General features: G+C 42.8%; 48 protein-coding genes (1 of these 48 running past the window's edge). 16 read left to right on the forward strand and 32 right to left on the reverse strand.

What is annotated here, in order from left to right; translation table 11 throughout:
* Window positions 1–301: 301 nt before the first annotated feature.
* The 5 genes from IH597_09860 to IH597_09880 form a co-directional block, all read right to left on the reverse strand.
* Window positions 302–925 (reverse strand): DUF4386 domain-containing protein, encoded by a 624-nt coding sequence (locus IH597_09860; protein MBE0662763.1) that lies wholly within the window; start codon window positions 923–925, stop codon window positions 302–304.
* Between the two features lie 16 nt (window positions 926–941).
* Complete coding sequence (locus IH597_09865) at window positions 942–1,871, reverse strand: NAD(P)-dependent alcohol dehydrogenase (GenBank protein MBE0662764.1); 930 nt, start codon at window positions 1,869–1,871, stop codon at window positions 942–944.
* Between the two features lie 334 nt (window positions 1,872–2,205).
* The gene (locus IH597_09870) at window positions 2,206–2,469 is read right to left on the reverse strand and encodes a GIY-YIG nuclease family protein (protein ID MBE0662765.1); all 264 of its coding nucleotides are present in this window, start codon (window positions 2,467–2,469) and stop codon (window positions 2,206–2,208) included.
* Complete coding sequence (locus IH597_09875) at window positions 2,445–3,545, reverse strand: site-specific integrase (GenBank protein ID MBE0662766.1); 1,101 nt, start codon at window positions 3,543–3,545, stop codon at window positions 2,445–2,447. The genes IH597_09870 and IH597_09875 overlap by 25 nt, the downstream gene beginning before the upstream one ends.
* A gap of 1,315 nt (window positions 3,546–4,860) precedes the next feature.
* Window positions 4,861–8,325, reverse strand: a complete 3,465-nt coding sequence (locus tag IH597_09880; GenBank protein ID MBE0662767.1) for a carboxypeptidase regulatory-like domain-containing protein — start codon at window positions 8,323–8,325, stop codon at window positions 4,861–4,863.
* Between the two features lie 579 nt (window positions 8,326–8,904).
* On the opposite strand from IH597_09880, the gene IH597_09885 reads away from it, so the two are divergent.
* The gene (locus tag IH597_09885) at window positions 8,905–10,773 is read left to right on the forward strand and encodes a glycoside hydrolase family 13 protein (GenBank protein ID MBE0662768.1); all 1,869 of its coding nucleotides are present in this window, start codon (window positions 8,905–8,907) and stop codon (window positions 10,771–10,773) included.
* Window positions 10,774–10,806: 33 nt separating this feature from the next.
* Here IH597_09885 and IH597_09890 read toward each other — a convergent pair whose 3' ends face one another.
* From IH597_09890 to IH597_09970, 17 genes are all read right to left on the reverse strand, one after another.
* Window positions 10,807–11,244: an SRPBCC family protein gene (locus IH597_09890; GenBank protein MBE0662769.1), complete on the reverse strand. Its 438-nt coding sequence runs from the start codon at window positions 11,242–11,244 to the stop codon at window positions 10,807–10,809.
* A gap of 50 nt (window positions 11,245–11,294) precedes the next feature.
* Window positions 11,295–11,996, reverse strand: a complete 702-nt coding sequence (locus IH597_09895; protein ID MBE0662770.1) for an SDR family oxidoreductase — start codon at window positions 11,994–11,996, stop codon at window positions 11,295–11,297.
* Window positions 11,997–12,092: 96 nt separating this feature from the next.
* On the reverse strand, window positions 12,093–13,430 hold the full coding sequence (locus IH597_09900) for a TolC family protein (GenBank protein MBE0662771.1): 1,338 nt from the start codon (window positions 13,428–13,430) through the stop codon (window positions 12,093–12,095).
* Complete coding sequence (locus IH597_09905; protein ID MBE0662772.1) at window positions 13,427–16,531, reverse strand: efflux RND transporter permease subunit; 3,105 nt, start codon at window positions 16,529–16,531, stop codon at window positions 13,427–13,429. The genes IH597_09900 and IH597_09905 overlap by 4 nt, the downstream gene beginning before the upstream one ends.
* A 12-nt stretch (window positions 16,532–16,543) precedes the next feature.
* Window positions 16,544–18,046: an efflux RND transporter periplasmic adaptor subunit gene (locus IH597_09910; protein ID MBE0662773.1), complete on the reverse strand. Its 1,503-nt coding sequence runs from the start codon at window positions 18,044–18,046 to the stop codon at window positions 16,544–16,546.
* 73 nt (window positions 18,047–18,119) lie between these two features.
* Window positions 18,120–18,395 (reverse strand): hypothetical protein, encoded by a 276-nt coding sequence (locus IH597_09915; protein MBE0662774.1) that lies wholly within the window; start codon window positions 18,393–18,395, stop codon window positions 18,120–18,122.
* Window positions 18,396–18,626: 231 nt separating this feature from the next.
* Window positions 18,627–19,049 carry a hypothetical protein gene (locus IH597_09920; GenBank protein MBE0662775.1) on the reverse strand — a complete coding sequence of 141 codons (423 nt, stop codon included), beginning with the start codon at window positions 19,047–19,049 and terminating at the stop codon, window positions 18,627–18,629.
* 44 nt (window positions 19,050–19,093) lie between these two features.
* Window positions 19,094–20,335, reverse strand: a complete 1,242-nt coding sequence (locus IH597_09925; GenBank protein MBE0662776.1) for a hypothetical protein — start codon at window positions 20,333–20,335, stop codon at window positions 19,094–19,096.
* A gap of 21 nt (window positions 20,336–20,356) precedes the next feature.
* Window positions 20,357–21,136 (reverse strand): outer membrane lipoprotein-sorting protein, encoded by a 780-nt coding sequence (locus tag IH597_09930; GenBank protein MBE0662777.1) that lies wholly within the window; start codon window positions 21,134–21,136, stop codon window positions 20,357–20,359.
* A gap of 53 nt (window positions 21,137–21,189) precedes the next feature.
* The gene (locus tag IH597_09935; protein MBE0662778.1) at window positions 21,190–22,107 is read right to left on the reverse strand and encodes a hypothetical protein; all 918 of its coding nucleotides are present in this window, start codon (window positions 22,105–22,107) and stop codon (window positions 21,190–21,192) included.
* 17 nt (window positions 22,108–22,124) lie between these two features.
* Complete coding sequence (locus IH597_09940) at window positions 22,125–24,425, reverse strand: RND family transporter (protein ID MBE0662779.1); 2,301 nt, start codon at window positions 24,423–24,425, stop codon at window positions 22,125–22,127.
* Window positions 24,426–24,467: 42 nt separating this feature from the next.
* Window positions 24,468–24,860: a hypothetical protein gene (locus IH597_09945; GenBank protein MBE0662780.1), complete on the reverse strand. Its 393-nt coding sequence runs from the start codon at window positions 24,858–24,860 to the stop codon at window positions 24,468–24,470.
* Window positions 24,861–24,879: 19 nt separating this feature from the next.
* Window positions 24,880–25,155 (reverse strand): DUF1858 domain-containing protein, encoded by a 276-nt coding sequence (locus tag IH597_09950; GenBank protein ID MBE0662781.1) that lies wholly within the window; start codon window positions 25,153–25,155, stop codon window positions 24,880–24,882.
* 80 nt (window positions 25,156–25,235) lie between these two features.
* Entirely contained in the window at window positions 25,236–25,574 is a 339-nt protein-coding gene (locus IH597_09955; GenBank protein MBE0662782.1) for a cupin domain-containing protein, read from the reverse strand.
* A 35-nt stretch (window positions 25,575–25,609) separates the two neighbouring features.
* Entirely contained in the window at window positions 25,610–26,191 is a 582-nt protein-coding gene (locus IH597_09960; protein MBE0662783.1) for a TetR/AcrR family transcriptional regulator, read from the reverse strand.
* 117 nt (window positions 26,192–26,308) lie between these two features.
* Window positions 26,309–26,731, reverse strand: coding sequence for a TetR/AcrR family transcriptional regulator (locus IH597_09965; GenBank protein MBE0662784.1), 423 nt, complete (start codon window positions 26,729–26,731; stop codon window positions 26,309–26,311).
* 285 nt (window positions 26,732–27,016) lie between these two features.
* Window positions 27,017–28,612: an aromatic hydrocarbon degradation protein gene (locus tag IH597_09970; protein ID MBE0662785.1), complete on the reverse strand. Its 1,596-nt coding sequence runs from the start codon at window positions 28,610–28,612 to the stop codon at window positions 27,017–27,019.
* A gap of 247 nt (window positions 28,613–28,859) precedes the next feature.
* Between IH597_09970 and IH597_09975 the strand changes: the two genes are divergently transcribed.
* Entirely contained in the window at window positions 28,860–29,543 is a 684-nt protein-coding gene (locus IH597_09975) for a toxin-antitoxin system YwqK family antitoxin (GenBank protein MBE0662786.1), read from the forward strand.
* Here the strand turns inward: IH597_09975 and IH597_09980 are convergent.
* Window positions 29,540–30,220 (reverse strand): HAD family hydrolase, encoded by a 681-nt coding sequence (locus tag IH597_09980; protein ID MBE0662787.1) that lies wholly within the window; start codon window positions 30,218–30,220, stop codon window positions 29,540–29,542. The genes IH597_09975 and IH597_09980 overlap by 4 nt on opposite strands.
* A gap of 135 nt (window positions 30,221–30,355) precedes the next feature.
* On the opposite strand from IH597_09980, the gene IH597_09985 reads away from it, so the two are divergent.
* The 7 genes from IH597_09985 to IH597_10015 all read left to right on the forward strand — a co-directional run bounded on the left by IH597_09985 (window position 30,356) and on the right by IH597_10015 (window position 39,675).
* On the forward strand, window positions 30,356–31,102 hold the full coding sequence (locus tag IH597_09985) for a T9SS type A sorting domain-containing protein (GenBank protein ID MBE0662788.1): 747 nt from the start codon (window positions 30,356–30,358) through the stop codon (window positions 31,100–31,102).
* A gap of 41 nt (window positions 31,103–31,143) precedes the next feature.
* Entirely contained in the window at window positions 31,144–33,444 is a 2,301-nt protein-coding gene (locus tag IH597_09990) for a TonB-dependent receptor (GenBank protein MBE0662789.1), read from the forward strand.
* Window positions 33,445–33,555: 111 nt separating this feature from the next.
* Entirely contained in the window at window positions 33,556–35,037 is a 1,482-nt protein-coding gene (locus IH597_09995; protein ID MBE0662790.1) for a hypothetical protein, read from the forward strand.
* 592 nt (window positions 35,038–35,629) lie between these two features.
* Window positions 35,630–38,128: a DNA translocase FtsK 4TM domain-containing protein gene (locus IH597_10000; GenBank protein ID MBE0662791.1), complete on the forward strand. Its 2,499-nt coding sequence runs from the start codon at window positions 35,630–35,632 to the stop codon at window positions 38,126–38,128.
* A 20-nt stretch (window positions 38,129–38,148) separates the two neighbouring features.
* Window positions 38,149–38,769, forward strand: coding sequence for an outer membrane lipoprotein carrier protein LolA (locus IH597_10005; protein MBE0662792.1), 621 nt, complete (start codon window positions 38,149–38,151; stop codon window positions 38,767–38,769).
* A 48-nt stretch (window positions 38,770–38,817) separates the two neighbouring features.
* Window positions 38,818–39,396, forward strand: a complete 579-nt coding sequence (locus IH597_10010; GenBank protein MBE0662793.1) for a hypothetical protein — start codon at window positions 38,818–38,820, stop codon at window positions 39,394–39,396.
* 9 nt (window positions 39,397–39,405) lie between these two features.
* The gene (locus tag IH597_10015) at window positions 39,406–39,675 is read left to right on the forward strand and encodes an acylphosphatase (protein MBE0662794.1); all 270 of its coding nucleotides are present in this window, start codon (window positions 39,406–39,408) and stop codon (window positions 39,673–39,675) included.
* Between the two features lie 302 nt (window positions 39,676–39,977).
* On the opposite strand, the gene mnmD is transcribed toward IH597_10015, so the two are convergent.
* Entirely contained in the window at window positions 39,978–40,664 is a 687-nt protein-coding gene (mnmD, locus tag IH597_10020) for a tRNA (5-methylaminomethyl-2-thiouridine)(34)-methyltransferase MnmD (protein MBE0662795.1), read from the reverse strand.
* Between the two features lie 162 nt (window positions 40,665–40,826).
* Here mnmD and IH597_10025 point away from each other — a divergent pair, with 162 nt between their 5' ends.
* Window positions 40,827–41,894: a ketoacyl-ACP synthase III gene (locus tag IH597_10025; protein MBE0662796.1), complete on the forward strand. Its 1,068-nt coding sequence runs from the start codon at window positions 40,827–40,829 to the stop codon at window positions 41,892–41,894.
* Window positions 41,895–42,009: 115 nt separating this feature from the next.
* The gene (locus IH597_10030) at window positions 42,010–42,717 is read left to right on the forward strand and encodes a 3'-5' exonuclease (protein MBE0662797.1); all 708 of its coding nucleotides are present in this window, start codon (window positions 42,010–42,012) and stop codon (window positions 42,715–42,717) included.
* Between the two features lie 44 nt (window positions 42,718–42,761).
* On the opposite strand, the gene IH597_10035 is transcribed toward IH597_10030, so the two are convergent.
* Together IH597_10035 and IH597_10040 are read right to left on the reverse strand one after the other, a co-directional pair.
* Window positions 42,762–44,039 (reverse strand): gliding motility-associated C-terminal domain-containing protein, encoded by a 1,278-nt coding sequence (locus IH597_10035; GenBank protein ID MBE0662798.1) that lies wholly within the window; start codon window positions 44,037–44,039, stop codon window positions 42,762–42,764.
* Window positions 44,040–44,404: 365 nt separating this feature from the next.
* Window positions 44,405–45,334, reverse strand: a complete 930-nt coding sequence (locus tag IH597_10040) for a hypothetical protein (protein MBE0662799.1) — start codon at window positions 45,332–45,334, stop codon at window positions 44,405–44,407.
* A gap of 424 nt (window positions 45,335–45,758) precedes the next feature.
* Between IH597_10040 and IH597_10045 the strand changes: the two genes are divergently transcribed.
* The 3 genes from IH597_10045 to IH597_10055 all read left to right on the forward strand — a co-directional run bounded on the left by IH597_10045 (window position 45,759) and on the right by IH597_10055 (window position 48,346).
* Complete coding sequence (locus tag IH597_10045; GenBank protein MBE0662800.1) at window positions 45,759–46,508, forward strand: hypothetical protein; 750 nt, start codon at window positions 45,759–45,761, stop codon at window positions 46,506–46,508.
* A gap of 86 nt (window positions 46,509–46,594) precedes the next feature.
* A complete protein-coding gene (locus IH597_10050) occupies window positions 46,595–48,013 on the forward strand; it encodes a TonB-dependent receptor (GenBank protein MBE0662801.1) in 1,419 nt (472 codons plus the stop codon).
* Between the two features lie 12 nt (window positions 48,014–48,025).
* Entirely contained in the window at window positions 48,026–48,346 is a 321-nt protein-coding gene (locus IH597_10055; protein ID MBE0662802.1) for a rhodanese-like domain-containing protein, read from the forward strand.
* Window positions 48,347–48,349: 3 nt separating this feature from the next.
* Here IH597_10055 and IH597_10060 read toward each other — a convergent pair whose 3' ends face one another.
* Window positions 48,350–49,126: an SDR family oxidoreductase gene (locus IH597_10060; protein MBE0662803.1), complete on the reverse strand. Its 777-nt coding sequence runs from the start codon at window positions 49,124–49,126 to the stop codon at window positions 48,350–48,352.
* Between the two features lie 109 nt (window positions 49,127–49,235).
* Here IH597_10060 and IH597_10065 point away from each other — a divergent pair, with 109 nt between their 5' ends.
* The gene (locus tag IH597_10065; GenBank protein ID MBE0662804.1) at window positions 49,236–50,516 is read left to right on the forward strand and encodes a replication-associated recombination protein A; all 1,281 of its coding nucleotides are present in this window, start codon (window positions 49,236–49,238) and stop codon (window positions 50,514–50,516) included.
* Window positions 50,517–50,634: 118 nt separating this feature from the next.
* Window positions 50,635–51,459, forward strand: a complete 825-nt coding sequence (gene kdsA / locus IH597_10070) for a 3-deoxy-8-phosphooctulonate synthase (protein ID MBE0662805.1) — start codon at window positions 50,635–50,637, stop codon at window positions 51,457–51,459.
* A 2-nt stretch (window positions 51,460–51,461) separates the two neighbouring features.
* Here kdsA and IH597_10075 read toward each other — a convergent pair whose 3' ends face one another.
* The 5 genes from IH597_10075 to IH597_10095 form a co-directional block, all read right to left on the reverse strand.
* Complete coding sequence (locus tag IH597_10075; GenBank protein MBE0662806.1) at window positions 51,462–52,634, reverse strand: DUF4831 family protein; 1,173 nt, start codon at window positions 52,632–52,634, stop codon at window positions 51,462–51,464.
* 862 nt (window positions 52,635–53,496) lie between these two features.
* Window positions 53,497–53,715 carry a hypothetical protein gene (locus IH597_10080; protein ID MBE0662807.1) on the reverse strand — a complete coding sequence of 73 codons (219 nt, stop codon included), beginning with the start codon at window positions 53,713–53,715 and terminating at the stop codon, window positions 53,497–53,499.
* Between the two features lie 166 nt (window positions 53,716–53,881).
* Window positions 53,882–56,731 (reverse strand): AsmA family protein, encoded by a 2,850-nt coding sequence (locus tag IH597_10085; protein MBE0662808.1) that lies wholly within the window; start codon window positions 56,729–56,731, stop codon window positions 53,882–53,884.
* Window positions 56,732–57,099: 368 nt separating this feature from the next.
* Window positions 57,100–57,507: an Rrf2 family transcriptional regulator gene (locus IH597_10090; GenBank protein MBE0662809.1), complete on the reverse strand. Its 408-nt coding sequence runs from the start codon at window positions 57,505–57,507 to the stop codon at window positions 57,100–57,102.
* A gap of 2 nt (window positions 57,508–57,509) precedes the next feature.
* A protein-coding gene (locus IH597_10095) for a Crp/Fnr family transcriptional regulator (GenBank protein MBE0662810.1) crosses the window boundary here: on the reverse strand, window positions 57,510–57,671 show its final stretch. Its footprint extends 528 nt past the window's final position; 162 of the gene's 690 nt are visible here — the last part of the coding sequence; its start codon lies off the right edge, out of view — the gene reads right to left on this strand; it ends in the stop codon at window positions 57,510–57,512.

A 57,671-nucleotide genomic window follows, 5' to 3' on the forward strand; every position in this document is an offset into this window, starting at 1 on the left:
GAGTTCCCTTTCAAAAGTTCAACTTCATTGTCGCAATATTCCTGTTTGTCAAACTTGTCAACTGTTTGACAGGAAGTCAGAATGAGAACAACTATTATTTGAATCGGAATTTTCATTTTTTTAAATGGTGGCTAACGGTCGCGTGTATGAGCCGTTGCGTGATTCAAAGCGCTTTATAGTCTAGGTAGCACAAGGTAACCAAGAGTAATACCCACCGCAAACCCGCTACCAGCAATGGCTTATACACGCTGTTATAGCCCGTTTTTCTTAATTTTCAATTGTTTGTACTGTTAAAATATCATTACTTTTTAATGTTGTTCTCTATTTTGTCATACGCAGAAACGATTGCTGATGAACTAAATCCTTTAATAAAAAGCCATATTGGGAAAAATAATTCAAATAAACCTCCTGGAAGATATACCAGCATACCTGCGCCATCATTAATATTAAAAATGCTAAACATATCCAACACAACTCCGAGAAATAACATTATATACCCTATTATTCCAAGTCCGGACAAATATCGCGGAACAAGTATTGATAGATATAATAAATAAGAAAATATAAGACCTCCCAAGGCAGTGAAAACAAAAATTATCATTTCGTATTTCCACATAAATTCTAATAGAGATAATAAGTAAATTCCGCCAACGATTATAATTGTACACTCAATAACCCTGAATATAACATATCCAAGAGCTATTCTTTTGTTAAACAGTTTTAATATCGGAAACATTAAAACTCCAATGCCAACAACAGCAACTCCACAAATAATTTCAAGAATAACACCCAGAATTAATGGGAATTTATTTTGAGTTTCATCAATGAAAAAAGATTGTATCAGGTTACTTCCTATCATAAATGTTAATGTCGAAACCAGAAATAATAGTCCGACAATTACTGCAATTTTTTTTGTTGATTTCATTCTTTTAATTTTTAAACTATATGGTAATAATTACATTCCCTTTTTTGTGTCCTTTGTCAACATACCTGTGAGCCTCTACTATTTGTGCCATAGGGTAACGTTTGTCTATTACTGATCTTAGCTTTCCTGCTTCGCAGAGTTCTTTGAGAAAGATCAGGTCTTCAACCTTCAACTTAACGCTGCCTGACATAGAAAGAACGTTAAGATAGATTCCGGACTTCACCAGGGATTTTTTACGTTTTGAAGATTTAATCTTGCCTACAGCATCAAAAATAATGTCATAAGTCTCACTGCTTTGTGTAAAATCTTCCTGCGTGTAATCAATAACCTTATCGGCTCCCAGTGATTTCACAATTTCCAAATTCGCAGTACTGCATACTCCTGTAACTTCCGCCCCAAAGTGCTTTGCAAGCTGTATTGCATAAGTACCAACACTACCGGAAGCTCCATAGATCAATAGCTTATGTCCTTTCTGAATTTTTGCTTTCCTAAGATAAAGCAAGGCGGTAAATCCACCATTAGATAACGGGGCGGCTTCCTCATAGGTCATATTAGTCGGTTTTTTTGCCATGGCCCCGTCTTCAGGCAGACAACAATACTCGGCATAACCACCAAATCTCATCTCGGTAGATGCAAAAACGGGATCACCTTTTTTATACAACTTTACATCTTTGCCCACTGCTTCAATATCTCCGGACAACTCCATTCCCAGTATTTTTTTTCTTGGCCCCGTGAAACCTATCATTATACGCATCATGGGCTTGAAAAAGAAATCTCTGACAGGTCCTAACCCGGGCTTAAAACTTCGAAGTTTAGTGTCCCCTATGTGTACTGTTGTTGCATGAACTTTTATAAGTACTTCATTATCCTTAGGTACTGGTTTTACTACTTCTTTCATCTGAAGAACTTCCGGTGGCCCGTATTTGTTGCAAATAATTGCTTTCATTTTTCCCATATCATTTAATGTTTTAATTTGAGTGTTTGCTACATTTGTAATGACGCTCAACATTAATCTAAATCAACTTTATAGTCGTGATCAATTTGTCTGGCAGTTTTTAAAATGGGCTATAACTCGTTTATAGATACGGACTTTCCGTACAAAGCCTCCGCATTTTGGTATGTATTGTACGGTTCATACTGTTTTCTGATTTTTGTTAGATGGTAAAAATACGCTTATTCTGTTTCAAAATTAAACACTTTTACAAATCATCAAAAGGCGATTTAATCTTTTTCAGGCTTTTCTCCGAAACATGTGTATAAATCTCAGTTGTCTTGCTGCTTTACCCCGTAGGATAAAAAAAGTTACGTAACCTGTTCTTAATATATATTTTGCCATTTCCTGACTTAAGATACTTCTCTCTTCTTGTTGCATCTTGCTGGTTGATGCATCCTTCAAAGTATAGTAGCTCTAATGGCACTCGATTTTTGGTTGATGGCACTTTACCCTCATTGTGGAACTGCAATCTTTTCTTCAAATCAGAAGTGTACCCTGTATAGAGCAATTCATCATTTTTACTTCTTAATACATAGACATAGAAAAACATACTACTTCATTTTTAATCCAACGGGGTGAATGACCTAATAATTCTTGTATAAACCTGATATCCGTTCCACTTTCAAGCAAATGAGTCGCGTAACTATGCCTTAGCCAGTGCAGCGTGGCAGGCTTCCTTATAACTGCTTTTTTCACAGCTGCCCTGAACACTTCCTGCAAACTGGTGGCTGAATACTGTTCTCCAGGCTTTTGCCCCTCAAACAACCAAACCTTTGGCCGGTAAGCTTTATAATAGCTTCTCAACATCTCAATGACTTTTGCTGAGATTGGCACAAGCCTGTCTTTCCTGCCTTTTGCATTCCGGATCGTTAGCATACCTCTTTTTGAGTCAACATCGCCTGGCTTTAGGTTCAGCAATTCGCTGCGCCGCAATCCGCAGGCATAAATAAGGCTCAGCATGGTGCGGTGCTTCTGGTTCACTGACGCATTTAAAATTAGAGCAACTTCTTCTTTGCTCAAAACATTGGGCAATTTATACTCCCGCCTGGGTCTTTCAAGCTTGTCAATTTCTATCCGGCTCTTTACAATCTCCCTGAAAAATAACTTAGTGGCATTCACTACCTGGTTCTGAAACGAAAAACTCAAGCCACCGGGGATGATATGGCTATTCACATAGTTTACCATATCATCATTGCTTATTTCGGTAAGCGGTTTATGGGAGTTAAATTCAAGAAAACTTTTGATGGAGCCAATATAAGTATTAATAGTGGATGCACTATAGCGCTTATGCTGCATCCATAACCTGAAATCCTCAACCAGCTTTCCATTTTCCCCGCTTAGAGCCTTTTTCAGATTTAAAGGACTGTCTTTGGTCTGAACCACCGGATTCTGATTTTCCCGTTTCAATGCGTTGTAATCAAGATAAGCATGTGGCTTTAGAGCCTCAAAAACAGCACCCAGGTTGAAATCTTCCTTCACAATATACCATCGCTGCCTGGAAACGCTCCACCTGGCACATCCCAGGGCTTTTACAATTTGTATCAATTGCTGGTCTTTGGGAAATAGCAGAAAAACTACTTCCCATTCATGGTGTTTTCCAGGTTCTAATGTGATGGTAGACTTCAAGCTTTCTCGTGTTTGGGGCGTGAAGATGAAATATGCAGCCAATGTATGAAAAAATTTGTTTTCCAATCAAAACCTTTTCAGCTTCTTGTTAATACCTGAGAAATGACATTGAGAGTGTGAGAAGGTGGGAAGAGGGGAAGATGGGAATATGAGAAACGGAGACTGGGAGAGTGGGAGAAATGGAGTGTTGGAGTGATGGATTTGTTAATTCAAAATTCAAGATTTATGATTCGTAAATCTACAAATAACAACAATGTCAAATTTGAAATTTTGGAATTTGAGCTTTGAGTCCACTCCGAAAAGTATATCTGCCCCTAAATCTCCTAAAGGGGACTTCCACAAAGTGCTGATTTTTAGCGTTTCTCCGCCGCGGCGGATCAGGGGTTAAAAACGATAAAAATCAGCAATTTGTGACTTTTTGGAGTGGACTCAGCTTTGGATTTTAAACTTTAGTTTGAGTAGTGGAGTGATGGAGTGATGGAGTATTGGAATTTACGACTTCAGATTTACGATTTTAGATTTAGCACGAATGACGCGTTTGGAATTGGGATTTATTTTGGATTTTGGATTTTGAACTTTGTGGATGGGGAGAAGTTGGGAATATGAGATAGTGAGAAGAGGAGAAACTGAGAAAATTGGACCGGAAAACGAAAAAATTCTCAATTTATCGTGGATCAAACAAGGGATTTCCGGGGACCTCCTAGGGGTCATCTAGGGGTCAACTAGGGGTTTTGCAGGCTTTGCTAACATGTATAATGCTGTATATCTGTTGTTTAACAGCCAAAAACAACTGCTAAGTCCCCGGAAAGTCCCTAGCGGGTCCCCGGAAATGAGGTTGGAGGCTTTGACAAATTGGGGGAGAATGGTTGATTGGTTGATTGGTTAATTGATTGATTGGTTGGAGTAGTGGAGTAATGGAGTAATGGAATGATGGAGTGATGGAGTGACTTGTCCGCCGAAAGCACGGGCTTGTGGGTTGATAGCGGATGGAATGTGGAAATGTTGTGAATAAGTTTGCTAGGAGCGAGTCCCCCTTGGCGAAGGGGGTTAGGGGGATTGACTTTCTAAATCACTGAAGTAATGGAGTATAGTAGTTGATTGGTCAACTGCTCAATTTGTTAATCGGTTAATTGATAGATTGGTTGGATAGTTAAATGGTGGATTGGTTAAGACGTTGAGACGTTCAGACGTTCAGAGTCGAACGCCCAACACCGAACCATCACTTTGACCAATTGAGTGACCGTATCATTGAACTTTGAACCTTGAACCATGAACATTGAACCCGAAACACCGAACGCCAAACGCCAAACAATTCTTAATCAACGATCAGCTTTTCGGATGCTGTGCTGCTGCCTGAAGTAACGCAGATCAGGTAAACGTCACGTTGAGATAAGGTAAAGTCCAGTTTAATCGTATTCTGGTTTGTCGAATTCCTTTGCAACATGAGTTCTCCGGTCATACTGAATACCTGGATGATTGATTCCGCTTCATAAAGCTTTTCTGAAAGTTCTATAGTGACAATGCCGCTTGCCGGATTGGGAAAAATCTTAAACAAGCTGGAATTATCAGTTAGTAATTCAGGCTTGCTAATGGCGATTGGTTCTGACAGCAGGATTGAAGCGCGTTGGGTGCAGTAATCTTCAGTTTCGGTGATCCTGGCGAGCAGATAGCCACCAGCCTCAACTAAAGTTTCTTCGAGCAGGAAAATCTGCTGCCCTGCCACCAGGTTGACAGTTCCGCCGTTCTGGACAAGGAAATCAGAAACCAATATGGTTTCGGTGGCATCGTAACAAACATCGCTTTCATTGCCGACCGTTTCATGCTCTATGAACCGCTCTATTGGAACATCAGGACCAACAGGCACGCCTGTAGTTTCAATATCATCAATATCCCAATACCAGCCATAACTGCCGGTAAAATTCCATTTAAACCTCACGTTTTCCTGTCCGGCAACCTCCGGGATCGCAGCTTGAAAAACAGTGGGATTGGGAGTGGTAGCAATCCATTCTTCAAGTAATACCCAATTTAGCCCGGCATCAATTGTATAATACAACGAAGCGGATGTGCCGGCATACTCCCTGAAATAATGCACAAAAGAAAGGCTGACTTCTTCGAAACCCGAAAAATCAAAGGCCGGGCTCACAAGATCCGTATTCTGCGCATTGCCTATACCGAAACCATCGCTGTTCAAAAAGGCATAATAGCCGGTGGTGCCTGTTAATCCTTCGGTGTGCAAACCGAATTCCCAAACCTGGCCGTTGCCTTCATGATCCACAATTTCCCAGCAGCCTGGAAGCGAAGGCGCTGCATCAAAGTTTTCGGAAAACGAAGGGACAAAGTACATACACATTGTTTCGAAGGTTTCCGGGCCTCTCCAGATGCTTCGCTCCTCCCCTTCGCAATGCGACCTCACATAAAAATCGTATCCGGTGGAATTGGCAAGTTCACTCACTTGTAAAAATGTCTCAGTTAAATCAGCTATTAACTGGCCTTCGGTAAGCGGGTCAAAATCTTTTATTCCAATCTTCAAATCCCATACTGTTTCGTCCGAACCTTGTGTCCAGCTTAAGAGCGCAGAAGTTGGTGTGATGGCAGAGGCCAGCAGGTTAAGCGGCGGACTGCAAACATCAGATGGAGGAAATTCAATGAAATCAATCCATGCGCGATCCTGGCCCGTAGATACTGAACCATCTTTTGAGTATGTCCATCTGAAGTTGTTCAAGCCGGGCTGTAAGGCATAGCTTGCTTCGGCCCAGCCGGCAGCGCCTGACCAGGAACCTTTTTGTACGTCATTGATGTAAAACCTCAGGAAATCATAATCCTCCTCCGATGAAACCTTGTAATAAAACGAAATAAAGCCGTTGCTTTCAACGTCAAGCGAATACATCATGGACGAGGACTGGGAATGTGAGATATTGCCTGAGCGGGCTGCATATTGCCCGTGCCAGGCATCATCATCAGCAATAAACCAGTTTGCATTACCTGAAAAAGTCCATCCCGGTCCAAACACCCCTATTTCGAAACTTTCAGCTTCAGCGGCAGTAAGTTGAAAATTAAAGACATTGTTTCCGCTTGTAATCTGAACCGTTTCCTGCTGACTATAATAATTGCTTTCACTAACATGGATCGTATAAGTACCTTCATAAACATCTTCAATTAAATAATAACCATTGGCATCGGTATAAACTGGATCAACAGGTGCACCCATCAATTCAACTGATGCATTGGCGATGGGCTGGCCGTCGGCAATATCATACACATGGCCGGAGACATTAACAAATTGACTTTCAGCAAGTTCAACGTTCAGCACCGTTTGGCCGCTACTGTTGATGGTTACATTCTGAAAGGTTTGGGGCAAATAACCAAACAATGAGAAAGTAACTGTATAATTTCCATCGGGAAGCAAACGAAAATAACGGCCAAAATCCTCATTGCTTTTATACGGCTCACGATATAAACCTGTATTATCCATGCCTTCAACATACACTTCAGCCATAAGGGGTTCATCGGTGGTAGCGTCAGTTACCAGTCCTGTAAGCGTGGATTGATCAACCCGCTCAAGCAAAATCAGCGCTGCTTCAAGGTTGTCTTCGCAAATCTGTATAACCTGGCTTTGAGGAGGAATAAACTGGGTAGCCAATTCAATGGTATAGCAAAATATTCCATGCTCCCCGTAAGCATAATCATCGGTAACGCCTGCTGCCGGATACAGCGCCCAAGAAGGTTGCGGGGTATAGGTTCCTCCATTCAGTTTAGGAATTGTCTGAGCCATTTGCGTTCCCAGAGCTGCCAGCGCAGTGGCATCGGGGGCAACGGCATTTGAGACATAGCCATAAGGCCAGAGTACAAGCTGACTGTAAGTATGATAGGTAATTCCAGCAACAAAATGCCTGTCGAGCATCAGGTCACGCATGGCCTGCACTTCCGGTTCTGAAAATGCAGAAGGTCCGCGGTATAACATGCTGGATGGTGTTGCACTTGAACCTTGGCCGCCCCATTCCCAGCCGTAGTTTCGGTTGGGGTCAACACCATCGGGATAGGTGGAGAATGAACCGGGTGTAAGTTGGCCGTTGCTGTTGTTGTCACGGATGTTTTTGCGCCAGTTCTGATCAATCTGATCAAGCACGATTTTATGGCCGTCAGGATTTACAATGGGTACAAACCAGATTTCTTTTGTGTTGATGCTGTTGGTGATATCGGGATCGGTCCCGTATTGCTGCAGCAAGTGGTTCAGGATATAAAAAGTTACTTCCGTGCTCAGTGGTTCGCGGGCATGGTGAGCGCCCATGTAAAAAACAGCCGGTTTGTCTTCGTCCAGTTCTACATTCGATGAAACCTTCAGCGCCCATATATCGTGCTGGTAATTCACGTAATTATTGTTTCCGCCATCATAGTATTGCTTGCCACGGCTGTCGCCCAGGTCGTAGAGTTTGCAAATGGCCGGGTAGGTGTTTGCAATTTGCTGCAATTCAGCCAACGCAACCGGGTAGGTGCGATAACCCGGAATATCGGTCAGAACCGAGAGGTTGCTTAAGATGTCCGATTGGGTTTGAAAAACACGAAACTCATAACCGATCCTGAGCAGGCGCTGAAATTCTGTACTATCCACAACAATATCAAGGTATTCGCCAGGGTGATAGGAGGCAATGTCATATTCGTTTGTGAGGAAAAACTTCAGCGCCTCGCGCGAAGGATTATCGAGCCTAATGACAAGGTTTTCCTGGGCTGTGATCAAAGTGAATAGTGACAAAAAGAAGAAAAGAATTGTAATTTTTTTCATGGCTTAGAATTTTTGAGTATGGCAAAACACGGCAATGAGAGTGTAAGCTGGAAACGTTTTTAGATTGCAGAGTGTTGCAGGACTTTATTGCACCTATAATACAAAGATCGTAAACGAATTCATAATGAAATGTTAAAACTCAAATAATAATCCTTGAGGTTCCTGGTAATGTCTGACGGATTTTTTTTACCTCAACTAAATATACCACTAAGACACTGAGAACACTAAGATTCACTTAGTGGTTCTTAGTGAACTTAATGGCTCAGTGGTAAACAATCTTTTGGCACCGATATCGAATCATCGGTGGTCGGTAAAATAATAACAATACAACCGATCATTTAATTGTGAAACCTCTACGAGGCTTTTGTATTAATTGGTTACTTTTTGCTACAATAATGTATCGCCTACAGCGAATCTACTCGACAGCGAGGCGGGTTCCGCGCGGATACAGTATTGTAGTTTAGCGATAAACCACTAAGGCACTGATGACACTCAGATACACTAAGTGGTTCCCGGTGAACTTAGTGCCTCAGTGGTAAAAATATTGGTTATTTTTGCCGTTATAAACCCCTTGAAGAAATGAAAAGAACCAAGTCTTTCTTTTTGCTGCTGATCCTTCCGCTTTTTATATCGGCCCAAAAATCACCTTTGCGTGTTGAACCTCCATTCTGGTGGGCAGGCATGTATCATACCGAATTACAGATTATGGTTTACGAACCCAATATCAGTGCTTTAAAGGTTCACATTAATCATCCCGGAATTATTGTAAAAGAAGTAGTTTCGGTTGACAGCCCGAATTACCTCTTCATTTATCTTGATGTTTCCCAGGCTTCGCCGGGTACTTTCCAGATAGATTTTCTGGATGGAAAGAGGGTTCGGTACTCTTATCAATACGAACTCAGAGAACGGGATGAAAACGCCAGGTTCCGCGAAGGTTTTGATGCATCAGATGCCATTTACCTGCTTATGCCCGACCGCTTTGCCAATGGCGATCCCGGCAATGACAATATTGAGGGCATGCTTGAAAAAGCAGATAAGAATAATCCCGATGGGCGGCATGGCGGCGATATTCAGGGAATTATCAACCACCTCGACTATATTGAAGACCTGGGTTTTACGGCCATCTGGATCAATCCGGTTTTTGAAAACAACCAGCCACGTTACTCTTACCACGGCTATGCCATCACCGATTTTTATAAGGTTGACCCCCGGTTCGGAACCAATGAGGATTACCGCCGCTTGGTTCAGGAAGCAGAAAAAAAGGGAATTAAGATTATCAAGGACATGATTTTCAACCATTGCGGAAGTCAGCATTGGTGGATGACGGATTTGCCTTCGAAAGACTGGCTGAACCAATGGCCGGAATACACCCGCACTTCGTACCGCATGAGCACTATTGTTGATCCTTATGCTTCGCAGACCGATTACAACATCATGGTAAAAGGTTGGTTCGACAGCAATATGCCTGATCTGAACCAACACAACCGGCTGCTGGCAAAATACCTTAAACAAAACACGGTGTGGTGGATCGAATTTGCCGGCATTCATGGCATCCGCATGGACACCCAGCCTTATGCCGAAAAAGATTTCACGGCTGACTGGGCACGTTACATTTCAGATGAATACCCATATTTCAGGATTTTGGGTGAGGCCTGGATGGGAATCCCGGCCATGGTAAGCTATTACCAGCAAGGAAAAATCAATCATGATGGTTATGATTCAAATATTCCCAGCCTTTTTGACTTTCCGTTATATGATGCCGTTCGTGAGGCCTTCAACGAAGAACCCGGTTGGGACAAAGGATTGATGCGGCTTTACAATATGCTGGCCCAGGATTTTCTATATTCCGATCCCTATAACCTGGTAGTGTTTCCTGATAACCATGATGTATCACGCATCTTCAGCAGCCTTGATCAGGATCCTGAAAAGCTTAAAATGCTGCTCACTTTCATTTTCACGACAAGGGGCATTCCGATGATGTATTATGGCACAGAAATTTTAATGACTGGTCTCGAACACAAAGGACATGGCGGTATTCGTATGCCGTTTCCGGGTGGATGGCCGGGCGATGAAACCAGCGCTTTCAGCAGCGATGGCAGGAGCTATGAACAAAACGATGTTACCAACCACATCAGGAAACTGCTCCAGTTCAGGCAGCTGCAGCCTGCATTTCACTATGGCTGGCTCAGGCATTTTATCCCTCATGACAATGTGTATGTATATTTCAGATACAATCAAGAATCAACCTTTATGGTGGTGATCAACAGCAACGCGGAAGAGAAATCATTAAACTCCAAACGCTTTACCGAAGCAACCAAAGGGTATCATGTGGGCAGGGATGTGATCAATGGCTTCGCCTATGAGATTGATAAGACCTGGAACGTGCCCGGAAATACAGCCCTGGTGCTTGAACTTAAATCCAGTTTCATGCCTAAAATTCTTGATTGAGCCGTCATCATTCGTTCTAATCAGGCTTCTGGATCATAGAAATATTTTGTCCATTTGCCGTGAGCGGTATTCGAAAATATTTTTCAACTGACGCCTTACCAGCCAACCAACGAACCAACGGCCTATCATCCCGAGTGGCAGTTTGTAAGAAACAATATCGGTCATTTCAACTCCCTCAGGCACTTCTTTGATGATGTGCTGGTGATGCCAGAAACGGTAAGGTCCGAACCGCTGCTCATCAATAAAAAATCTCTTTTCCTGAACCTGTGTGATCTCAGTCACCCAGCTTGCATTGAAAAACGGCAGAGGCTTCACTTTATAGCAAATAATTTGTCCGGGATACATTTTATCACCATCCAGAGATGAGCGGTATGTGATCCTGAAATCCATCTGGGGTGGAGTTATTTTAGAAAGGTTCTCAGGCAGTGAAATAAAATCCCATGCTGATTGAAGATCAGCCTTGATAAGCATTTTGCTGGTAAGTGTAAACAAACCAGATTGATAACTGAAATGCAACATAGTTAAACAAGATTAAGGGTTGACATTCCTCCATCTACACCAATTACCTGGCCTGTAATCCACGCACTTTTTTCGCTGATCAGGAACTCTGCCATCGCTGCGAGATCTTCAGGTTTGCCTATTTGCTTCATAGGATTGCGTTGTACAATGCTATTTTTCCGATCCTCAGTTGACAGAAGTTTTGAAGCCATTTGTGTATCCGTCAGGGATGGCGCAATGCAATTCACCCTGATGTGCGGCGCAAACTCAGCGGCAAGCGAACGGGTCAAACCTTCAACAGCCGCTTTTGCACTGGCAATGGAAGCATGGTAAGGCATGCCAACTTTTGCCGCAACTGACGAAACCATGACAATCGAGCCATTTCCCGATTTACGTAGAGGCCGGTAAAATGCATTTATGGCTTTTACAGCGCCCAGGAAATTAATTTCGTAATCGCTCTGGAAATCATCAATCTTCAATGAGTTGAATGGCTTTAGGTTGATAGTTCCGGGGAAATACAGCAATGCGTCAACTGATGAGGGTATTTCGCTTGAATTAAATTCATCTTTGAGAATATCAAACTGCTTCCATGTAACATTACTTTGTTTATGAAAAAGGTCTTCAGATCTTGAATAAACCAGCAGAATCACATCCTGATTTTCCAGGCTTTTAATAAGTGTTTGAGCGATGGTGGATGATCCACCAATAAGTGCATAGGTTTTCATCTTCATTTTCTTAAAGGAACATGAGAACCCGAATATTGTTTAAATAATATTGGAATATAGTTAAACAATAATATAAAAAAATGATTTTGATTTAGGTTAATCAAGATACTTATTCAGCCCGGCAAGGGTTTGGTACAGTTCCAATTCCATCTCCAATAGATTATCAACACTTTGATAATAATAAGACAGTTCCAGCAGATAATTGGTCAGGCTGAGCTCTCCCTGCTCCCAGGCTCTTGCCAGCAGTTTGGTATTGTCAATTGACTGCAAAAGCCTTTCATATTCCTGAAGACTTGCATTCAAGCTTAAGGCTTGGGCATGTTGTGCTTTTAGCTGATTATAAAATTGCAATTTCTTGTCATGTTCGCTGCCCTGCAAGGCTGATGTATGGGCCTTTGTATATCGGACTGTATTTTTATTTTCCCAGAGCGGAATAGAAATACCGATGGCAAAACCTCTGAACTTTTCAAGAGTGAGTATTTCACTCACATATCCGGTATTAAAGCCTGGCAGGCTCAAGGCCTTTTGAAGTTTTTCCTGTTTCCGGTTGATCTCAATCTCCTGGCTCAGCCACTTCAAAACCGGGTTTCTCTCTTCTGCCTGTACATACCACTGTTCAAAATCCTCACTTAATGATATAGGATAAAACGAAGTATCAGCCAATTGAATTTGAATACCTCCATTGAGGCCGGCAAGTTTATTCTGCAGTGACTGTCGTGTTATTTCAATTCTTTCGGCTTGATTTTGCAGACCAAGAAAGTTCAGCTTTGCCTTATTGAGTTCAATTATATTGGTTTCCCCTGCATCAAACATTGTTTCATAGGCATTCGCCATTCGCTCTGCATGTTGAAGACGCTTCCCGATTTCTTGTGCCCTGATGTTTGCATTGATTAATTCCAGGCAAATCAGGCGGGCTTCAAACAAAAGTTCGCGTCGCTGATTTTCAAACTCCAGCAGCAATTGGTCATTGCGTGCATTGGCAATACGGGTTTTATGCAAATAAGCTGTCGGAAAATCAAATTGTTGTCGCAACGAAATATTGGTTTTATTTCCAATCCCATCCGGGTTTCCCGCAAACCATGCATATTCAAATTCCGGGTTTTGCAGATAGATACCTGTTTTGTTTGAAATGCTTTGTGCATCTAATTGCATTTGCAAGGCAGCCAGCCCGGTATTGTTTTTTTCAACTTCCGCCAGCACACATTCAACGCTGTTTTGAGCAAAAGCATTAACGCACATCAGGAAAGTAAAAGTGATTAACAACAAGAACTTACGAACCAAAACGTACTTATCGACCACGTTTGCGATGTTTTCCAGTTTCCCGTTTACGTTCCCATTGCAATTACAATCAGATCTTTGCCAACTGCATTTTGCCAACTGCCAACTCATTCCAAAAGGGCTATTCTTTGAAACAGATAAATCTAGCGTTTTCATTGTATTTTTTCATTAAAAGATTTATGGTTGTTCAGCATGCTGTACACAATAGGAATCAGGTAGATATTGAGTAGTGTTGAAGTAAGCAATCCACCCAGTATGACTTTTGCCATCGGACTCTGTATTTCATTACCGGCCATATCATCAAAGTATGCAAGTGGTATCAAAGCCAGCCCTGTAGTCAGTGCAGTCATCAAAATAGGATTAAGCCTGTCAACCGATCCATGAACAACACTATTAAAAATATTCGAACCTTTGCTTTCGAGCCGTTGATACCTTCCGATGAGTAGGATGCCATTCCGGGTTGCGATCCCAAAAAGAGTGATGAAACCGATGATGGCCGGGATGCTTAAAACACCCGACGTAATCCAGAGCGCAAATACACCCCCGATCAATGCCAGCGGAAGGTTAATAAGAACAACTGCTGAAACTCTTAAATCTTTAAATTCCTGGAAGAGCAATAGAAAAATGACACCAATGGCCAGGATAGATGTCAGTAATAAAATCCGTGATGCAGTTTCGGCACTCTCAAACTGCCCACCAAATTCAATGCGGTATCCTTCCGGAAGGCTAACATTCAGCGCAATTTGTTCTTTGATCTGATCCACTGCCTTGCTCAGGCTGCCACCAGAAACATTGGCTGAAACCACCAGTTTTCGCTGCACATTCTCCCGGCTGATTGTATTGGGCCCGCTTGCCGAAACTATTTCAGAAACTTCAGCAAGCGAAACATACTTGCCGTCAACCGTTTGTATCAGCGCATTGCTTACACCCTCAATATCCTTTGTATAATCTTCATTCAATCGCAATACCAGGTCAAAGCTGCGTTGCCCTTCATATATCTCAGTCATTTTTTCTCCGGCAAAAGCCCACTCTACAAAGTTGGTAAAATCATGCATTGGAATACCGTAATAAGCCAGGCGATCCCGATTGGCACGAATCTGCAGTTGAGGCACAACAATCTGTTCTTCAGTAGTAATATCCACAACATTGGGTATATCTGCAATAGCTGCTTCAATGCGCTTTCCTGTGGTATACAATGTGCTCAGGTCATCCCCAAATATTTTGATGGCAATATTGGCTCGTGTTCCGGAAATCATATGGTCAATGCGATGCCCGAGCGGCTGACCAACAGTAAAGGCAACACCAGGGATTGAAGCCAGCTTTTCTCTTATGTCTTCCATGAATTCTTCGTTCGGACGGTCCTTGAGAATGAAATTAATATCAATTTCCGCACTATTGGTTGCCTGCGAATGTTCATCAAGCTCTCCCCTACCGGTGCGACGGGCTGTACCAGTAACTTCAGGGATGGTCAGCACTGCTTTTTCAAGCAAGGTTCCAACCTCGTTACTTACCTCCAGCGAAACACCTGGCTGAATCACGGCGCTGATGGTTAGAGCGCCTTCATTGAATTCCGGAAGGAAACTTCTTCCCATATTGCTCAGCACCAACATTGCGATCGCAAACAGGGCTACTGAAGCCAGGATAAATTTCTTCTTGTTTCGAAGTGCCTTCCGGAGTGATTGTTCATAAATCCGGGCCAGGTTACGGCTTAACCAGGGTTCACGGCGGGCGGCTTTTTTAAGGCGTTTTTCGTCCGTCAGTAAGTAATAACTCAACACAGGCGTAAGCGTCATGGCCACGAGTAAAGAAGTTGCAAGCGAAACAATGAAAGCAATGCCCAGTGGTTGCAGCATCCGGCCTTCCATCCCCGAAAGGAAAAACAATGGTACAAAAGCCACGATGATAATCAGCGTGGCTTTGATTATGGAAGAGCGGATTTCTTTGGATGTATCGAACACTATTGTGAGGACAGGCGTGCGTTCAGCGGGTAGCAGCAACACATTTCGCCGAAGGTGCTTATACACATTTTCCACATCAATGATAGCATCATCAACTAGTGAACCAACGGCAATAGCCATCCCGCCAAGACTCATTGTATTGCTATTCAGGTTCAGTAAATGCAGCACAATAACCGCCGAAAGCAAGGAAACCGGTATGGCTATCAATGAAATGATTGTGGTTCGGAAACTCATTAAAAACAGTAGCAGAACTATAACTACAAGTATGGCCCCTTCAAATAATACCTTCTTAACATTGTTGATGGCTGTCCTGATAAAATCAGCCTGACGAAAGATGCTGGTATCAACTACAACATCAGGAGGAAGTGAAGACCTGAGTGCATCCAGGTTATCCTCAATTGCCTGTGTAAGTTTGATGGTGTTGGCATTGGGTTGCTTGGAGATGGAAAGAATTACTGCCGGTTTTGCATCCTGCGAACCATGCCCCATTTTTACTGCAGCGCCAATCTGTATTTCAGCAACATCATTCAGGCGGACCGGCTTGCCATCAACATGTTTGATTAGCGAGATACCCAGCTCCTCAAGGTTGTTGGTTCGGGCCATGCCACGCACTACAAACTCATTTCCATATTGACGAATGACGCTACCCTGCGAATTTAAGCTGATACCCCGGCAGGTTTCTTCAAGTTCTATCAAACTCACTCCATAATGCATCATCCGATGTGGATCAGCCAACACCTGGTATTGCTTATAATCTCCTCCAATGATGGTTACTTGTGCCACGCCGGATGTTGCGAGTAAAATCGGTTTAATGTCCCAGTCGGCAATGGTGCGTAAATCCTGCATGCTGGTGCTGTCGGCCTGCAGACCAACAAAAACTATTTCGCCCATCACAGATGTTTGGGGAGCCAGTATTGGGGCTCCGATACCGGCAGGCATCCTGGGTGCAATTTCCACCATTTTTTCACTTACAATCTGCCGTGCCCTGAAAATGTCAGTACCCCAGTCGAACTCCACCCATACAAAGGAGAAACCCTGTGAAGAAACCGAGCGAACGCGGCGCACATCAGTAGCCCCATTTACAGCCGTTTCAATCGGGAAGGTTACCAAACGTTCCACCTCCTCGGATGCCATGCCATGGGCATCAGTCATAACTACAACTGTTGGAGCCGTTATATCCGGAAACACATCCACGTCCATATTGGAGGCAATCTGGATTCCACCCACCATTAAAATGATGGCCAGAAGAATGACCAGCAGACGGTTGTCGAGCGATAAGTGTAAAATCTTGTCTAACATAAGCGCTCCTTTCTAATGAACATGGCCTGAATGTGGGTCAATATTGCCTGATACTGCAGCCATTTTTACCATTAGCGCTCCGCGGCTCACCACCCTTTCGTTATCACTAAGACCACGTAGAATCTCTGTAAACATTCCGTCTGTTTTCCCAATAAACACTTCCCTTTTCTCAAAGCTCTCGGGATGAATTTGTACAAAAACAAAATAATTGCCCTGTTCCTCAATCAAGGCAGTAGTCGGAACCACCAAGCTGGTATTTGTGTCAGACGTTTTCAGAAAAACATCCAGCAGCGTTCCGGTATGCCAGCCGGGCAGGTTGCTTATTTCAAGGTAAACCGGTAACAGATGACTATGCGCAGTTGTATTCTTCGCCCAAGACAAAATTTTCCCGTTGAGTTCTTCCAGTGTATAGATTTCCCCATCGCGGCTTGAAATATTCACGGTTGCGAGCTCGGGCAACAAGCGGCTATAACGTTGCTGAACCTCTGCCCTGATGATTATATCATAGTTCCGTACCACCTTCGCAATGGGTTGGCCTGCCTCAACATATTGCCCGTGCTGAACAAATAACTGAGCCAGGTAACCATCAACAGGACTTTTTATGGATTGCCCGCTTTCTGAGAAATTCTCCGAAAGATTATCGAAGATGGCCTTTGCGTTATCAAATTCATTTTTTGCCTGCAAAAGATCGCGCTGGCTCACAATATTGGCTTCGGCAAGCGGGCTCAAACGCTCATAATCAGCTTTAGCCTTTTCAAAGTTATTGCGCGCTTCACGGTATTGCTGCGTTGGACTACCTTCGGCCAGTCCTTCACCTGAAATATTGATTAAAACTTCACCTCGTTGCAAATCAACACCTTCGTAAAGATTGTTATTTACAAACCGTATTATACCACGCGATTGAGCGCTAAGGGTGATTTCATCTCCCTGGGCCGGCATTACCTCCCCTACTGTTTTAACTACTACCCCAATGGCTTTGTGTTCAACCGGAGCCGTAGCAAAACTCACCAGCCACGACTGTTCCTTTGTAAAAGCAATGGCAGCGGGATGCTCCTGAATCAGATCCTCTGCGGCATGAATGGCATCATGTTCATTGTCAAACACAGGGTAGCTGCCTCCATCAAGACGGTACTTTACACCTTTATACTCCAGATCAAACTGAACCCTCGCCATGCCGGTGGTCTGGGGCTGCAGGCGAAAGCGATAAATCCCGGGTTTGTTTGGAGCATCAAGCGTATGCCTTATGCCATTGCTGCTGCTTACCAGACTGACTGTTACTGTCCCTTCACTGAATGGTTTGAAATTTTCCAGATGGGTAAAATGTGCCAGTATTTCGGATGTTTTGCCCTGCACAAAGGGATCAGCTTCGGCAAATACCTCGAAACTTTCGTTATAGGCTATTATAAACAGCTTCACCTCATCATGATCGTGATCATGAGTGTCGTGTTCAGCCTGCTGATTTCTGCAAGCTGAAATCGCAAATAATATGAATAAGATGACAAGTATTTTTTTCATTGTCGTGTTTGATTAGGCCGGCTGGATCAGCACCGGAAAATGAAATCCAAAGAATTCTATAAACTGAATAGCCTTAATGTTTGTGTGGATGTTCGTGATCATGGTCATGATCATGGTCATAGTTATGAATTGTATCACCATCGTGTTGATGATTATCCTCCATCTCTTCAACCTCAAATGATTCCTGGCCTTCAGGAATGTCTTCATGCTCATGGTCATGACCATCATGCGAATGCTCTGTGCCATCGCTATGGGAATGTGTTTGGTTACCGGTATTATTCTGTGTGCCTGAACCACAGGAAGCAAGAATAAAAAACAAAAATGCAAGTGGGAAAATAAATTTCTTCATGATTTTATCTATTTAATGATTTTGAAAAATGGAAAGGTTAAACGTTAACTTGTAAATAAACAAGTGATGCTGTCTCAAAACCACTGAATTTGCTGTTTTTTGTTATTCTGAGCGCAGCAAAGAATCTAATAAACAGTCTAATAGAGTTCCTTCTCCGAAGCGGCGGATCAGGATGACAAGATTCGACCGTTAGAGACAGCCTCTTTTCAAAATTGAAATGAGTGAAAGGAATTAAAAAACAGGGGGAGCACGCAATCCTGCTGAAAGACTAATGAATGCGCGATAGAAATTTGTTTTTTGCGGGTGTTGTCGGAAAAGCAAAGGCAACAGAAACTTTGAATAGTCAAATTCAGTGTTTGTTATTAATGCCGGGCTTTGGCTACCAGAATCAAGAAAAGAAGTGCAGCAGGAAGAGATAATTTCGTCGAACCGCGAATTTGCAGGAATAATTAATAAATCAGCCAATGAACAGCAAGCCTCATTTTCATCTGCAGATCGCTGCTCATTTTCTGAATCATTTGAATGATGGGTGGCGCAGCTTCCATGCTCAAAACAAACATGATCATCATGATGGTGATGAGGGATCACATCATGAGCTAAAAGAATCAGGTTTGCAATGACAAGTAATGATATTGAAACTACTTTGCTTAGCATAACAGTATTGAAAACACAAAAGTAGTTAATTTTAGAGAATTAACTCAAAAGCTGTATTTCAGCTTGGCATAAATCATATCATTTTCATGGTACTGGCCAAAACGGCCTTCAGTGCCTGTAAAGATATTGGCGCCCAATTGTATATTTATTCCATCGGCAAAGGAATAAGTGGCCTTGGGGCGGATCAGAGCATCACCGTTGTTCAGCCCTATATAAGTAAAAAGTTCCAGCCATAGCTTCTCGCGCATAAAATCACGGCGTGCAAGAAAGGTCATGGTGCTTTCAAATTCATCATTCTGGATTTCGGGTTCATAATCAAGGGTGTATTCCTGTATGAACTGAGCGCTGAGCCATATTCCAGCCAGGTTGTAATCTATACCGGCCATGTAGTGAAGGTAGTTTTTTTCAACCGTTCCATCTTTGTAAGCCGTATTCTCAGTCTGGAACATTTTTCCATTATAATATGCCCCTTCGCCTCTGATTACGAATGGACCGGCAGTGGTGCTGAGACTACCGCCTCCCATGGCCAGGCGATGGTGCTCGGGTCTTACTATTAAACCGTTGAGTTGCATGGTTTCCAGATTGATCTGCCTGCTGATATGCAATGCAGGATCATCATTCCAGAAATAGCCCCCGACAAGCTCAAAATCAATTTTTGAACTCATGTGTGAATAACGAGCAAAAAACTCGCTGTTATCAAGTTTCGGCGTTACTTTTTGTTTGGAATAATCAAACTCCGGCTGAATGGGATAGTTCATTGAGGGCCGCCAGATGGATCCTTCAGCAGGAATTTGTGTAGGTGTAAATACCGGCACCCAGACAAATTCAAAAGTGCTGTTGCCGGCATAATAATTTGCTTTTAATGAAGTAATGCCCATGCGGATCTCATCAAAATCGGGTAAAAGGAATTCGCGCATATCCTTGGGCGATACCACATCGGTAATAAATACGCCTTCTGCCTTGCCGTAGATAATCTGTTGACGGCCAATACGGAAATCCATGTTCTTAAAATACAGGTCAATATAAGCCTCGCGCAGGCCCAGCTCCAACTTTTCGTCAAAATAGTGGTATAGATAAGGGTTCACATAAAATGCGGCACTTTGGTTACGCCCCTCCATTTTGAGGTTCAGTGTATTCTGTGAAATTGATAATTCATTATCTCCACCGGTTAACACGCCGGTATAGTTCCTGGCAAAACCCGAAAAGCGGATATTGCCTTCCTGCGCCCAGGCTACCGTAGAAAGTAGCAGGGCGACATTGATCAGAATCAGGAATTTAGTTTTCATTTTTTAATCCTTTCTTATAAATTATAATCCCATTGTCATGGCCCGTTCGGTGAATTGATTGTCAGAAAGACCTTTATTAATTTCAACCTTGCTGAAGTGAATATCGGTACGATGATCTTTCTGTACATTTTTCATTTCAGTTTCAAGAATAACCCAGAATCCCTCGATCTTGTCAAATTTTTTAATGTTCAACACTTTCAACAGTTTTCCATTTCTGTCGTAAAACTCCCGCTTCAGGCCAAGAAAATTGTCTTTCATCACCCAGGTAATTGTTTTCGAATACATGTACGTTGCGTCTTTTGGTACACTTTCCACCACGTAGCTAGCCTTACCGTTAATTGTTTCCTCACGTAGAAGCGTGTGAGTGTCTTCGTTAGGGTGGCGGTCGCCCATATCGTCATAGGTGAAATCTGAGCCCATAAAATAATCGCTCTTGCTGTCGCTTGAAATTCTTCTTACACGCTTTAGCGCAGGAAGGTAGATCCACTGGTCATCGTCGCGGCCATCGGTATAACTCCAGTTCATGAATGAAGTATTGCGCACATCGGCAGGCGAAAGAAAGAACATGATCTTCTTTTCAACATCATCATAATTCTTTATAAATTGCTTTAGTTGTCTTACCCTTTGATCCCCACGAGAATTTGTCAGGGTCATTGTCAGCTCACCCTGCATATCCTCTCCTGTGGGGTTGTAATAAACTTTTTCCATGATTTGCTGCCCGCTCATTTGGGCAGATACACTTATCGTGCTTGTCATCAAAGCCAGTATGGCTATGCTCATAATAAATTTTACTGTTTTCATTTTTTCTTTTTTTTAATTGTGTAACATTATTGAAATAAAAATTTGATTTATTGCTATTTAAATGAATAAGCCTGTAATCCGAACCTTAAAGCCCATATCCGTCTGTCGAAAAACATGTTGTAGTAATCCTTGCCCGAATAAAAATTGACGAACAGGCTAACATCTTTAAGAACCTGTGGCTTTATCGCGAAATTCATAGAGAAGTTGAACCTTTCTTTCAGACTGAATGCATGTGCATTATTGATTTCACCAAACATCCATGTGGTTTCAACTTTGGTTTGAACCCTCGGTTCGCAGAAACCTTTATCAGGCGTTCTGAAAATTCTGAAGCTGTTATGCCACCTCACAAAACTATAGTGCCCTTCAAGTTCTTCGCTGCGGCCTATGTTGGGATGGAATTCTATAGCTGTGCGGAAATAGTCGTTTGCGTTGTCGAAAGGAACCAGGATATTGTTGAAAAATACTCCAAACTCCATATAATTGGTTGAGAAATCGCCGCTCCGTCTGTTTATTGAACCATCCTCATTGTAGAAACTATCCACCTGTCCGTTTGAATGGTGGGCAAGGGTAAGATAAAGATAGCACGGCTTCAAATGATTAATACTAGTAACATCCATCAGGTGATAAAAGGTTACATTGGGTATGTAGCCTGGTGATCTAACCGGGAATGAATATTCGGCTTGCATACGAAATAAGATGGGTGTCGAAACTGTTGCTCCCCAGCGTGAATCACGGCTGGTTCGCAATAAAAAGTAGGGCGCAACCAATGCCTCAAAAATCAACGGTTCAAGATTGCCCAATCCCTGGCTGAATGAAATGTAACTATCACTGTGATTCGCCCGGATCAGGCTGAAAAAATTGCTTTCCTCATCTCCACGGCCATCCAATATATCCACTTTCTGAGCCTGAAGCATTGTATAGCTTACAAGCACAAAAAGCAAAATGGACAATATTTTAAAGATGGTTTTCATCACAACAGGCTGAAAGTTTACTGATTGGGCGAATTACTTTTTCTTTCAAAAACTTTTGATCCATATATCAACACCAACATGATGCTGAGCGTACCAACAAGACTTGTAAACATGTTCATTGATACCAATGTGCCCAGTGTTCGGTTTGGCGGAAAAACAGAGAACATCAACACTAAAAATCCCGCAATAACCACAATGGCATTGAAAAGAATTGCCTTGCCGGTAACATTTACCGTGGTATATAATGCAGGAAGCTTCTTGCCCGATGCTGCCAGATTCATTTTGTAGTTCTGAATAAAATGGATGGCATAATCAATGCCAATTCCAATAGCAATGCTCGACAGCAAGGCAGTAGCTGTGCTGAGTGGGATGTTCAGAGCGCCCATTACGCCAAAGCTGATGACAGCAGTGATAATAATTGGAACCGACCCGATCAAACCCACTTTAATGCTGCGGAACATCCAGCTTAGGAGTATGATCACCAGGATCAATGAAAGTAGGATGCTCATGATTTGTCCTTCGAGGATAAGTTCACTAAACACCAAAGCCTTGTATCCTGAACCTGAATAATTTATCTCAATGCCTGCTACTGAAAACCGGTCTTTATACGATTCAATCACGGCAATTGCCTCGCTGATGGTTTTTGAGTCGTCGCTTTTAAGCTGAAAAGTAATATTGGTCATGTCGTAGCCATAGTTAACGACCTTCAGCAAGTTTTCAGGATCGCCCGACATTTCGTAGAGCAGCAGGTATTGAGCCACCATGTCGCTGGTTTCAGGGATGGCATAAAAATCAGGGTCTCCGGCATTCATCACCTTATGCATGCGCTTCAGATAGTCCGTCAGTGCAAACGAGTTGCCTACCAACGGCACATTTTCAGTGGCTTGCTGCACTTCATCAATCAAACGCAGGTTTTCAGCCAATTTAAAGGCATCTTCATTATCGGCCTCCAGTATGAGGTTCAATGTTGAGGTGCCTCCGAATTTGCTGTTCACAAAAGCATCGGTAAGCACAATGTCGCTGTCTTTTTCAAAATTATCGAGAAAGCTAGAGTTGATCCATACCCATTGCGCCCCGATGATTGATGCCACTACGATGATCCCGGCAGCCAGTTTCACTGCCTTTTTATTCCTGATCAGGCAGTTGCTGAGCCTGGTAGAAAAAACTGAAGGTTTGTTTGTATCTTCCTTGCCCGATTTCAGCTTTTTAAATCCGGTTATCAGCACCACAGAAGGCAGAAATATCATGGCCATTAAAAAGGCGATTAAAATCCCGAAGGCTGTAAATATCCCGAAAAATTTGATCGGGTAAACCTGCGAAGTAAGTAGTGAGATGAATCCTATCATGGTAGTGAATGCGGCCATCAGCAAAGGCTTCCACAATTTCCCAATCACATGCTCGGCGGCTTCGCGGCGACTTGCATCGGGGTTTTCCTTTACAAAGCGGTTCAGATAATTGTAGAAATAAATGCCGTAGGCCACGCCTATGGCAATAAGCATGACCGGTATCATGGTTGTTACCGAATAAATCGGCACCTTCAGGGCAGCCATCAGTCCGAAAGCCCAGATGGTGCTTACCGTAACACCTAAAAGTGTAGCTGCCATTGCCCGGCCACTTTTTAGCAACAGGTATAAAACCAAAGCGATTACAACCAGCACGATAGGAACCATGCGTTTCATATCAGCCGGCCCGAGCAATGCCATCGTTCCTTCAACAATCGGCCTTCCGGCAACATAAATTGTTTCGCTGTCGCTTTCGTATGAATGTGCGAACTCCATAATATGCTGATAGAACTCCTGGGTAAACCCGTTGCTTTTCATACCGGCTACAATTAAAGCCACCGTTTCATCTTCCGAAACAAGCCGGCTGTACACCATTTCATTGTCACGAACAATCATTCTAAGTTCATCCAACTCCTCCTGTGTTTCAGGCGCTGTATGATAAAAAGCCTTTACCTCCAGATCATATTCTGACCCCGTTATATTATCGGCTGTATAAAGCGACATGACATCATTGTCGTCAAACTCTTGCATTTCCTGCAGCCTTTCACTAATTTCTTTAATCTTCTGTAAGGTTTGCGGGTTGTAAATGCTTGATTCGTGCTCAATGGCTATTAAAATCCCGTCTTTTATGTTGAACCATTCTTCGGCCTGATCGCTGTAAATAAATGCCGGATGGGTTTTGGGCATATACTCGTCGAGATTGGTTTCCATACGCCCGTTACGGCGCAGCTCATTCATAAAGTAAATACTAAGTATTACTATTACGGCCATTACAAGCCAGGGATAGCGGATTGATTTTTCAAGTAGTTTTTTCATTTTTATGTTTGTTAATATTAACTAACTTATGGGTTAAAAAAATTAATTGCTTTTTGAGAAGCGATTATAATATTTATAGGACACTATCGCAAACAAGCTAGTAAATGCCAGGCGAAAGATTAAAGCACCGGTAGTCTTTGGCTCGTGCAGACCACCGCTGTTTGCATAAATCAGGAAGGAAACCAAAGCGATAAAGAGCACGGCAACAGCAAGAATTAAAATCTGGGTTGTCCATTTTTTGTGATTCCAAAAACCATAAGCAGCCACAAAATAACACAGGGAACAAATAAAATTAGCGATTACTACAAACAGCACATAATTGCCTTCCATTTCCCTGATACCAAACAAATCGAAAAAGATGGAGAAGGTCATAAACAAAGTAAGAGCAGCAAATGCAGCTAAGATAATCGCAGAAATTTTGGGAATATATTTCATCCTGGGTTTTGTTTTATAATTATTGAATGACATTATAGTTTGTCATTAGTGAATGTAGGTTTTTAAGTTTGTTTGGTGCGTCTTTTTCATTCACGGCATCCTGCACCATTACAATAAACTTGTCCAATGGAACTCTATGAATGAATGCCGCGGTTTTTACAGTAATAAATCTCGCCAGCAATTTTCGCAAACCAAACCCTCCCACACGTTTGATCCCGAATATTTCCATAACATCTGCAATATCTCCGTATTCATCCAATATTTCTGACACATAAGTTTTTTTTGTGATTTTCATCATTCATATTTTATAGGTAAATTTTCAACTGCTATGATTTGATAATGCTATCCACAAACCTGAACTTTAAATGTCCAGGCTTAAAGAATTCTGGCGTTTTGGGTTGGTTTAGGCGCTTTTACCACCATAATCCTTGCCTGATCATCTGACGAATTATACAGGCAGTGCACGATATTTTTCGGACTTTCCACAAGTATGCCGGCAGGAATGGTTTTACGTTCATCGCCTACCAAAATATCGGGCGAGCCTTCTAGCACAAAGAAAAATACATCAACAGGCGTTAAATGCGGTTTCAACTGCTCCCCGGGTTGCAATTTTATGTGCATAACCTGCACTTCGGGTTTGTCGTATAATGGCCTTACATCCACCTTGTGCGGTGTGTCTTTGATCTGCTGTGTTTTCCAGTCAACTGATTTCATAGCTTAATAGATTTAATGGTTTATAAAAGGTGTTGTTATTTAATGCTTATTAGAGGCCTGATGGTTTCAAACATGGCTGCGCCTTCCTGAGTCAGGTTGAATGCATAGCCGCTTATTTGCCATTGTTTCGCGAGCAGCCTGAGCGAACCCATAATCATCACAGCCAGATGTTTGGGGTTCAGGTTTGGATCAACCTCAGCGTTTTGCTGGCCTTTTTCCAGGATGTTTTGTACCATCAGGGTATTTTGTTCCATGATTGCAGCAACCTTATTGCTCAGCGATGTTTCGTTGCGGAATAATTCTTCTGAAAAAATCACTGCAAGTAGCTGGGGTTTCTCAGAAAAACTTTTAAAATGCCTGTTGAAAATGTTTGAAATTTTTTCAAAAGCAGTTGATTCGCTGTTCAATTCGCTTTCAAGGATGTTTTTCATATTGTTAAAAAAGTAGTCAAGTATACTTTTCAGAATCTCGATCTTGTTGTCGTAATGCCGGTAGATGGCAGGCTCGGATATTCCTATTTCTTTCGAAATATTTTTCATAGTCAGACCCTGAATACCTTTCTCCGCAATCAATTCAATGGATGCTTCAATAATTTCCTGTTGTCGTTGGGTTAGCATATTTTTATTGTTTAAGTGTTAAATTCAGCTTAACTGCTTCATAATTTTCCGGAATGATGACAAGGTGAGGGCCGTGAGGTACTGCGAATCCAGGTCAGACCTGATTTCGCCGTTTATCTACCCTTCCTTGATAAAGCTGCTGAGTACCCTGTTATTCAAAGCAATCAGCTCATCCATTTTATTTCTTAGTTCATCGCTCTTTTCATAAAGCTCATCTGAGAAAATAATTGTAATAAACAATGGGGCATCAGTAAGCGTTCGGTAATGATTTTTTAGAATGATTTCAATTTTATCCATAGCACCATTCTCTACAGACGACAATTGAGTAAAGTTTTCTTCAATCCGGCTTTTAAAATTATCAAGAATTGTAATAATTATCTGATCCCGGCCTCCGATACTTTTGTATATTATGGACTTACTTAGACCTGTGAGAGCACTTATATTTCTTACAGTCAATCCGGGAATCCCATAAAGCGAGATTAGCTGAAGTGCTGCGCTGATAATTATGCTTGGTTTGCGGATTTGTGTTACAGAGCTCATTTTCGTTTCATTATAATTCTTGTTAATCAAATAACGAGTTTTATTTTTACTGCTATTTTTTGCCTTATTAAGGCTTACATGTTTATAAAACGCTGCAAAGTTAGTTAATGTTCACTAACATGCAAATAATTATTAGAAAATATTTTCAGAAAAATCATAATCATCTAATCTTAAGAGATATTCATGTGGGAAAAAAATGCCTGCAAAAAAAAGCAGTGGTATGATGTTGTGATCATACCACTGCTTCAGCAGGAAACAATGTAAAAATTAAATTCTATGCTAAAATCATAAACTAAAATCAACCCCTAAGGCAGCTACAAATGCCTTACGGTTATAAATTTCCTTATATAGTCCGAAATCCCTTGTATCTTCAATATACCAGGTATTCATTACACCGAGGTTCACACCAAAGTTTTCGCTAAAATTATAACGGAAACCACCGCCAAGACTGTTGGTTGACAGGCTATGACTCAGATCGGTCTGGTAGTTTTCATTTACACCTGTGCGGGTTGCAAGATAACCGGCGCTGATGAGCAATTTATCAGTGATTGAATACTCAACTCCGAAAGCAACTTCAACATAATCAGAATCCATAAAAACATTGTTTTGAACGTAGTCGGTGCCAACTTTACGGCCATATTTCGCGGTTCTGTCAAAATAGTTGTGCATTCCTAAGTGAAGTCCCAATTTTTGTGTTGGCCTCCATTGCATACCAACTGAAAGCATGGCGGGCATATCACTTGGAATTTCTTCTTTATCAGGATAAAGGCCAACATCGTCAATTTCCGTTTCATTGGTCACATTGATTTTAGTCCTGAATTCATATTTTACGGCAATATTAAAATTCTCGGTAAACTGCATATTCATACCAATTATAGGGGTAATGCCTGAACCGCTTTGTGTGGCCTCAACAGCCAAATCTCTTGTAGCGTTTGCGTTATTTCCCATAGCCACCGAATTTGCAGCATAGCCGGCTGAAGCGCCAAGGAAAAATTGCTGTGCCTGTGCGATGGTCATCCCTTGCGGATTTCCACCTAATTGCGTAATGGTTCCCTGCAGTAGTGCTACCTGTTCAGGGGTTAAACCAGCCATGGTTCCATTGGCCAGGGGAACTCCTCCTCCACCACCATTAATAATAGGCTGAAGGTTGTTTCCTGTTGCCTGCAAGGTAGCAGAAACAGTACTTAGGTAGCCTGAAAATTCAGTGAAGAAAGTTGGGGCAGAGCGCATACTTCCATCATAGCCCAATGCCGCGAAGGTAGGATTGATCTGGATGTTGCGTAAATATCCGCTATAGGAATTGGAAATCGTTACGTACCTGGCACCAAAGCTCAAAGATAATTGATCATGAACGCGGTATGAAATACCACCCTGAAAACCATAGAATACTGACTTTCCTTCAAATCTGGTATCGAAACTGTAAGCAGTGGTAGGAACACCTCCGGCGCTTAAAGCACCTGGAATCGTGGAAGGTTGCATTTCAAAGGATGGCAGACCTTCTTCAAACAAGGCACCACCGCCACCGCCAATGGGATTGAAACCAAGTGAAATTGCGAGCCTGTCCTTTTTATAGGCAGCATAAACTGAAGGGAACAAGGGTGCTAATACGGTTCCTTCAAACTCGCTTTTATTCATGCCTGGAAAAGTGCTTTCAATATTCCGGGTTTGAGTTATATACTGGTTACTGATTGAGAAATGCAAGCCATTTTTCAATGAAGTCAAACCAGCAGGGTTAAAGTACACTGCATCAAAGCCGTAAGATGCATCACGGGCAGGCATCCGGATAAATGAAGCACTTTGATTGGTGTTGTGAACAATACCTCCGGCCATGACTGAATATCCCAATGCCAGGAGTCCAATAATAATGAATGCTTTTTTCATATTTGTAGTTTTGGTTAACGGCGACGAAATTAAACCAATGTATCGGATTAACAAAATCAATCAACCTTCATGTTAATATGTCCTATGATGCACAAAACATGATCATTATGTAAATCTTACTTAATGCACATTTATTGAGTGAAAAATTTATACCTGTAAAAACCCTTATTCAATAAAAATACCTGATCTTCGTTACAGCATTTTCATTCTGATTATGATCCGGGAAATCCATACAAAAATTCGTTTTTTGCTGATTGCAGTTTTCATGTTGGGGCCATTTGTTTTGTCCTCAGCTCAGGAACCAAACAGTATTTTCAATCAACAGGATGAGCAGGGAAGAAAACAGGGATCGTGGAAAAAAACCAACGAAGAAGGAAAATTGGTGTATGAAGGCCAGTTTCTTAACGATAAGCCTTACGGGGAGTTCAGGTATTTTTATCCCAATGGCAAGCTAAGGGTAAAAATGCTTTTTAGCGAAACCAGTGATACGGCAAAAACAATTCATTATCATCAGAACCAAATGGTTCAAAGTGAAGGAATGTATGTGGATCAAAAAAAAGAAGGCCATTGGAAATTTTATAATGAATCAGGTGTTTTGGTTTCGGAAGAAAATTACAAGCATGATCTTAGGGATGGGCAATTGCGTAGTTATTATGCAGATGGAACTTTGCTGGAAGAGCAAAACTTTAGCATGGGCAAGCAGATTGGCTCCTGGAAACAATACCATCCGAACGGCAGTTTAAAACACGATATAAAGTTTGAAAACGGCCTGATGCATGGGCCTGCATCCTATTATTTCCCAGATGGTGGGCTCTATTTAACCGGAAATTATATTCAAGGTCTGAAAAATGGTGAATGGGTCAGATACAAAACAGATGGGGAAATTGAAACCACCGAAATCTGGATTATGGGAATCAATGAAAACGTTTAGATTGAATGACCGTTTAAAAGTGCTGGTAAGGCTGCAAGGCTTTTTAACACCGGTTTGCCTGTCGCTTCCAGGCGGAGTTCAGATTGGTGTCCGTTAGCAATCAACATACATTGCCAGCCCATTTCCTCAGCCACTTCAAAATCATGAATTGTATCGCCAACCAGAAGTATTTCCTTTGGTTTTGCCTCAATCATCTGTTGTAATCTCTTTGCCGAACCCAGTTTACCATCTGCATAATGATCGCTGGTTCCGGCAATAAAATTAAAAAACTGAGGTATTCCTTTTTCAGTTAATGAGGTTTCAAGCAATTGCTGCTCCATAGCCGAAAGAATATATTGCGGTAGCTGTAGCGCCAAAATCTGATTGAGCACTTCCATCACTTCCGGAAACAAATTGCAATTGAGTAAGTGCTCACGGTAAATATCAATAAACTGAATGGCAACAACATCAAAAGGCTCTTGCAAAAAATTGAAACCTGCCTTTTCATAATACGCCCTCACCGGGAAACCAAAAACATCCCTGTAAGATTCATAATCTAATTGATGGAGGTTTCGTGCACCAAGCATTATGTTGATCGAGTCAACACAAATATGCACATCGTCGAGCAATGTCCCGTTCCAGTCCCACACAATGGCTTTGACTTTCTGATCCGTATTTTTTTCTTTCTTAGTTATCATGGCGCAAAACTAAACAGTTTTAAGGAAGTTTTCTATGCCGGCTTTGTGTGAACACCAAAACAAGCTTGCTTCTCAAGTGTTGTTTCTGAACCAGAAACCAATAATTTTGTAATCAGTTTCATTCAATCCTGCAGTATGAAAAGACTTGTCGCTTCCCTGATCATTTATTTCGCATTCTCTGCCGTGCTTTTCGGGCAGTGCGAGCCCAATATGGTGTATACCCGTCCAGGAATCTACCCCGACAGCGCTACCGGTTTTCCACCCGCGGTAGCCACCTATGAGTACAACCTTGTAATCACGGCTGTAATTCCGGCTGATACGATCCTATTTCCGCTTCCACTTCTTCCTATTGACTCGATAGGCGTATATGAAATTTCCGGCTTACCTGAAGGTTTTCAGGCGATCCCAAACCGGCCTTCGGGTTATTGGCCAGGCGGGACTTCAGGGTGTATGTTGATTACAGGCACCGCAACACAGGCGCAGCTTGGCAACTATCCGTTAACAATTAAGGCTGTCGGATACATGGGTGGGTTCGGAATACCATATACTTATGAAATTACATATTATAGCATCCTTGTGCTGGATTCCCTTGCCTTTGGTATTCCTGATCTGCCTGAAAATGGCAACATCAGAATGCAGGCTTTTCCCAATCCATTTGTAAAGTATGTTAATGTAGATTTTTATGCCGACTTGCCCGGAACCTATGAATTTAGGTTGTTTGATGCCACCGGGCGCTTAATGATAAGCAAAGAGACCAAGACTAAAAGAGGAGAAAATAATCTGAGAATTGACGGTTCGAACCTGAAACAAGGAATATATTATTGCGTATTGCAGCATTCGGAGGGAAATATCAGATCGGCGTTTAAGCTGATAAAACAGTAAGGTTTTGTATTTCGGTTTGTGATCAACAACCAATTCACCCCATGAAAATTAAGTGTTTGATTTTTTGTGCATTGCTGGTTTCAGTCGCAACTTTCTCGCAAAAGCCAGTAGTTAAAGGCCATGTGCTTGATGCCACCACAGGCGATCCATTGCCAGGTGTCAATATCTTTTTCAGCAACGAACATGGCGTAGCAAGCGATGCCGACGGCTATTACAGCATTGTGGCAGAAACCGGTAAAACACGGATGCAATACCGTTTTATAGGATATAACACCATTGTCAGAAACCTCGAACTGCGCGAAGGAGAAACAGTTACTATTGACATTAGCATGGAGGCTCAGACTCATTTGCTAAATGAATTGGTTGTCAGCGCTTCGCGCTACGAAGAAAAGATTTCCGATGTGGTTGTATCAATGGAAGTAATAAATGTGGCAACCGTTGAAAGAACGCACACAATTTCAGTTGAATCGGCCTTGCAGCAGGTTCCGGGAGTTATGTTTCTTGACGACCAGGTAAGTATTCGCAGCGGCAATGGATACAGCTATGGCGTAGGTTCAAGGGTTATGTTACTTGTGGATGATCTGCCAATGCTTACCGGGGGCGGTGGTGAAGCGAAATGGGGTTTTGTTCCACTTGAAAATCTAAGTCAGATTGAGGTCATAAAAGGCGCTTCTTCGGCGCTTTATGGTTCTTCGGCATTGAATGGCGTGATAAATATCAGGACCGCCTACCCGGGTGAGAAACCGGAAAGCAGCATCATTGCTTACAGCGGCCTGTATGGTGAACCAAAGCGCCGCGAAATAGCATGGTGGAGCGATGACAAGCCTTTTTATTCAGGTGCGCGGTTCTCACACAGCCGACGGATCGGCAATTTTGATCTCGTGGCCGGAGCCAATGTTCACACCGACAAAGGTTACCGTGAAAATGAAAATGAGCGCTCTGTCAGGCTCAACATCAATACCCGTTACAGAAGTAAGAGAATTGAAGGCTTGTCTGGTGGGATAAATGGCAATGCAATGTTCAGCGAAGGGGGAAACTTCCTGCTCTGGCTTGATGGCGATACAGGCGTTTACCGTGCATCACCATCCTTTGATCAGAACTTCAGGAATACGCGTTTCAATCTGGATCCGCATCTTAGCTATCACACCGAAAAAAACAGAAGGCATACGCTCAAAGGCCGTATTTTCAAGGTAACTTATGATAATGACACCATCATGCATAACTATGATGATTCGTACTTCGCGGAATATCAATACCTGAAAAGATTGGAAAATGATTTTTCGTTGACCGCTGGAGCCAGCGCTACTTATATCCAATCGCTATCGAACCTGTTTGGCAATGCAAAACATACCGCCAACAACCAATCCATATATTTTCAAACCGAAAAGCGTTATCAGAAATGGAGATTCTCGCTGGGTGGCCGATACGAACTACATGCCATCAATGATGTGAGGGAGAAGTCAAAACCTTTGGTCCGGGCAGGCATCAATTACCAGGCAGGAACTTACACTTTTTTCCGAAGCAGTTTTGGCCAGGGGTTCCGCTATCCGGCCATTGCTGAAAAATACGCTGCCACCGAGGTTGGGGCGCTCAAGATTTTCCCCAACGATACCCTGCGGCCTGAATATGGTTGGAATGCCGAAATTGGCGTCAAACAGGGTTTTCAAATGGGCAATCTGCGCGGTTATGCCGATGCTGCTATTTTCTGGAGCGAATATGAGGACATGATAGAGTTTACCTTTGGGCAGCATTATCCGCCTGAAATCTCAAATCCTACACTTAACGATTTCTTTAAATATACAGGATTCAAAGCATTCAATGTAAGTAATGCCCGCATCGCCGGCTTTGAAATCAGTTTTATCGGAGAAGGCAAATCAGGCCCGGTTGCTTACAGTTTTAATGCAGGCTACACTTTTACTGATCCGGTTGACAAAGACTTTGATAAGCAAAAGCCACTTACAACGTCAACGGATAAAAACATCCTGAAATACCGTTTTTATCATGGTGCAAAACTTGCTGTTGATGCCAAATACAAGAAATTCTCAAGCGGGCTAAACATTGATTATCACAGCTATATCATCAACATTGATCTGGCTTTTGAAGATTCGTTACGCGTGAATGGAATTGGCCTTCCAATATTCATACTTCCCGGAATGTATGAATACCGACAAGCCAATAACACCGGCGATGTACTCTTCAACTGGCGTATCGCGTGGGAACCTACAGCCATTCTCAGGCTTTCATTTATTATCAACAACCTCTTCAACCGCGAGTATATGACCCGCCCTGCCGATGTTGGCCCTCCAAGATCTTTTGCAATGCAAATGGCACTGAAAATTTAGTTAAGGGTGTAATTACCTGAACATATTCAAATTCAAGGCATGATAATTGTAACGAAAACCACGTTTTCAGGCGCTTGAAGACCCATTACTTACCCTTAAATCCAAACTAAAATGAATGCCCCACAAAAAACCACCATCCTGGTTTGTGCTGTAAGTTTATTTATGCTTGCCAATTTCCCAGGTTTCGCGCAAGAAAGTTTCAAACTTTCTGCCTACAAAAACCCTGATTACACTTACAGAATGCTCGATTTTAATTTTAACCTTGACGGGAATAATTACTTTAGAAAGGAAATTCTCGACGACAACCTCTCCAATTCAAATGCATTCACACGTTTTAATGCTACTTTAAGCCCAACGTACAATGCAAGAAAAAACACAGCAAGGTATCAGGGCTTTCAATATGCCCGCTTAGGTATTACACCAGCATGGTCATATGACAGAGAAACCCTTGAAAGTCACGTATTTCAGGAAGATATATCTAAAAGCAGAGGCTCTTCTTTTGATTTTTCTGCCTACTCTACCAACCGCTTTTACAATCAAAAACAACAATTTATTGAGCTGGGCTTTAATTTGCAATCCGGACTTGTTCTTGGTAAGGAAGACTATGAATCTACACCTAAAACTTATCCATTTAAATATAAAACCACCCGACAAGATTATAATATTGGCATTGAGATTCCTGTCATGGTTGGGATAGGCAGGATTGAAGAAGTGCAGGATGCGCGCCTGGCTGTTTATATACTTGAAGACCTTGAGAGATCGGGTGACCTGACAAGAGAGCCCAATGCAGATGAGATTCTGGAGTTGGCTCAATTTATCACCCGAATCAAAAACAAAAGATATTTTGATCAGCGCTTGCGCCACATCAGTGAAATCACGGCTGTTGACTCATTACTCGATGCGATGGGTTTGAAAGCCCAATCAGGTGCATCCTACTATACGCTCCTAAATGACAATTGGAGCCATTCAGCAGGCCCGGTACGAAGCAGCGGCAGCCGATTGTCAATCGGACTGCGTCCATCTTTCTTTTTCCAATCGTTTGAGACAGTAAATTACTTCAATGATTCCATAGCTACTCAACCTCAATTGTCCGACTTCAAAAGTGAACAAGAGATAACAGGAATTCTTTTGTTGGCACAGTATGCATTAGAGAAACCCATCAACCTGTATTGGCAAAATTCAACTAACTTTTCGGCTGGATTTAGCCTCAGCCATCAAGACAACAAAACTATGTCGTACGAGATTACAAGTCGTCGCCTTAATATTGCGGCTTCAAATACCGTTGGGTATTACCCCAATAGCAGGACCAGCCTTCAGTTGGGTGCACATGCATCATACAACCATAACTTTTTTGAGTATCCGGAAGATGAAAACGAAGTCTACAGCTTTTCCCCTTCACTCGTGATTGCGGGAATACACGCTTTGGCTGATTACTATGTATCACCACGTTTGAGGCTTAATCTCAGCTTGCAGAGCAACGCTACTTTTGAAACTGAGAAAAGAAAGCCTTTTGGACCTTGGGCAGAACAAAAGATTCAGTATAACAGGTTCAGCACTTATCTTGCGGCCGGATTTGTTTACAGCATTTTTTAAACGCAGCGGAAATTATTAGTTTTCTTCCGGGCCGGATCACATCTCCCATTCAGTCAACAAGAATGAAAAAGATAGTGATCCGGCTTTATATTTGCATTATGTGGATAAAATTGGTGATGCGGATGGATGCTATTTGTGTATCCACTACGTGGAATTAATAGAACTATTCAACCGCTAATCTACAATACTCTATCCGCTACACAGAACCCGCCTCGCTGCATAGTAGATTCGCTGTAGGCGATACATTATTGTTGCAAAGCGCAACCCAACTAATACAAAATACCTCGTAGAGGTTTCATAAATAAAAGATTAGATTAGATATTCACTGATTTATTCTCTTTTGTTCCCAGCTCTTCGCGTCATACTGTTTTGGCCTACAGAATAAGCCAATCAGTGGAAGATGAGATAATGATGAATCAAATCTTTGCGTCCTCGCGTCCTGGCGGTGTGAATTAAAGAGGAATGCACGAAGGGTCACATTTGTGCGTTGAACCTACCCTGATTTTGAAAGTTTTTACCATGCATCAGGGTTCTTTTATCTTTCGTACTTTTGCCACACTATTTATAAAGCAATAAAAGCCAGCAAGCACGAATGTCCCCGAAAGAAAATCAGCCGAAAAGAAACACTTTAAAAAACAGCAGCGTACCCAAAAATACGAGCAAGGGAACTAAGCCAAAGGTGAGAAGAAAAGGCAAGACATTTAGTTTTCTTAAAAATGAGAAATACCATCTTTCAGTTGGGGTTTTCCTGGCGCTGCTTTCCATCTATTTACTTTTTGCCTTCACATCCTACCTGCTGAACTATTTCACCGGTGGCGTGGGAATTGACGATCAGGCAGCTTCCGAGAGTTTCAGGAATATCGTGTTTAATGACAAGCTGCCGGTAAACAACTGGGGTGGACGCCTGGGCGCCTTCTTTGGATGGCAATTTATAAAAGCTGGTTTTGGGATCGCCTCCTACATATTTGTTTTCCTCTTATTCCTTGCAGGCATCAAGCTGTCGCTCAAAGTCAAACTCCTCCCCTGGTGGCGAACGCTGCTCTTCGGCCTGATCCTGGTGATTTGGCTTAGCGTTACAATGGGATTCTTTTTCAGGGAATACGATCTATCAATTCTTGCAGGTGTTTTCGGAACCTATAGCACTGCGTGGCTCGAAGGCCTGATGGGAAGAGTTGGTACTGGCATTTTCCTGTTATTTGTGATCATCATCTACCTTGTTTTCACGGTTAACCTGAAGCTAAGCGGTCTGGTTTCTGAGAGAAAACCTAAACAACATAATGATGTTGAAGAGGATGATGAAGATGAACAGCCTGATAATTTACCAAGAAATATTCCCAAAGAAGATAAATTCAATACAGTTGAGTTTGCCATTGATGAAAAAGAAGGCGGTTCATGGAGTTTTGCCGGCAAAACATCTGAGACAGAAGTTAAACAAACAACTGCCAACACCAAACCCGCTGAAAAACAAAAACAGGCAGAACAAATTGCTGATGTTGAGCTTACGATTGAACAGCCATCCGGCAATGATAACCTACCGATAGATAACAATAAAGAGGATACCGGGCATTTTACCATTGATACTCCGTTCGACCCGACCCTTGACCTGGCCAGCTACCGCTATCCCACTTTCGACTTGCTTGATGACTATGACGATGAAGGCAGCAAGGTTCAGAAAGAAGAACTGGAAGCCAACAAGAACCGTATTGTCCAGACTTTGGGCAACTACTCAATTCAGATTGAAAAGATCAGGGCAACGATCGGGCCTGCCGTAACCCTCTATGAAATTATCCCTGCTCCCGGCATAAGGATTTCAAGGATCAAAAACCTTGAGGACGACATTGCGCTAAGCTTGTCGGCGTTAGGTATCCGCATTATTGCGCCCATCCCCGGCAAAGGAACAATCGGTATTGAGGTTCCTAACCAAAACCCCGAAATTGTTTCAATGAAGTCCATCCTTTCGTCCGAAAGGTTTATGTCATCGAAATATGAACTGCCTTTTGGCATGGGCAAAACCATACAGAACGAAACTTTTGTTGCCGATCTTACCCGCATGCCGCACATCCTGATGGCAGGTGCAACCGGTCAAGGCAAATCAGTTGGATTGAATGCAATCATTGCGTCACTGCTTTTCAAAAAGCATCCTTCGCAGGTGAAGTTTGTGATGATTGATCCCAAAAAAGTAGAGCTGACACTTTTCTCGAAAATCGAGCGCCACTTCCTGGCCAAATTGCCGGATTCAGAAGAAGCCATCATCACAGATACAAGAAAGGTGGTTCGCACGTTGAACTCCCTGAACCTGGAAATGGACATGCGCTATGATCTGCTGAAAGATGCCCAGGTCCGGAATATCAAGGAATACAACACAAAATTCATTTCACGCCGGCTCAATCCAAATGAATCGCACCGTTTCCTGCCTTATATTGTAGTGATCATTGATGAGTTCGCTGATCTGATCATGACCGCCGGTAAAGAAATTGAGGTTCCGCTTACGAGGTTGGCACAGTTGGCGCGCGCCATTGGCATTCACCTTGTAATTGCGACCCAGCGGCCTTCGGTAAATATTATTACCGGATCAATCAAAGCCAATTTCCCGGCCCGTTTTGCTTTCCGTGTGATCTCAAAGATTGATTCACGTACAATCCTTGATTCTTCGGGCGCTGAACAATTGATTGGCCGTGGCGATATGCTGCTTTCTACCGGCAGCGACATGATGCGTTTGCAATGCGCATTTATTGATATACATGAAATTGATAAAATTACTGATTTCATTGGATCGCAAAGAGGCTACCCCGATGCTTTTCATCTGCCTGAATATTATGATGAAGAAACCGAGGCTTCGGAATCTTTCGACCCGAACGAACGCGATGAATTGTTTGAAGATGCTGCCCGGATCATTGTGGCACACCAGCAAGGTTCCACCTCATTGTTGCAGCGTAAACTGAAGTTAGGATACAACCGTGCAGGCCGTATCATTGACCAACTGGAGCAGGCAGGCATAGTCGGCCCTTTTGAAGGAAGCAAGGCCCGCGAAGTGAGAGTTGCCGGAGAAATGGCTTTGGAACAGTTTTTGAAAGACCTTTATAGCAAATAATCGATAATTTATAACCGAAAATGAAAAACACACTTTTTATATTGCTGCTCATGTTGAGCGTAAGCGCCTATGCGCAGGACAAGAAAGCGATCACGCTTCTCAACGAAGTTTCAGAAAAAACCCAATCGTTTGATAATATCAAAATCCGGTTCGAGTATAAAATGCTCAACAAATCCCAGGGCATCAACGAAAGCCTTGATGGCTGGTTGTTATCAAAAGGCGATAAATACAAATTGGATGTGGCCGGGCAACAGATTATCAGCGATGGCAAAACCATGTGGACATTTATGGAATCAGTAAACGAAGTCCAGATCAATGAACCCATGAATGATGAAGAAGGCTTCAACCCAAGGAATTTCCTGAAATCATGGGCTGATAAATTCAAAGCCAAAATATTGAGCGAATCGGGAAATGAGGTAGTGCTCGAACTTTTACCCAAAGAAGCCGCCGCATTTAACAAGGTGCACGTGAAGGTTGATAAAAACAAAAAACAACTTCTGGCCATTACAATGTTCGACGGAACCGGCAATGAATTTGTTTATGCCATTAAGGATTTTATTACCAATGAATCCATTCCCGATTCCAGTTTTCGTTTCAATCCTGCTGATCATCCTGGCATTGAGGTCATTGACCTGCGTTAACATAGAGTTCCTGACGATTTTACCGAAAGTTTAATTAATTTTGCATCAATGCATACCATTGAGCCATATTATAATTGGACGTCGTTGTACGAGTCCGCAACCGATGAGCGCTCCCCTCTTTACGGTCGTGAATATCACGATTCGCTCTGTACTCATACGGTTTATAACTACTATATACATCCCCAGTGGGATGAGATGGGTTCATCCACATTGTACCTTAAAATCCTATTTGTTGATTATAATCTCGGGTTTTGTATAATTGAGCTAATGGGCGAATGGAACGACTGCCTTTATAATGATATCATGTACCTGAAGCAAAACATCGCGGAACCCATGATGGATGAAGGCATCAACAAATTTATCCTGATTGGTGACAATGTGCTCAATTATCACGCGGCTGAAAATGATTATTATCAGGAGTGGTTTGAAGAAGTTGAAGATGGCTGGATTGCGATCCTGAATCTTCGCGACTATATTATTAAGGAATTCGAAACTATCTTTGTGCCAAATTATATTGCCATGAACGGTGTATTAAGCCATTTTAACTGGCGAACCTTCACGCCCGGGCAATTGTTGCTGCAAGTTGAATCGTTAATGGTCAAGCGTTTATCGTCTCATTCATACTAGTTTTTGAATATGGCACTACATTACGACATTACAATCACCGGAAAAGTTCAAAACGTCGGGTTCAGGTTTTATGCTCAAAAAACCGCACATGAGCTGGAAATCACCGGTTTCGTAAAAAACAGCAAGGACGGAAGTGTGCACATCGAAGCCGAAGGTGAAGTGGAAAACCTGAAGCAGTTTGTAGCATGGTGTCATAAAGGCCCGCCCTGGGCAACGGTTGAATCCGTTATTGTGAACCAATCGCCTGTAATGCAACTCAGAGGTTTTTTGGTGGAGTAGCAATGCCGTTATTCAAATTTTGAAGCTGCTTTTAAAAGTTAAATCGAATTCGCTTTAATGTGGCTAAAGCCCGGATTTCTTGTTCTTCCGTTTCCGTTGGCTGAAGCCAACGGCAATTGCATTCAGCAATTTGCGGAGCATTTTCCGCATTAAACTATTTTTTTGATTGGATTTAATCTTCATGCCTGTCATTATTTAAGGTCTTCGATTAACACTGCTGCTGCAATTTTCCGCGTAGCGGATAAGGTATTGTAGAACGATTGTTTGGTTCCTATATAATTCCACGTAGTGGATAAACATATTTATAGAGAACCATAGTGATAAGATTTCTTCATCGCTCTTAGCATTTCCCTTTTCCCAGGCGGACCGGGTAATCGCTCAACCTTGAAACCCGCTTTTGTCATTGAGCGCCGTACTTCGCCCATAGCAGAATAAGTTACCAATACCCCATCATTGTCAGTTGCATCAAACAGTTTCTTAAAAATCTGGTAAGTCCAGAGCTCTGGCTGTACAGCGGGAGCAAAAGCGTCGAAATAAATAAGGTGAAAATGATTCTCCAGCAGATTGGCGTTCTCAATTTTTTGTGCAATTTTTTGAAAAGTGAAATTCCCGTTCATCTGAACTTCACGGCCGAATTCAGTGGCATGCATCGAATCGAAAATTGTTGAAGCATTTTCTTCAGTGAATAATGTTGCGTAGTTGAGTTGTTTCCACATCATCTCTGTCACGGGGAAAGGTTCGCAGGCAGTGTAATGAATTTGCTGGTTTCGAGCCTCGGCTTCAAAAAATGTTAGGAGCGCATTCAAGCCGGTTCCAAAACCTATTTCAAGGATATTGACTTGCTGACTATTACACGCTTTAAGGCCCGCATTTATAAATACATGGCGGGATTCCTGCAACGCCCCATACACCGAATGATAGTGCTCATTCAACTCCTCCATGTAAATAGTGTGCGAGCCGTCTTCAGTTAAAATTAGCTGGTATTTCACAAAACTGTATTTTTGCAAAATTAATATTGTAAACGGTTCTGATAAAAATTTGACAAACTTAGAAAGCCCACAGAAAAGTTCTCAAAAAACATTTTCACATTGTATTCGTTTTGTTAGTACCATTACAAACCCTAAAATTTAGTTTTTAAAAGAATGAAACATCTGAATACTATAATTACCGGCACTGGCAGCTACATTCCAAGCCTTGTAATTCATAATTCCGAATTTACCAAACAGATTTTTTTCGAAAAAGATGAATCCCTCATTGATACTCCCGGCGAAGTAGTAGTAAGTAAATTCCGCGATATTACCGGCATTGCCGAGCGGCGCTGGGTAAATGAGAACCAGACAAATTCTGATATTGCTGCAATTGCAGCCGAAAAAGCTATCAGCGATGCAGGCATTGATCGCGAAACCATTGATCAGATTATCGTGGCCCAAAACTTTGGCGATGTAATCAAAGGTAGCGTACAATCCGATGCGGTACCCAGCCTGGCGTCAAGGGTCAAACATTTGTTGAAAATCAATAACCCTTCTTGCATTCCTTACGATATTATCTTTGGTTGTCCTGGTTGGATACAGGGGATGATACAGGCTGATTCGTTTATCCGCTCTGGTCTTGCCAAACGCTGCCTGGTGATTGGGTCAGAAACCCTATCGCGGGTAGTTGATAAGTACGACCGCGACACCATGATTTTTTCAGATGGCGCTGGAGCAGTGATTGTTGAAGCCCGGGAGTCGGATGAAAAAACAGGGATCCTCTCTACTTCCTTTATGTCGCATACAAATGAAGAAGCTGGTTATCTGTACATGGGAAAATCAAATGCACCCGATAGCGATCCTGCAACCCGCTATATTAAAATGTTTGGCCGTAAAGTTTATGAGTATTCCCTTTCCAATGTTCCGCTTGCAATGAAGATTGCTATGGACAAATCAGGAATCCCGATTGAAGACCTAAAAAAGGTGATCATACACCAGGCCAATGAGAAAATGGATGAAGCCATTGTGAAGCGCTTTTTCAAACTTTATGGAGTGCGGGTAGAAACAAGCGATGTGATGCCAATGAACATTCACGTGCTGGGTAATAGTTCAGTGGCCACGGTTCCAACACTTTACGATATGATTCTGAAAGGTGAGTTAAACGGCCATCAAATCCACGAAGGTGATGTAATCCTTTTTGCCTCTGTTGGCGCCGGAATGAACATCAATGCCTTTGTTTACAAGCAGTAAACCTGCGTAAAGAGGAATTGTTCTGAACGCCAAAATCCAGATTATTCGGATTGGATTTTTTTGAGAATCATTTTTTCATAAATTTACCGGCTATTGAATCATCCAATCCGTCGCCATGCTCAATAATTTAAACATCAGCAGCATCCTGTTTCTCGATATTGAAACGGTGCCACAGTATGCCAATTACCTTGAAGTTCCTGAAACTCTGAGAGCTTTGTGGGATCACAAAACCGAACGCCTGAAACAGGAAGAAACTGATACGCCTGAAAAACTATATGAAAGAGCAGGCATCTATGCTGAGTTCGGTAAAATTATCTGCATATCTGTTGGATTTTTTCACGGCGGGAAGTTCCGCCTGAAATCATTTGCAGCTCATGATGAAAAAGTGCTGCTTGAGGAGTTTGCACAAATGCTTGGTAAAAATTTCTTCAAATCCAACCGTTTGCTCTGTGCGCATAATGGAAAAGAATTCGATTTTCCCTACATAGCCCGGCGAATGCTGATCAACCAGATTCCGCTTCCTGCCATTCTCGATCATTCAGGCAAAAAACCCTGGGAGGTTCCCCATCTTGATACCATGGAACTTTGGCGGTTTGGTGATTATAAAAATTACACTTCGCTTGAACTGCTTGCCACTGTTTTCGGCATTCCGACCCCAAAAGACGATATCAAGGGAAGCGATGTAGGCAAAGTTTACTGGCAGGACAATGACCTGGAACGCATATCACGCTATTGCGAGAAAGATGTGGTGACAATCGCAAGATTATTTCTTTGCTACCGGGGCGAGAAAATATTCAGTGATTCAATGATCGAAGTGGTCTGAAAAGCTTAGCGTTCGCACGTTGGCCGTGAAAAAGCAAGATCATCTCAACGCATAATATGCACTGCACCTTTGAAGGTGTCAATCTTATAAAAGCCGATCGCTTTCAGCACATAAAAATATACCCCATCGGAGGCATTGCCGCCATCCCAATTGCTTTGATAATTATCGCTTGAGTAAATTCTTTTCCCCCAGCGATTAAAAACTTCGAGTTCGAGACGCAAATACTCATCACTGATGATTTTGTTTTTATCGTCATCGCGAACGATTTTGAATTCGTCGTTGGCGCCGTCGCCATTGGGTGTGAACACATTGGGAACAAAAATCGGAGCTTCGCGCAGCAGGATTGTGTAAAGGATTGTTGTATCACAGCCGAACTCATTGGTCACCGTCAGCGTTACTTCATACTCCTGTCCGCCTTCTTTGGCAAACTCTTTGGCATTAAAATAAATATGCGGGGCATCAGGAACAGCGGCATTAACGGAGTCACCATCACCAAAACGCCAGAAGTAATTTGTGATGAAAGGATCGGAAAGATTTTCGGCTGAAAAAACAACCGAAGGATTAGAGATAAAAACTGTATCAGGAACCGCCGTGATTACAATCTCGTTCAGGGTCCTGGTTTTGACTGTAAATACTGAATCCTTCACACATCCTTTATCATCTGTGATCCGTATGGTGTAACTCCCACCGGCAGCGAGATTGCGGGCAATGCTATCGCTCAGCACTTGAATCGGGCTGCCAATCCACTGGTAAGTGTAGGGAGGCGTGCCACCGCCAATGCTTGCAATAACGCTGGCATCAAAACTCTCAGGGCAAACTTCTTCAGGAATCTGAACCAATTCAATCGTAATCTCAGGCAAAACATCCACACTTCCTTTTATAAATTCTGCAGCTAGTGCCTGGCCCTGGAAATAATATCCACTTGTAAAATCCCAGTTAAGATCCGTTGAGCCCGAAACCGGCGTAAACCTGAAAAATACAAGGTTGTCATTGCCGATATTTAAAGGTATATCAGAATCAAAGGTCATGGTTATAACCCCGGTTGAATAGTCTATGCTAAAGTCATCGGGAAGCAGGCTGGGATGTATATTTTCATGTCCACTCTGGGTTAGTACTGCAGGATCGTAATTAATTACAATCAAAAACGAATCAACTCCAAAAAGATCTTCAACATATACAGGCATTGAAAAGAGTTCATCCGGGCAGGCTTCAATTTCCTGCAAATAGGTCCGTATTTGCGAAGATGCAATCTGCACAGCAGAGAAAAGAAATAAGAAGGTAAAGATCAGCGGCTTGATAGTAGGAAAATGCATTTTTTTCATGAAAAAGATTGGAATCAGAAACGATGACAGCATGGGTTTTTCAGCGGGCTAAAATACTCAAAACATAAATACAATGCGATGATTAAACGAGAATCAGGTTTGTTTGGTATTTGGTACGGCGGAAAAAGTAGGCGATCTTGGCATAGCTGGGAAAATGATAAGGCGAGACTGAGAGACGAGATTGCGAGAACAGCTGAAGAGGAGAAGCAACAGGGCTTCAATCCCCTCATTCTTCGGGGCTTGGATCCCTTCCATTACTCCATTACTCCAACACTCTATAACTCCATATCTCCATACAGCAGCACTGACAGTATCACTGTATCACTGTATCACAGCATCACTGCATCACCGCATCACAATAGGTCCTACCCCCAAAATGGGTTGATCACTCTACGATGGCGGATGAGCGTATAGATAGACAACAGCAACCACGACACAACAAAATTGATAGCCGATATAATGGTAGCATAAATAAACAAGGCGGTGGCAATACCTGTAACACGGGCAATGCTTCCCATATAGGTTTGCAGATTGATGTATTTCCAGAAACTGCCAAAGACCTTATTGAGACCGGCATGATCAAGTACCATGACGAAGAGGTTCAGAAAGAAAATGAATAAGGCCAGTGTGATGAAACCTCCCAAAGCGCCTTTGAGATCTGGTGGGCTAAGTTCCATATGCGAGGCGATGCTCATTGAAAGATAGATGAATAACCAAAATTGCCATTCAGTAAAATTAGCCGGATTGCTCAGGGCTTTCAGGGTGATTGTAACTGCATCAAGCAGAGATTTATAGGCAAATTGCCAGTTGCTGAGTTCGAGCGAACTTATGGTAGCGCCGTGTTTCTTAATTTCGCTGAAAACACCTTTAATATTCGGAACCAGATAATACATAGCAGCATATAACACGATTGAGCCAAAAATAATGGGTCCCACCCCAATAAAAAAGTTCCCTATGCGATGCCAGATATTTTTGCGATCGTAACTGTGGATCACATAACCAATGGAGCCATCCTTGGGGTTAGGATCAAAAAGTTTGATCCTTTCAATCTTATGAAAAAAGATAAGGCAGAAAATTGCATGGCCCAGTTCATGAACCGGGGTTCCAATCCAGCCGGTAACAATGATGTCAAGGGTTGAACCCACCGATTTCATATAAACACGCCTTGTGTTGCGGGCCAGAAAATACAAGACCAATCCAAAAATAAAAAGAATCCCAAAAATACTTATAAGCTGGCTTACAGTTAGTAAGGTGACTGATTTAAGAAATTCAAGTACAGCATCAAGTGTAGTCATGAAGTAATAATTTGGCAGCGCAAATTAAAGAATAAAGCTTCGCGCACACAAAGGTTGAATTCAATTCTAAGAATTGTTTAATGCGGCTAAAGCCGTGCAACTTGCTGAATTTAATTGCCGTTGGCTGAAGCCAACGGCAATTAAAGAATTTTAGAATGAACTAAACTAAAAGCTGTGCCTGATCTGAAAAGTCGTTATGCCCCTAAATTACTCACTTCGTTCGTGAGATCGCTTCGCTAAGTTCCCTAAAGGGGACTTTCACAAACTGCTGAATTTTAGCGGTTCCCCTTTAGGGGTCAGGGGCTAAAAACGATAAAATTCAGCAGTTTGTGATTTCCCGACTAGGCTCAAAGCTGAAATATAAAAGTCTGCCTATCTCTTACAAACGCTTTATCTTTGCCGCCGGCAAGAAAAAACATGCAATATGAACCTACCTGGAAAATACACCTTTAAAATCCGATCGTACGAAACCGATGAATTCAATCATCTCAAAATAAGTTCTGTTTTCAATTTCATGCAGGTAGCTGCCGGCTTAAACGCCGAGGAACTTGGGTTCGGATACACACAGCTTAACCCAAGAGGCATTTTCTGGATACTCTCGAGGGTAATCCTTGAGTGGCATGGCAATGTGAAGTTTGATGAAGATCTCATTGTAGAAACCTGGCCCAAAGGCATCGAAAGACTGTTTGCCATACGCGATTTCAGATTTTATTCGCAGGATGGCGGTAATATTGGCAAGGCCACCACAGCATGGCTTATGATGGATGCAAAAAGCGGAAGGCCGGTCAATCCTGCTAATGAAAGATTTGATCTTCCCTTGTTTGACCTTCAACCGGCCATTGACGAATTGCCCGGCAAAATTGCAGAGCCTGCTGAAATGACTCTATTGACAAAACGCAGCACGGTCTATTCTGATATTGATGTTAACCTGCATGTGAACAATGCAAAATACCTCGAATACATCTTTGATGCCTTGCAGACTAAAAGCATTTTCCCAATCAGGAACTGCCGGATACAGGTCAACTACCTGAAAGAACTCAAGCAAGGTGAAACGATTTCAATTATGGGTTCGCACGATAACAATCCGGGCAATGAAATAGTTGTATCAGCAATCAACCAAGCCAACCAAATGATATTTCAATCCAGGATAAATTTTGATCTATCACCAATATAATCCACGCATCGCAATTTTTCATGGCAAGGACGTTTCAACCAAATAGGCCTATCTTTGTTGTACTCCTGTAACCTGCCATTCATACCATGAGCGACGAAAGAGAAATACTCAATGCGAACCAAAAGGCATTAGCAATAAATCTTGACCCAACGATTTTTGGCACTTTCGCCGAAATTGGCGGAGGACAGGAAGTTGCCCGCAACTTTTTTCAGGTAGGCGGCGCATCGGGCACAATTGCCAAGACCATCTCAGCTTACGACAAGCGTTTCAGCGATGCCTTGTATTGCGAAGGCAAAGAAATGAAACGCTATGTTTCGCGCGAACGCCTCGAACTCATGCTTGATACAGAGTATAAGGAAATGGTCAGGCTGCTTGCAGGAACCCGCGATCAGAACACTCGTTTCTTCTCATTTGCCGATACAGTTTCCACCATTAACTATCAGAAAACCAATGTCAGCCACGGCTGGTTGGGCGTTGACTTTCAGCTCGAACCCGGCCATCTTCCCAACCGTGTGATCCTGCATGTACGCCTGCATGAAAACGACAATCTCCTTCAGCAAAATTCTCTCGGCATTCTTGGTGTGAACCTAATTTACGCCTGCTTTTATTTTTGGGAGTGGCCCAACACGTTTTTGCAGTCACTGCTTGATAATCTCTCCACCGACCGCGTTGAAATAACCATGATCCACATGGGTGGGCCTCAACTCGGCTATATTGACAACCGGCTGCTGGCGGTGCAACTTGTAAAAAACGGGATGACCAGCGCGACCATGTTCGATCGCTACGGTAAAGTTCAGGAACCTGCCGATATGCTTTACAAGAAGAATATTCTGGTTTTTCGCGGCAGTTTCAGGCCAATTACCTACGTTGGGATTGATATGCTCAAAACCAGCTTCGGCATTTTTAAACGTGATGAGGACTATGACAAGGAAAATACGTTGCCGCTATGCGAAATAACCCTTCGCAACCTCTTGGAAGAAGGTGTATTTGATGAACGCGATTTCCTCGACCGGGTTGACCTGCTCAACAGCTTAGGCCAAAATGTGATGGTTTCAAATTATCGTGAATTTTACAAACTTGTGACCTATCTTTCACAGTTCAGGATCATCAAACTCAGGATTGTTATTGGCATCCTCACTTTCCGGAAGGTTCTTGACGAAAAATATTATCAGAACCTGAAAGGTGGGATCATGGAAGCATTTGGCAAACTTTTTCCCGAAAATGCAAAAATGTATATTTATCCATCGCTCGACAGCAATGGGAACCTTTCAAATATTCAAAACATAGCTGTGCCACCAGGCATCAAACACCTGTTCATGCACCTGCTCGAAAACCGGAAAATACTGGATATTGCAACTGCCAACAAGAAATACATGCACATTTTTTCAACACATGTGCTGGATAAAATAAAACATGGCGATCATACATGGGAAGAAATGGTTCCTCGTTTTGTAGCAGATTTTATCAAGAAAAAACAATTATTCGGATTTGAAGAGACCAAATAGACTGTTGCCACTATGAGAATGATTACTCCGGTTGAGCTAAAAGCCAGGCTTGATAAAAATGAAGAAATCCAGATTATTGATATCCGCGAACCTGAAAAATTTGAAGCGGGTCATATCCCCGGCTCGATAAATATTTTTCAGAAAGATATTCCCACGAATATTGACAAGATATCCCGCAGCGGCATGGTTGTGCTGGGCTGTACCTATGGCATGAAAAGCGACCAGGCTTATATTTACCTGCGCGAAAAGCACAAATTCAAAAACCTATGGTTGCTTGAAGGTGGCTTCTACGACTGGACAAGGGATGTTGACCCAACGATGATTGCCCTGTAATTTTTATCCGAACACAAATTTTGACAATCCTCCTTCCACGCTGAAAGTTTGCCCAGTAATATAACCCGATGTTGGTGAAAGCAACCAGGCAGCCAGCATGGCAAACTCAGCCGGATCGCCCATGCGGCCGGTCATCAGTTCTTTTTCAAAGGACTTACGAGCATCAACAGCTGTAATGCCTTTCGTAGCACTTCGTTTTGCGAACAAACGTTCCATAGCAGGCGTATCGTGATATCCCGGAGCCATTACATTGATGGTTATCCCTTTTGAACCTACCTCGTTGGCAATAGTTTTGGCCATTCCTACAACGGCCATGCGCAGGGAATTACTCAGTATCAGGTTTTCAACAGGCTGCTTTACCGAAACGCTTTCAACCATTACAATCCGGCCATAGCCTTTTTGAATAAAGCCAGGCAACAGCCGCTGCAACAAATCCACTTTCCAGCGCAGCAGATGATTGTAGGCTTCATCCCAATCCTTCAATTGTGTTTCAAGAAATGAACTGGCTGGCGGGCCAGCGGCGTTAACAAGCACTCCATCAGGAATGCGGCCGTTGAGCACACTTAAAAGTTCATCGAGGAAATCAGCGCTGAAAAGTTCTCCTGGAAGGATTTCAACAGCAGCAGGGTTCATACTTTTTAGTTCAGTCAACGTATCCCCGCGACGGGCAATTGCCAGCACGTTGGCACCTTCATTCACAAGGCGTTCGGCTATGGCCCTTCCAAAACCACTGCCGGCGCCACAAATGATAAAAAATTGGTTGTTGAGTTGTAAGTCCATTAATATTTTTTTTTTGCGAAGATAATATTCTCTTCGCTAAGTTGATTTTAGCGATAGCATCGCTTAAAGCGATACTATCGCTGGAAAAAATAGTAATTTGGCCGGCAGAATGAAAAACGCTAATAATATACCGCTCGCTGAGCAGCTCCGGCCACAATCGCTCGATGGTTTTATCGGGCAGGAACATCTGGTGGGTGATGGGGCGATTTTACGCAAGGCCATTGAGTCGGGTAATATTCCTTCTATGATCCTCTGGGGACCGCCGGGAGTTGGCAAAACCACCCTGGCATTTATCATTTCGCAGCAGCTTCAGCGGCCGTTTTTCACGTTGAGTGCCATTAGTTCCGGTGTGAAAGATGTAAGGGAGGTGATAGCAACCGCCAAAGAAAATGCCGGTAATGCGATACTGTTCATTGATGAAATCCACCGCTTCAGCAAATCGCAGCAGGATTCCTTGCTCGGCGCTGTTGAGAAAGGAATTGTGACGTTGATTGGTGCCACCACCGAAAACCCTTCTTTTGAAGTGATCTCTCCCCTGCTGTCGCGTTGCCAGGTGTATATCCTGAAATCACTGGGCAAAGACGATTTATTGAAACTCCTTTCCCATGCGGTTCAGCATATTCAAAATGAAACCGGGAAAAAGATTGAAATCCGCGAAACCGAAGCCCTGTTGAGAATTTCAGGAGGTGATGCCCGTAAACTTTTCAATGCCATTGAACTGGTAATCGGTTCAGAACCTGCCTCAAACATGGCCCTGGAAATCACCAACGACAAAGTGCTGGAGGTAATTCAGCAAAACCTGGCCTTGTACGACAAAGGCGGCGAAATGCATTACGATGTGATCTCGGCTTTTATCAAATCCATGCGCGGTTCCGACCCCAACGCGGCCGTTTACTGGCTTGCCCGCATGATTGAAGCCGGCGAAGATCCTTTGTTTATTGCACGCCGGATGCTCATCCTTGCTTCGGAAGATATTGGCAATGCGAACCCAAATGCCTTGTTGCTCGCGACCAGTTGTTTCCAGGCCGTGAATGTGATCGGTTATCCCGAGTGCAGGCTCATACTTTCTCAAACCGCCATTTACCTGGCATCTTCGCCAAAAAGCAATGCTTCTTACCTGGCCATGAACCAGGCGCTGGATACGGTTCGCAAAACCGGCGACCTGCCCGTGCCCTTACCCTTGCGCAACGCCCCTACACGGCTGATGAACGAAATTGGTTATGGAAAAGGCTATAAATACGCTCATGATTTTGATCAGAACTTTGCCGAGCAGGAATTTCTGCCCGAAAAATTAAGTGGCAAGAAATTCTACGACCCCCAACACAACGCCCGTGAACTCGAGATCAGAAAACACCTGCAGGCGCTGTGGAAGAAGAAGTATGGGTATTGATAGTCGTAGGTTAATCAAATTCAATTACCATTCATCTCGAACCCGTTTAAAGTTATAGATTGCAACAGTTAATTATTCTAACGGTTTCTATACTTTTGCAATCAAACAAGCACCATACATGGATTCAGTATTAAATAGCATTCTAAACCAACGCCACCTTGATTCAGGAAACTTTTTTCTGATTGCCGGCCCTTGTGTGGTCGAAGACACCGAAATGCCCGAAGCCATTGCCACCAGGATCAAGGAAATCTGCGACAGGCTTGAAATCCCTTTCATTTTCAAAGCATCGTATAAAAAAGCAAACCGTTCGAGAGGAGATTCTTTTACCGGGATCGGAGATGAAAAGGCGCTGGAAGCCATTGCCCGGGTGGGTTCCAAGTTCGACATTCCAACCCTTACCGATATTCACAGCGAAGCAGAAGCCGAAAAAGCCGCTGCCTTTGTGGATGTTTTGCAGATTCCGGCTTTTCTATGCCGGCAGACCGAACTCCTGCAGGCAGCCGCGAGAACCGGAAAGGTAGTCAATATTAAAAAAGGGCAATTTGTGTCAGCCGCATCTATGGCTTATGCAGCAGAAAAAGTAGCCGCTGCCGGAAACGACAACATCATATTCACCGAGCGGGGCAGCATGTTTGGTTACCATGATCTAATCGTTGATTTCAGGAATATTCCGGTAATGAAATCTTTCGGATACCCTGTGGTTCTTGATGTTACCCATTCATTGCAGTTGCCCAACCAAAGCAGCGGGGTCTCTGGCGGTCTGCCCGAACTGATAGAAACCATTGCCTGCGCCGGTATTGCTGCAGGAGTTGACGGCTTGTTTATCGAAACCCATCCCGATCCGCGCAATGCCAAATCCGATGGCGCAAACATGCTTCCATTGGATAAGCTTGAAAAACTGCTCACAAAACTGGTTCGGATCAGAAAAGCCTTGAAGGGTTGAGATTATTTTAACATCAGGTATTTAACTGCCCCGGTTTCAGGATAAAACTGAATTTCCCTTACGTTTTTGTATGGCAGGAAACTGATTACACCAAGTTGGTTCACAAGAAACTGGCTTTCGGCAAGGCTTTCTTCACCCATTCTTACATTGATACTTGCTTTATCGGGAATGCGGTAATAGAAACCGGTATATTTTCGGTTGCCTTGTTCACGCAAGGTCTGGTGGCTGCTCATTTGCGCTGTGTTTCCTAATTTACGATAGGATAGCTGAACCGGTTCTCCAACCGGGTATTCCTTTTCTACGATCCCACGGTTTGAAGCAAATTTAAAAAGGGTAACAGGATCATTTTCCTTACCAGGCTCAGGTTTGTAAATATAACTATAATGACTGGTGGTAGTTACGGTCTTCCCTTTAAAAAGTGCCAGGTATTCATCCTGCAGCTGACGGAGCTGATCGTTCATAAACTGCATCACCTCGGCAGAATAGTTGACTTCCTGATAGCCTGTGAGCAAGCTGAACCGCTGGTCTTCGAGCTTGAGAATAAAATTTGCCGCTTCCCGTGCTTTCTGCTCGGTGGTTTTTTCGATAAAAGTTTTGCGGAAAAAGATTTCTTCAAAAGTGGTGGTATCAACACTGATTTTACGCATGAATGTGTCAATGCGTTCAATAATATTGGGAACCGTAATATCAACGAATTCCGACCTCAGCGAAGATTCGCGGGTAAGGATAATGGCATTGGATTGTTTTTGCTCTTTCACGGTTTCCTCCCACCTGGCCGATTGCATGATTCCTTCTGGGCTCAAAGAAAACCGAAGCTCCTTGGTTTTTTTCTTTGGAACCTGTGCAAAGTAAAAATGGTTTGGATCTGCCTCGTGGTAAGTACTCAGGCTAACCCCTGAAATGTGATAGGAGGCAGAATTCACCCTGGCAACGTTTTCGAGGCCGAGCAAGCGGGCGGCGTATTCTGCGTAAGGCCCACGGAAAGTTTCTACTTTATCAACCCAAACATCAACACGTACAAAAGTTTGGGGCAAAGCATAATAGATGCCTTCATTTTTGTAAGCCTGTTGGTCGTCAGAAAGATGAACCACAGAAATCTGTGCTTTGGAAACTGTTGCGCTAAAAAGCAGGCAAAGCAATAAAGTAAATGTGCCGGGTAAAAAATGTTTTTTCATTTCGATTACTTTTAAGTGTTTAGACTAATTTGTTGCAGGAGCTCGGAAAATGAGTAACCGTCAGGTCGGGTGCTAAATTACAATATTTTTAATGTGAGCAATATTTTTCGATCGCAATTAAGCGAATTTGATAAAAACAGCTAAAATTCTGTAAAAATATTTAACGCAGACCGGTTGATTTACCTAATAAAACCGCGATATTAAGTCCACTCCGAAACGTCACAAATTGACTTTTTGGAGTGGACACGATATTTAATTTCTGAAGCTATACTGTCAGCGAAGAGCTGGGACGGCATTATAAAAACTCCTTAGTAATACAAGGAAGGATTTGCAGGGTAAGCACTGAGAAAGCTACCAGATTATACCACGAAGAAAAACAGATGCATTTCTCAGGGCGGGCTTTGCGCCAGCAGCACGCATAGTGTCGCGCTGAACTCAATACTATGAAAAACAAATGTATACCGCGGCACGGTTCGTGCTGCGCGGCCAAAACCTGACGTAGTATTCAAGGAGTTTTATTAAGCCTTGACCTTTTTGTAACTTTTTGGGTCAAGCCAAAAAGTTTGTTAAAAAAAACTTGTCCATTTATCGATGTACTTCCACATTCGCTTGAATAGTGCACAGATTCTATCAAAGTAATGGTTAGCCCAAGTATCCTGTGCTCAAAACATAATCGTCGGCTAAGAACCTGTCCGGAAATTACCCGTTAGACCGCTTGGAGCGGTTGGACGGGTGTCTAAAGCAACGTTCGCGAAGTGCTGAGCGGCATAATAAAAACTCCGTAGCAATACAAGGAAGGTTTTGCAGGGTAAGCCCTGAGAAAGCTACCAAACTAAACTACGAAGAAAAACGGATGCATTTCTCAGGGCGGGCTTAGCGCCAGTAGCACGCAGAGTGCCGGGCTGAGCTCAAAACTATATAAAACAAATGTATGCTGCGGCACGGTTCGTGCTGCGCGGCCAAAACCTGACGTAGTATTCAAGGAGTTTTTATTAAGCCTTGATCTTCCTGCCCGTCTGGCAGGCGGGTTTGTAACTTTTTGGGTCAAGCCAAAAAGTTTGTTAAAAAAAAGCTTGTCCATTTATTGATGTACTTCCACACTCACTTGAATAGTGCACAGATTCTATCAAAAGAATGGTTAGCCCGAGTATCATGTGCTCTAAGCATAATCGTCGACTAAGAACCTGTCCGGAAATTATTCGTCAGACCGCTTGGAGCGATCGAACGGTGTCTGAACAAAAAAATGCCTAAAGCGTATCCACTTGCTCCCGCGCCCTACGCATAATCTCATCTGCCTGCGACTGTGCTTCAGTCATCACATCAGCGGCCCTTTTATCTGCCTCTTTTATAACATTCTGAGCTGAATTGTCTCCTTCCGTCCTGACCCGTTTGGCAGTTTCTTTGGCAGCCAGTTCTGCTATCATACCCCGGCTTTTACCTTCATCCTCTATTCGTTTTGCCTGGATTCCGGCCTCGCTTATTATTGTTTCAGCTGCAGAAGTAGCCTCTGAGCGGATTCTGTCGGCAGCAACCTGAGCCTTGCTAATCAGTTCATCGCCTTGTCGTTGGGCCTCATTTAGGATTTTATCAGCTTCCTCACTCACTTTTTTCATCACCTCTTCTTTTTGCTTCTCCAATTCCTGCATCACAGCGCCTTCAATCTCTGTTTTGATATTGCTTGCTGCACTCTTGTAGTCAAGTCCAATTTTAGGGCTTGTAACAGAACCGGTAAGCTTTGCGTTGACATTCAGATGACTTCCGGGTGAAATGTTTATTCCTTTTTTTGCAGCAGCATCTGAAATGCTGCTGATTGCCTGGTTAGCGCTGGTTCCAAACTTATCGTAAGGAATCTGAAAGACCAGGTCATAATTAATTTGCTGGTCGAACCCAACAGATCCGCCAATGATAGTGCTTGTTCCTCCATAATTTATTGTAAAAGGTTTCTGGAAGAAACTGCCCTTCAATATGTCGAATGCAAAACTCAATCCATCAGTAACCATTCTTTTATAGTCAGGATTTCCAAGTAGCGTTGCAATTTGGTTCATTACCTCAACAGAGTCAATCCTCAGTTGGGAAGTTTGCAAATTTCCGGAACCAAGGAAAGTTTCATACTTAGGATTGAAGTCCTGATCTAATCTGCCACGCAGCTTCAACCCTGTTGAAAGAGTACCACTTGCCTTTTCTGCTACCGGGGCAATCAGTTTTAACATGCCGATACTTTGATATGCCATTGGGATATCGAATTTGGTAATCTTGAAGTCCATATCAAAGAAGCCTGAGGTTTTATCAGTGGCATCAAACACACCTCTTATCTCAATATTTCCGGCCAGCATATCGGCAACAAGCGGACTAAACCGGATTACCTGGTCCTTATAAGTAATGTTTGCAACGGCATTGCTGAGTTCATAAGCCTCATAGTATATTTTTTTTGCCCTGGCATTCATCGTGAAATCAATGCGTTCGGGAAGGTCAGGTATCTGGTAGGCAGCTTCCAAAGTATCTGCGGGCAATTCAGTTTCTTCAGGCATTGCTGCTATCAGTTCGTTCAGGTCAAGTGTTTCTGAATTCAGGTTAATATTTCCTTTCAGATAACCCTCGCCCAGATAATAAGACAGATAGTTTACAATTCTACCCGAGGTTTCCATATTGCTTTTACCAATGGTAATATCCATGTTGACAAGGCTAATAAATGCCGGTGTGAAATCCATTCTTGCTCGGTGAATTGCAAGAGGCAGATTGATAGCCGTGGATCGGTAGATCAAGTCGCTCAGAACCAAAAATCCATTTGCTGTAACATTGTTATAGCGTGCATTTTCAATATCAGACATCTTACCAGCAAAACTGGCATCGAAATCGAGTAGTCCTTGTAGCGATTCATCCTGGCCAAGCGGCACAACCTTCGAAAGGCTCGCAAGATCAATTTTGCCTATCATGGTCATATCCATTTCCGGATCGCTGACAGGCGTTTTCAAAGAAAACCTGCTCTTTACCGGGTTGCCGGCCAGGGTGAAATCGAAGCGGTCAACTTCAATCTTTGTGTCGTCCATATCGCCGGTTTTGTTGTCAATACGGGTGATGAGATAAATATCCCTTACATTCTCAGGTAAATCCGGATAGCTGAAATTTGCCCCATCCACATCAAGGTTCAGACCGAAGCCCGGCATGGAATTATCTCCGTATAAGCCTTTTACATGGCCATTGAGCGAGAATTGACCATCAGCCTTTATCTTTTCAAAGTCCCTTGCATATATAGCAGGAACCAGCGACAAAAGGCTCCTGAAGTTTTTATCGGCTGACTGAAAGTTGATGTCCATCGTTATGTCGTCGTCTACGAAACCAAAACCGCCCTCTATGTCTATACCCAGGTCGTTCAGAGATAACCTGGTGTCGCGCATTGTATAATATTCTTTATCCATGTCCACAGCAAAGAGGCCTTTGTAATTGACCTTTACATTGCTCATGTAAGTGACATCCTCATAAATCATGATCAGATCACTTGCTGTGACCTCTGAGTGAATATCTGAAAGCCCGGTGGAAAGGTTTCCGCTTATGCTTCCATCCAGGCCTTCGAGCAGCATAAGGAAATTCATTTGCCTGTCGTTATAAAGAACCCTGCCGCTATTCAGCGTTAATTCATTAATATCAATCACTAGCGGGTCCTCAGAAAGCATTTCTGAATCCGGTTCAGCAATTGCTTCATCAGGCAGCACTATGTCCCAGTTGTATGAACCATCATCAAGTACCAACAGGCTCAGCACCGGAGTGTTGAGGTCAACTCCCTTGATTTCGTAAGGGCTTCCACGAAAAACACTTCGCACATCCAGTATGACCCGAAGTGCCTCAGCGTGGAACAGTGTATCATTTTCAAAAGGTTGATTTCCTGTTATTACAAGTTTATTCAACTTGAGTGAGAAATCGGGGAAGCTTCTGATCAGGCTAAGACTGGCGCTTCCAAAATCAACCCTGGCATTAATGCTTTTGTTGATCTCAGCTTTTACCATACGGATAATTTTCCCCTGGAAGATAAAAGGCAGCGCTATGATGAGCGCAAAGATTACCACTAAGGTAATGGCAAGAACTTTAATTAATTTTTTCATGTGGTATGGGCTTTAGAGTACTTGTGAATTTTGTAGAAAAGCATGTTGCTGCTCTTAAATATTTCAAAATGCTGGCTTTATGCGGACAAATATTAAACAACCCAGAATTGTTTTTGTGCAATCACACTAAAGTAATTTGAATATTAAATCCACTCAAAACAATCACAAACTGCTGATTTTTATCGTTTTTAACCCCTGATCCGCCGCGGCGGAGAAACGCCAAAAATCAGCAGGCTGTGGAAGTCCCCTTTAGGGAACTTAGCGAAGCGATCTCACGAACGAAGTGAGTAATTTAGGGGCAAATTGACCTTTAGTAGCACACCTAAAGCCAACCATATTTATTGATCCAAAAGGTTGGGTTTGATAATTCAAATTAAAGAAGCCAATGTTGTTGCTGCCAGTTTATTGTAGGTATATTCCCTTATGTCTTTAAATGTATGTCTGATGGAGCAGGTTTCTTCCACCTTGCATTGCGAGCAGGGCTGATAGTATTTTTCTGAGATGCATGGCAACAATGCAATTGCGCCTTCAAAGAGACGGACTATTTCGAGCAGGTTAATCTGTTCAGGCTTTTTATTCAGGAAATAGCCGCCGTTTTTTCCCAGTTTGCTGTCAAGGTAACCGTTGTTTTTCAACTCCAGCAGAATTGCCTCAAGAAAGCGTTTTGGAATTTTTTCGCTTTCGGCAATCTGGTTGATCTGAATTGGGCCTTTATCATAATCCCTTGCAAGCTTAACAAGTGCAAAAATTGCGTAGCGGGTTTTTTGCGTGAGCATGGTTATCCGTTTTTACTGATGAGCTTTAATTTATCAATATCTAATATTTCCAGCACTTTACCAGTGCATTTAATAAGGTCTTCCTTTTGCCATCGTGAAAAGGTCATAATAACATTCTCAGGCGAGCAACTTGCAAACTCCGCCAGTTCCTTCCGGGTCAAAGA

This window comes from Bacteroidales bacterium (genome assembly GCA_014860575.1).
Lineage (GTDB): Bacteria > Bacteroidota > Bacteroidia > Bacteroidales > JAAYJT01 > JAAYJT01.

What these genes read in the sequence shown, in the direction of transcription:
- IH597_09860 (MBE0662763.1), bottom strand. Translation starts at nt 925, where the DNA reads ATGAAATCAACAAAAAAAATTGCAGTAATTGTCGGACTATTATTTCTG.
- IH597_09865 (MBE0662764.1), bottom strand. Translation starts at nt 1,871, where the DNA reads ATGAAAGCAATTATTTGCAACAAATACGGGCCACCGGAAGTTCTTCAG.
- IH597_09870 (MBE0662765.1), bottom strand. Translation starts at nt 2,469, where the DNA reads ATGTTTTTCTATGTCTATGTATTAAGAAGTAAAAATGATGAATTGCTC.
- IH597_09880 (MBE0662767.1), bottom strand. Translation starts at nt 8,325, where the DNA reads ATGAAAAAAATTACAATTCTTTTCTTCTTTTTGTCACTATTCACTTTG.
- IH597_09885 (MBE0662768.1), top strand. Translation starts at nt 8,905, where the DNA reads ATGAAAAGAACCAAGTCTTTCTTTTTGCTGCTGATCCTTCCGCTTTTT.
- IH597_09890 (MBE0662769.1), bottom strand. Translation starts at nt 11,244, where the DNA reads ATGCTTATCAAGGCTGATCTTCAATCAGCATGGGATTTTATTTCACTG.
- IH597_09895 (MBE0662770.1), bottom strand. Translation starts at nt 11,996, where the DNA reads ATGAAAACCTATGCACTTATTGGTGGATCATCCACCATCGCTCAAACA.
- IH597_09900 (MBE0662771.1), bottom strand. Translation starts at nt 13,430, where the DNA reads ATGAAAACGCTAGATTTATCTGTTTCAAAGAATAGCCCTTTTGGAATG.
- IH597_09905 (MBE0662772.1), bottom strand. Translation starts at nt 16,531, where the DNA reads ATGTTAGACAAGATTTTACACTTATCGCTCGACAACCGTCTGCTGGTC.
- IH597_09910 (MBE0662773.1), bottom strand. Translation starts at nt 18,046, where the DNA reads ATGAAAAAAATACTTGTCATCTTATTCATATTATTTGCGATTTCAGCT.
- IH597_09915 (MBE0662774.1), bottom strand. Translation starts at nt 18,395, where the DNA reads ATGAAGAAATTTATTTTCCCACTTGCATTTTTGTTTTTTATTCTTGCT.
- IH597_09920 (MBE0662775.1), bottom strand. Translation starts at nt 19,049, where the DNA reads ATGCTAAGCAAAGTAGTTTCAATATCATTACTTGTCATTGCAAACCTG.
- IH597_09925 (MBE0662776.1), bottom strand. Translation starts at nt 20,335, where the DNA reads ATGAAAACTAAATTCCTGATTCTGATCAATGTCGCCCTGCTACTTTCT.
- IH597_09930 (MBE0662777.1), bottom strand. Translation starts at nt 21,136, where the DNA reads ATGAAAACAGTAAAATTTATTATGAGCATAGCCATACTGGCTTTGATG.
- IH597_09935 (MBE0662778.1), bottom strand. Translation starts at nt 22,107, where the DNA reads ATGAAAACCATCTTTAAAATATTGTCCATTTTGCTTTTTGTGCTTGTA.
- IH597_09940 (MBE0662779.1), bottom strand. Translation starts at nt 24,425, where the DNA reads ATGAAAAAACTACTTGAAAAATCAATCCGCTATCCCTGGCTTGTAATG.
- IH597_09945 (MBE0662780.1), bottom strand. Translation starts at nt 24,860, where the DNA reads ATGAAATATATTCCCAAAATTTCTGCGATTATCTTAGCTGCATTTGCT.
- IH597_09950 (MBE0662781.1), bottom strand. Translation starts at nt 25,155, where the DNA reads ATGAAAATCACAAAAAAAACTTATGTGTCAGAAATATTGGATGAATAC.
- IH597_09955 (MBE0662782.1), bottom strand. Translation starts at nt 25,574, where the DNA reads ATGAAATCAGTTGACTGGAAAACACAGCAGATCAAAGACACACCGCAC.
- IH597_09960 (MBE0662783.1), bottom strand. Translation starts at nt 26,191, where the DNA reads ATGCTAACCCAACGACAACAGGAAATTATTGAAGCATCCATTGAATTG.
- IH597_09965 (MBE0662784.1), bottom strand. Translation starts at nt 26,731, where the DNA reads ATGAGCTCTGTAACACAAATCCGCAAACCAAGCATAATTATCAGCGCA.
- IH597_09970 (MBE0662785.1), bottom strand. Translation starts at nt 28,612, where the DNA reads ATGAAAAAAGCATTCATTATTATTGGACTCCTGGCATTGGGATATTCA.
- IH597_09980 (MBE0662787.1), bottom strand. Translation starts at nt 30,220, where the DNA reads ATGATAACTAAGAAAGAAAAAAATACGGATCAGAAAGTCAAAGCCATT.
- IH597_09985 (MBE0662788.1), top strand. Translation starts at nt 30,356, where the DNA reads ATGAAAAGACTTGTCGCTTCCCTGATCATTTATTTCGCATTCTCTGCC.
- IH597_09990 (MBE0662789.1), top strand. Translation starts at nt 31,144, where the DNA reads ATGAAAATTAAGTGTTTGATTTTTTGTGCATTGCTGGTTTCAGTCGCA.
- IH597_09995 (MBE0662790.1), top strand. Translation starts at nt 33,556, where the DNA reads ATGAATGCCCCACAAAAAACCACCATCCTGGTTTGTGCTGTAAGTTTA.
- IH597_10000 (MBE0662791.1), top strand. Translation starts at nt 35,630, where the DNA reads ATGTCCCCGAAAGAAAATCAGCCGAAAAGAAACACTTTAAAAAACAGC.
- IH597_10005 (MBE0662792.1), top strand. Translation starts at nt 38,149, where the DNA reads ATGAAAAACACACTTTTTATATTGCTGCTCATGTTGAGCGTAAGCGCC.
- IH597_10010 (MBE0662793.1), top strand. Translation starts at nt 38,818, where the DNA reads ATGCATACCATTGAGCCATATTATAATTGGACGTCGTTGTACGAGTCC.
- IH597_10015 (MBE0662794.1), top strand. Translation starts at nt 39,406, where the DNA reads ATGGCACTACATTACGACATTACAATCACCGGAAAAGTTCAAAACGTC.
- IH597_10030 (MBE0662797.1), top strand. Translation starts at nt 42,010, where the DNA reads ATGCTCAATAATTTAAACATCAGCAGCATCCTGTTTCTCGATATTGAA.
- IH597_10035 (MBE0662798.1), bottom strand. Translation starts at nt 44,039, where the DNA reads ATGAAAAAAATGCATTTTCCTACTATCAAGCCGCTGATCTTTACCTTC.
- IH597_10040 (MBE0662799.1), bottom strand. Translation starts at nt 45,334, where the DNA reads ATGACTACACTTGATGCTGTACTTGAATTTCTTAAATCAGTCACCTTA.
- IH597_10045 (MBE0662800.1), top strand. Translation starts at nt 45,759, where the DNA reads ATGAACCTACCTGGAAAATACACCTTTAAAATCCGATCGTACGAAACC.
- IH597_10050 (MBE0662801.1), top strand. Translation starts at nt 46,595, where the DNA reads ATGAGCGACGAAAGAGAAATACTCAATGCGAACCAAAAGGCATTAGCA.
- IH597_10055 (MBE0662802.1), top strand. Translation starts at nt 48,026, where the DNA reads ATGAGAATGATTACTCCGGTTGAGCTAAAAGCCAGGCTTGATAAAAAT.
- IH597_10060 (MBE0662803.1), bottom strand. Translation starts at nt 49,126, where the DNA reads ATGGACTTACAACTCAACAACCAATTTTTTATCATTTGTGGCGCCGGC.
- IH597_10065 (MBE0662804.1), top strand. Translation starts at nt 49,236, where the DNA reads ATGAAAAACGCTAATAATATACCGCTCGCTGAGCAGCTCCGGCCACAA.
- kdsA (MBE0662805.1), top strand. Translation starts at nt 50,635, where the DNA reads ATGGATTCAGTATTAAATAGCATTCTAAACCAACGCCACCTTGATTCA.
- IH597_10075 (MBE0662806.1), bottom strand. Translation starts at nt 52,634, where the DNA reads ATGAAAAAACATTTTTTACCCGGCACATTTACTTTATTGCTTTGCCTG.
- IH597_10080 (MBE0662807.1), bottom strand. Translation starts at nt 53,715, where the DNA reads ATGGACAAGCTTTTTTTTAACAAACTTTTTGGCTTGACCCAAAAAGTT.
- IH597_10085 (MBE0662808.1), bottom strand. Translation starts at nt 56,731, where the DNA reads ATGAAAAAATTAATTAAAGTTCTTGCCATTACCTTAGTGGTAATCTTT.
- IH597_10090 (MBE0662809.1), bottom strand. Translation starts at nt 57,507, where the DNA reads ATGCTCACGCAAAAAACCCGCTACGCAATTTTTGCACTTGTTAAGCTT.